This is a genomic window from Paenibacillus diazotrophicus (assembly GCF_042610465.1).
Genome location: NZ_JBGJZN010000003.1, coordinates 288,358 through 346,028, shown reverse-complemented (window position 1 = coordinate 346,028; position 57,671 = coordinate 288,358). Strand labels below are relative to the sequence as shown.

Below are 57,671 nucleotides of genomic sequence, written 5' to 3'. Positions count from 1 at the left end.
GAGAATCTTTTTGAGAGCATGCGCGACGGCGTGCTGGTTACTGATCTTTCCGATATGCTGGTAGATTTCAATCAAGCTGCTGCGGACATGCTTCAGGACCTGGATGCCTCAGTCATCGGCAAGCCTTTGGCCCAGCTCTTCCTTCCGGCGGGTCCGGACGCTGTTGATTATGTTATGAATTCCGATCCGCAGTTCAGTGAAGAACGCGAGCTGGGCTGGAATATCCACGGGGATACCCGTTATTACCAGGTTAGATCCTCACCGGTGCAGAAGCATGACGGGCATCTGGTGGGAAGGATGATCATTCTGATTGATGTCACAGAGCGGACACTGCTGCAGGAGAAGCTGCTCCAGCTGGCCACCATCGACAGCCTAACCGGTATTTACAACCGGATGCATCTGATGGAGCTCAGCCGCCAGATTCTGGAGGAGGCTTCGCTCAGCCTGACGCCAGTCTCGATCATTTTGCTGGATATCGACTTCTTCAAAAACATCAATGACCGTTACGGCCACCATTATGGAGATATGGCCCTGCAGCACCTTGTAGCCGTCTGCAGACAGCATTTGCGGGAGGGTGATGTTTTCGGGCGTTACGGGGGCGAGGAATTTGTCCTCTGTCTGCCAGAAACCCCGCTTAAGCAGGCTTCGCTGTTATCTGAAGCGATCCGTAAGGATATCGAGCACAGTCCCCTCTTAACGGTTTCCGGATCCATTAATCTGACTGCCAGCTTCGGAGTAGTGGAGTCCTCCCGCAATCACCTCTCTCTGGAAGAACTGCTCTCTGAAGCGGATCACGCCCTATATACCTCCAAACGAAGCGGGCGTAATGCGGTGCATGTATCCAGCGGCTCCTCCATCAGTCCTTTCACACCGGTATAAGCTGCTGCGGTAGCTGCCAGCCGGCGGCGCTCCAGCAACGGCGTTTTTGCTGTTGTTGGACCACTACTTTTCGAAGAGAACAGCCAAATCAGCCTTATCTCAATAACAATACAGCCCCGTTTCCAGGCAGGCTCATCACCTGTTCAGAAACGGGGCTGTTCTGCGATAAGGCGTCCGCCACTACCGCGCACTATTTTTTTGAAGGGCTTATTCCTTGTTTCTTCCTTATCTCTTCCTTATTCCTTCACAGATCCCTACATTCATTCCTTCATTTGCTTCCGGCCATGAAATATTCCACACCCTGCAGCAAATCAGCCGGGAGCTCCTCAAGCTTCAGATAATCCCTCAGCTCCTGTACCACACGTTCACGGTTATGCCCAAAAACATCCACAATCCGGGCGAGACGTTCCCACGGTACCAGATCAGCATGGAATTCGTCTGCACTCATCGGTACGCCGTGCGATTCCACCACCCAGCGGGCATTATAACCATAAACAAGTCCAAGCAAATTCAGAAAACCTGTACTGCTATATTGTCGGGGACCGCCATATACGGAAGGCCCCAAGGCATCACCCAGAAAAAGAACATTGTCTTCTTTCACGTGAAGAATACAGGAATCTGCGGAATGATCACCGCCCACATGGCTCAAATCACAGGTGACTCCGCCCAGATCCAGACTAATGTTGTCCGTAAATACGATATCCGGCTTCACAACCGTTATGTCCCTGTTGTCCCTGTACTCCAGACGAATATGTCCGGCACTCTCTTCACTGAGGGTCCCGGCCTGCACCAGCTCCTCCAGATCATCATCTGACCAGTTTCTTCCGCCAAGACTGCCCAGCGCTTCTGCTGTTCCTTCATGGGCAATGACCGGCACTTTCCAGGCGGAGATACCAAAAGAATGATCCCAATGCCAATGCGTCAGTACGATTAAATCCGGCTGCCTCATGCCACGCTTATCCAGTTCCTGGCGGAAAAGCCCCGCGTGGGCGGGGGAATTCCCTGCATCCATCAGCAAGGTGCGCCGTTCTCCGGTTATTGCTGCCAGAATGGGGCGGTCGGTCTCATGCTCTGCATGCATGATCAGAATGTGCTGACTGAGTTGCTGAAATTTATGCTTCATGTATAGCTCCCCTCCCTTAATCCCATAATCCCACAACCTAGGCGCTGTAATATACACATGTTGCATGAATTCCATATATTAATCAACTACCTGTTGTTTGCGAACAGCGGTTTTTCGTTTAATAAGAGTTAGCCGATCCATTTAAGCCGCACTTCGAGCGGAGGAGGAGGAGATTCCATGATCAAAATCGGGCTAACAGGCTTTGGAGACCACGAGGAGCTGTACGGCAAAATCAAGCCGGCTGAACGGCTGCCTGTCTACAGCGCTCATTTTCCCATCGTGGAGATCGACAGTTCTTTCTATGCGGTGCAGCCAGTCAGAAATTACGCCAAATGGGTAGATCAGACACCGGATGAATTTCAGTTCATCGTCAAAGCATATCAGGGGATGACCGGACACCTGCGCAGCAAAAAGAATTACTTTGATTCCCCCGAAGAGATGTATCAGGCTTTTCATACCTCTATAGAGCCTGTGCGGGCGGCCGGAAAGCTGGCCATGGTTCTTTTTCAATTCCCGCCCTGGTTCGACTGTACCAAGGACAACGTAGAGTTTCTGCGTGAAGCCAAGGAAAGACTGTTGGATGTTCCATCCGCCATTGAATTCCGCAACGAATCCTGGTACAGCCCGGAAATGCGCGACAACACTCTGAGCTTTCTGGAAAAAGAGGGCTGGATCCATACTGTGGCAGATGAACCGCAGGCCGGGTCCGGGTCGATTCCCATCGTGCCGGTATCGACCCACTCTGATGCTACTTATGTCCGCCTGCACGGACGTAACATCAGCGGCTGGAACCAGAGCAGCCATCCAGATTGGCGCAAGCTGCGCTACTTGTACCGTTACAGTACGGAAGAGCTGAAGGAGTGGCGGGACCGGCTGCTTGAGCTTGAAAAAACTTGCAGCGAGCTGTATGTTGTGTTTAATAATAACTCTGGCGGAGACGCCACTGACAATGCGAAAGAGCTGCAGTCGCTGCTCGGAATCGATGGCGGCCTGGCTCCGCGCCAGCTGGATTTTTTCTGAATTGCCCGGGGGATGCCTGGAGGTCTACATAATCTCTTCTACTCCTTGCTGAAGCACTAAAGCGCTATAACTTATCCACCGTTCCATATATGAAGGAGGCCACAGGAAATGAAGAGAAACCATACTATGATGCAATTTTTCGAATGGCATGTCGCGGCGGACGGAGAGCATTGGAAGCGGCTGGCCCAAATGGCTCCCGAGCTGAAAGCGATTGGCATTGATTCCGTATGGGTGCCTCCGGTAACCAAAGCGGTCTCCGATCAGGACACAGGCTATGGTGTATACGATCTCTATGATCTGGGCGAATTTGACCAAAAAGGAACCGTCCGCACAAAATATGGCACCAAACAGGAACTGATTGACGCTATTGCCGAGTGTCTCAAGAACGGCATTGCCGTGTATGTGGACCTTGTCATGAATCATAAAGCAGGCGCGGATGAAACCGAGGTCTTCGAAGTGATTGAGGTAGACCCGAATGACCGCAATAAGGAAATCTCCGAGCCTTTTGAGATCGAGGGCTGGACCAAGTTCACATTCCCCGGACGCGGTGACGAGTACTCCTCCTTTAAGTGGGATCATACTCACTTCAATGGTACCGACTTTGATGCCAAAGGGAACAGAAGCGGAGTCTTCCGGATCAACGGAGAGAACAAGAGCTGGAATCAGAACGTGGATGACGAATTCGGCAACTACGATTATCTCATGTTCGCGAACATTGACTACAGCCATGAGGAAGTTAAAAAGGAAATGCTGGAGTGGGGCAAATGGCTGGTAGATACACTGCAATGCAGCGGCTATCGTCTGGATGCCATCAAACACATCAATCATGAGTTTATTAAAGAATTCGCGGCAGAGATGACCAAGAAGCGCGGTGAGGATTTCTACATTGTAGGGGAATTCTGGAACTCAAATCTCGAAGCCTGCCGGGAATTTCTCAATACAGTTGACTATCAGATAGACCTGTTCGATGTGTCGCTGCATTACAAGCTGCATGCGGCTTCCCTTGGGGGCAGAGACTTTGATCTGACGCATATTTTTGACGACACGCTGGTTCAGACGCATCCCGGCAATGCCGTGACTTTCGTGGACAACCATGATTCCCAGCCGCATGAAGCGCTGGAGTCCTGGGTGGGAGACTGGTTCAAGCAGAGCGCCTACGCCCTCATCCTCCTGCGGTGTGACGGATACCCGGTAGTCTTCTATGGTGACTACTACGGCATCGGCGGACCTACTCCGGTTGAAGGAAAAAAAGAGGCCATTGATCCCCTGTTGTACGCCCGCTGCCACAAAGCCTACGGCGAGCAGGATGATTACTTCGATCACCCGAACACCATCGGCTGGGTGCGCCGTGGCATCGAAGAGGTTGAAGGCTCGGGCTGCGCCGTAGTCATCTCGAACGGAGACAGCGGCGAGAAGCGGATGTTCCTTGGTGAAGAGCGGGCTGGAGAAGTATGGATCGATCTTACCCATAACCGTGAAGAGTCCGTAACCATCGGTGAAGACGGCTGGGCGGCATTCCCGGTGAACGGCGGAAGTGTCTCCGTGTGGACGCTACCGGATGCGGAAGAGGAAGAGTCTGACGCAGAGGCGAAGAATGCTGATGTGAATAGCGAAGCTGTGGACGGCGGTTCTGCGGAGGGAATTTCAATAAATTAGGTTTACTAATTCCACTTAGTATACATTTTCACCTGAGCACAACGTTCGAGACATGTTCACACTGTGGATAATGCGGGCGATTCTGCTCAAGTACGCTAAGTTTATTCGGGTTAAGTCCCTAAAGTTCAGCTAGTTCAGCTAGTCCAGTCCATGCCAACACTGCCACTCAGCAGCAGGAGGAACTCAGGCTTCAAACAAACAGGTGACACCGGCCATTATGGGCGGTGTCACCTGTTTGAGTTATCTCCTAAGTGGTGCGGAGCTATCCATTAACGGCGGATCGCCGCCTTCTCACCTTCGGTCCAGATATCCGGTTCCGTATTCAGGATGCGCTGAATTGGATAGACTCTCCATACGGCAGTTACAACAGCTGAGCTTAATACTGCTTTGATCAGGTCACCGGGGATGAACGGCCACATGCCTGCCGTTAATGCCTTGGAGAGAGAGGTCATGCCCGTGGAATGGGCTAGCCACCAGACCCCGCCAGGGTACACAAGCAATGCACCGAACAGGAAGTTCACGGCCAGCAGCTTCACGAATGTATATTTGGTCTGCCCCATGCGCTGTGCAGAGAAGCCAATCAGGAAGGCCGCAACTGGCCAGGAGAAGATATAGCCTGCCGTCGGGCCAACGAGGACGGATAAGCCTCCGCTGCCGCCCAGTACACGAAATCCGGCTGCCGTCAGTCCAATAACAATCAGCACAGCCAGACTTCCATAGCGTGCGCCGAGAATGGAGCCAGCCAGCATAACTCCGAGTGTTCCCATCGTGATAGGCACAGCCGAGAAGGGCAGTGATATTCTTAAATAGCTAAGTGCGATCATAACTCCGGCGAACAGGGCACTGAAGATCAGGCCGCGAGTCGTCCATTTTCTCATGAGTAGGATTACCCCCATTTTTTTAGGATCACTATATCATCCCCCACCAGATACATCAATCTTAAAATATTTGCTATAATGGGTAGCGATTATCGACTACAGCAGTTAAGGAAGCAGGCCCGACAATGATCAGAGCGGAGCAATTGACCTTGTCTTACCGGGACGGCCAGCGCAGGCTGCCGGTTTTGCAGGGAATTTCTATACATATCAAACGGGGAGAATGGGTGGCCCTTACCGGAGCCAACGGATGTGGCAAAAGCTCGCTCATCCGTACATTCAACGGTCTGAATGTACCAACCGGGGGCAGTCTGTCTGCCGCCGGTCTGGATCTGCGTTCAGCGGGCAACCGCACAGCAGTCAAGCAGCATATCCAGCTGGTATTTCAGAATCCCGAAGCCCAGACTGTCGGCTCCACGCCGTTTGAGGACGTCGCTTTTGGACTGGAGAACCGCGGTTTAAGCCGTGATGCGATGCTCGCACAGATTGAGAAGGTCCTGCGCCAGGTCGGTCTGGCTCATAAAGCGGAGGCTGATGTCTCTACCCTGTCGGGCGGTGAACGCCAGCGCCTGGCGGTCGCCTGCTGTCTGGCGCTGGACACGGAAATGATCATTTTTGACGAGGTAACCTCCATGCTGGATCCGGCCGGACGTCGGGACATTCTGGAGCTGGCCCGCAGACTGTGGGAACACGGGACAACGGTGCTCTGGGTGACCCAGCGGATGGAGGAGCTCGCCGCAAGTCCGCGTGTCGCTGTCATGGGTCAAGGAACATTGCTGTATGATGGTGACGCCCGTTCACTGTTCTATACGAGCGGGCTTCCGGACGCTCTCGGCTGGCCGTCTGCGCCGGCAGTCCGCATCGGGCAGCTCCTGCAGGACAAAGGCTGGCCTGTGCCCCTTCTGCCCCTGACCGAGCAGGATTTGGAGGCGGTTCTGTGAGGATTCAGGCGAACGACGTATCCTTCGGCTACGACAGACTCCCTGTCCTCACAGAGATTAACCTGGATATCCGCCAGGGATCGCTTACTGCTCTGTGCGGGGTCACGGGCAGCGGGAAGTCTACGCTGCTGCGCCTTTTGTCAGGCCTTGCAGAGCCGGCTTCCGGCACGATTCTCCTGGACGGCGGCAAGCCTGCCGCCGGTAGGGTCTCCATGGTGTTCCAGCAGCCTGAGACACAGTTGTTCGCGGGCAGCGTGCATCAGGAGCTGGAATATGGCCTTGCTGAGCGCGGAGTGCCGAGGCCGCAGCGGCTGGAGCTGATCCGCAGCGCACTTGCCAGAGTAGGGCTGCCCTACGATGAATTCGGCGGGCGCTCGCCCTTTCTGCTGAGCGGCGGCGAGAAGCGAAGGCTCTGCATCGCCGCTGCTATCACTTCCCTGCCGGGACTGCTTATTCTGGACGAGCCCACGGCCGGGCTGGATCCGCAGGCGGCAGAGTCCCTGCTAGAGCTGCTGCGTGAACTGCGCAGCAGCGGACTGACCCTGGTTGTTGGCACCCATGACCTCGACAGCTTCCTGCCGATGGCAGACGAGGTCATTGTGATGTCCCAGGGTGCCGTCCATTATAGCGGACCGGCGTCCACCCTGTCCGCCGATCCGCATGTGCTGACAGCCGCCGGACTGGAGCCCCCCGTCTATTCGCGGCTCGGACACAGACTCCGGCAGCGCGGCCTGTTGGCTGAGCTGCCGGACAGCCTGGATAGCCTGCTCGCAGCGCTTGCAGAGCAGCCACTCCCTGCACCGCCCGAGGGAGAGCTTCCAGCCTCAGCGCTTCATATCCCAATCCGGACCGAAGAGAAGGCGGCTCTGTCCCCTCAAGGGGGGACGGGCATCCGTCCAGCTGTCGCCATAGATATAGGAATAGCCTCTGCACGGAAGCCGTGGCAGAGGCTGGACCCCCGCGTCAAATGGCTGGGGATGGGGATGGGTACCATGGTGATCACAGGAATGGAAGCCCTGCTGCCGCTGCTGCTGGCTTCAGGCCTGATTACCGGGCTGATGCTCTCTGCCCGCATTCCCTGGCAGAGGACGGTCCGCTTCTTCCGTCCGTTCCTCCTCATGTTCCTGTTCCTTTGGCTACTGTCCGCGCTCACCTGGAGTTCCCCGGATTATAAGCTTGGGCCCGTTGGCATAAGCCTCGCCGGTATGGAACGCGGCGGACTGAATGTGCTCCGCTTTCTGCTGCTGGTTGCACTCGGTTTCCTGTTCACAGAGACCACCACCGGCGCCCCCTTGCGGGAAGCGCTGGAATGGGGGATTGCCCCGCTGAAAAAGCTGGGCATCCGCACCCGCAACTGGTCGCTTGCGGTATCAGTCACACTCCAGTTTGTACCCTGGATTCTGGACAAGCTGACCCAGCTCCAGCTGGCGCTGGACTCGCGCGGCCGAAAAGCCCGCGGCTTGGCCCGCTACACTCCCCGGCAAGTCGCCCTACTCATCGTCCCCTTGCTCATTCTGGTCATCGGGATGGGCGATGAACTGGCTACCGCCGTAGAATCCCGGGGATATGATCCCACCAAGGAACGGACGCCTGCCTACCGGCTGTCCTGGCAGAACCGCGATACGCTGATCCTGCTCTGTATCCTGCTGACTACCGCCTTGTTATGGACGGTCTCGCGTCTCAGCTAAGAGAATAACTCAGCATATACTCCAGATGCGGATCAGGAGTATCTAACAGCGGGTCCTGCCGGGTCCAGACCCCTGTGATGCCCAGCTCCCGGCAGGCCAGATCGAAGCTGCAAGCAGCAATCCCGATGTCGATCCGCTGCATCTCGAACCCCAGCTTGTTGCCACCATAATTCGGTGTAGGCAGCCAATAAAAATGAACTTGCTTCCTGTCCCCAGACAGCACCACTCTCCATGGCTGCTTGTTGGAAGCCGACGGACCCAGCCGGACCATCTCCAGCGGTGCAGCCAGGCTACCGGCAGCCTCGCGGGTCAGTACGCGGCCGAATCCGGCATCCTGGAAGAGCTCATCCCATGGTTTCCTTTGATTGGATTTGGCGATATACCGCATCGTCGAATCCAGCAGCCGCTGCTTCTCGCTTGCATAACCCAGCGGAGAGATGCAGGGGATAAGCTCTCCTGGTGCAAGCTCAATTTCGCGGGAGAAGGACTTGCGGTTAAAGGTCCCGCCCATCCAGCAGGTTCCAAGGCCCAGCCCTGTGGCATGAAGAATCAGCTTGTGAAAGATATAGCCGAACTCCAGCAGCGCTATCTTCTCATTCTGCACCACACCCACCAGATACGCCTGCGGATTCTTGATGACCCCGTAAGCGCCAAGCTTAACGCCTGATGCTTCTGCCGCACCTCCTTTGACTGTAATCCACTCCACAGAAGCCTTTCCACCCAAAGGTCCGCGCAGGTTCTCCTCTTGTGCCAAATATTCCATCACCGCTGCACGGGCCTCTTCCCGGATCGGGGTCTGCTCATAGGTGCGGACCGATTTACGTTTCTCCATGATCTCCATGATGGCGGTTCCCATAACTGTTTTCCTCCTTTATTCATATCAATCATATCAAGCGGACCTAAGCGGCCCATGCCTCTTCAAAAAGAAGGCACCTGCATCGCAGGAGCCCTCTCAAGTGTTGTATATCTAGGTTTGCTTGTTCATCCTCATGAATCGGGCAGAATTAGTATTGCTGATTTGCAGATAATCGTCCAGGAACTATTGCACATCCGGTGAAGATTATTTCCGGTCCTTATCCTCTTCAGGGTAATGGGAGACGAGTCTTACCAGATCAAACGTCAGCATCGACAGGGTAAGCGCAGCCGGATAGACCAGATATCTGGGTTCCCACTCCGGATTGAACTTCTCCTTATAATGGCGCAGCCCGGAAAATCCGTACCAGTGCCCGCCCCGTGTATACACCAGATGAGCCAGTTTTTCTTCCCGCAGTGCTCCTGAATTATTCCCAACACTGGATAGCGGCGCATTGCCCAGATTGAATCTGCTGCTGCCTTGTTCCTTCGACCACTCCAGCAGACGGACGAACAAATAGTCCATTGTGCCATTTGGTGTTTTCTTCAGGTGACGCATCAGGTCAACCGACAGGGTATACCCCCCGTCATATCCCGGTGCAATAGAGGCAAAAGCCAGGACCTCGCCTTCCTTACCGCGTAGTAGCGCAATGGGGGCAAGCTGCAGGTAAGACGGCTTGAACCAGCCGAGAGAGTAGCCTTTTTCCTTTCGGCCGTCCAGCCATTCCTCAGAGATCTGGCGCAGCTCAGTCAGCAGCCCTGCGGAATGAGGCGGATCTGCCACCTCAAATACATATCCCTCCCGCTCAAAGCGGCTTCTTACATTCCGCAGGTCGGAATTTTTCTTGCCACTGAGTGTGAAGGTTGCCAGCGGCACCATTGCCTCTTCACCCAGCTTGAAAAAACGGTAACCCTGTTCATGGTATACCGGCAGAAAAGCCGGAGTGCCCTGATAGAACACCACAGCCAGTCCGTATAAATCCGCAGCCTGCCGAAATTCACTAATCCCTTCATTGATCAGGTTTAGCGGACCAAGCGGATCACCCAATACGACCAGCTTGTCCCGTACCCGGGAGAACGCAAACAGCACTTCGCCGTTCTTAGCCCAGTAGAAGTTCTTATCACCCAAGAACAACATATGGGTTAAAGAATTCCCGGGATTGCGCTCTAGAAAACGGCTTAGTCTGCCCATATCCTTATCCGCGAACAGCTCATCTATGTGGCGGTTGGGCCGAAGCGTAAACAGCATCGTAAGCACAATCCAGGAGAGCACCAGACCGCTGGCAACGGTAACCGCTACATTGCTGTGACGCTGCAGCCATTCAGGCTCGACCCCGCGGGGAAGATGCTTCATGAACCCCCGATGCGCATAGCTGCCCAGCCAGTAGTAGATCATTGCTATAAAAGTGGTGAGTAACAGCCACCTTACGGTATTCTGCCGGCTAACCGGCACGCTGATCCGGTAGAAGCGCGCCCTGGAGATCCAAAGGATGAGCGCTACCAGCAGGAGGAACAGAGCTTCCTCGTAATCAAACCCCTTCGTAAAAGTAAATACGGCTCCCACGAACAACAGTGCACTGGTCCAGACATAGGCTCTGCGGACTCGCAGCGAAATTCCGCGTGACAGCAGAACAAGCATGAATCCGATCAGTACGGAGAGATGATGCGATATCCGCATCACCGGCAGCGAGAGCAGATCCTCTGTAATCCGCAACCGGTACAAGAGCTCGGGCGTGGCCGCTGACAGGAGCAGTATAAGTCCGCTGACAAACACCAGCTTGCCGAGGGCCCAGACACCAAGGTCACTCAAGAACGAATAATGGCCCGGCCAGCCCCACATTTTCTGCCATACATTAAGGGAAGGCTCGATTATCGCATTCGCCGGGTTGCGGTCAGGGCCTTTTTTACCCTGAAGCCCTAGTTCCAGTGCAGCCAGTCCCAGGCCGATCAGCCAGGGAATCAGATAATAAAACAACCGGTAAATGACCAGTACGGCCATCGCCTGATCACTTCGATATCCAAGCTGCGTAAGCCCGAGCAAGGCAATGAGATCGAAAGCGCCGATGCCGCCAGGAGCCATGCTGAGTATGCCGGCAATTGCGGCAACAACATAGATGCTAAAGACGGTCACAAAACCTACGCCGCCGAGCAGGTGATCTCCGATCGTCCAGAACGTAATTCCGGCGAACAGCCATTCCAGAAAAGAAGCGCCGACGGAAGCACCCACGGTCAGCCAGGGCGTCCGGCCCTGCCCCCGGTTAATCCATCTGGCGAACAGCGAAGAGCGCTGAATGATAATAAAAAAAGGTAAATACAGCGCCATGCCCCAGACTGCGAACACCAGCCAGTGATGCTTGTGCAGCAGCGCGGACGCCGGCAGCAATCCAAAGATATTACCCCAGGAGAGCAGTGACAGCCCGGTAATCATGAGCGGCGAGAGAAACACTATAGCGGGCGTAAGAACGGCGGCGGGCACCCCGCTTTTTTTGTAGAGAAGCGTCCGCAAGCCTACCCCCGCCAGACCGGCAAATCCGATCAGATTGTTGAAGGTATTGGCAATCCATGCATAGCGGAAAGTACTCCAGCGCCCGATGTCCAGCCGGTAATGCCGCCGGATCAAATAATCGTAGCCGCTCATAACTGCAACCGAAAGCAGCGCAACCCCCATCATCTGGGCAATGGCCTCTGCAGGAACCCGCTTCAGCTCATGGAGAATCAGTCCCAGGTGCACCTGCTTCAGCTCATGCTGTCCCTCCAGATATACTAGGGCAATAACCGCAACTGGAATAAGTGCCCTTACTGCCCTGAGCCGGTAGATCGAAATAATCAACTTTACAATTCTGAAACGCTCGAGTGTCTGGATCTTGGAGTGCATGTCTTCTCCTGCCTTTACTGCCGGATGGATGGGCTTAACAAGACTTTGCCCATTTTCATTCCTCCATTATACCAAGACTATGGAGGAATGGCTCTTTTGGGAGCAACTTAAAGGTTAGACCGTCATTAACTCCCAATACCCTGCAAGGCAGAGTTCAAAAAAGTCCATGGCACTCTATTCATCTATGCATCCAAAACATAGGCGTGCACAAAAAAAGAGGGCGCCCTCACGGATAAGGCGTCCTCTTTCTAGCTGCTGCTTATGTTTCAGTTGCTTGCTCTTATCCGGATTTACACCCGGATGTCAAATCTTCCTTCGCTGTCTGTAGTGGCAGTTGCAATATCCTGCGCGCTTGCAGGCACAAGCGTCTTGCCGCCTGCTGGTTTCTCTGGCGGAGTAGCACTGCCCCTTGCCGAAGAGGAGCTTTGACTCTGCGATTTCTGGGCAATTTGGGCTTCGATCTGTTTAATTTGCTGCTCAATCTGCTTAGTTTTCGTTTCCTTGGTTTTCTCATCGTCTTTGCTGGAAGCAACCTTTTCCAAATCGGCTTCCAGTTTGGCTTTTTGCTTCTCCAAGGCTGCGGTGTCCGTTGCGCTGGAGGATGTGTATGTAGTAGAAGATGCCGATGATATAGAAGAAATATTCATGTTTGTCCCTCCCTTCACTTTTCCAAGTATAGGTGGTCTACCTGGGAGGAACCTTAAAATGCGCTGAATGTTTGCTGAAAGACGTCCGGCAATACGAGCATAGCGAAGCTCTGCTGTAAATACCGCTCCCAGCTCGGGCGTAGTGATTCTCATGAACACAAAGGAAGCGCCCCAGGCAAAGGCCAGCAGCTGCAGCTGCTGGGTGCCAAAATCCTAGCGGCTCATCTGACATCTCCCTGTTTGCACAGCAGGAGAAAGGACAGAATGGAACATACGCCTGCTCCTGCGATGACCATCGCCATGGGCAGGGCGTTCTCACTCCCGCCAAGTCCGACCAGCGGAGCGGCACAGCTGCCAAGCAGCAGGGGTAGCAAGCCGAGGAGTGCCGATGCACTCCCGGCGGAATCCCCCTGATCCTGCATGGCCAGGGAGAAGCTGGTTGTCCCCACCACGCCTACACTGGAAACAACGGCGAACAAGCAGATAAGGATGGGTACAAGCCCGCCTCCGGATAGAACGGTCAACAGCAGCAGCACACCCCCTAGCGTGCATAGCAGCAGTCCGCCAACCAGAAATCTCTGTTCACCGAATCTTCCGGCGAGTCTCCCCGCGACCTGGCCGGAAAGGATAATGCCCAGTCCATTTACGGCAAAAATCAGGCTGTACATTTGCGGGGATACCCCAAAAATATTCTGCAGGACAAAGGAAGAACCGGAAATATAGGCGAACATAGCTGCAGAGACAAACCCTTGCGAGAGAGCATACCCCATAAATCTCCCATTTCCGAGCAGGACAGCGAACGTGCGAAAGGTGCCGCGAAGTCCGCTCCTGGAACGCCGTTCCTTGGGCAGGGTCTCCGGAAGCCGCAGTAGAATCGTGGCAAAAAAGATCAGTCCGGCGGCAAACAGCACCACGAATACTCCCTGCCATGTTGTCACTCTCAGCAGTTGGCCTCCGATGACGGGGGCCAGGATCGGGCCCAGTCCATTGACAACCATGAGCAGGGAAAAGAATTTGGTTAACTCCGAGCCGCTGTACAGGTCACGCACTGCCGCGCGCGAGATCACAACGCCTACCGATCCGGCTAACCCCTGGATAAACCGCAGCATTATCAGCAGTCCTATGGAAGGACTGAATGCACACAGCAAAGAGGAAACTGCGTACACTACCATGCCAATGAGCAATGGTGTGCGGCGGCCATAGACGTCACTTAAAGGTCCTGCTGCCAGCTGACCCGAAGCCAGTCCGAGCAAAAAGAAAGTCAGGCTAAGCTGCACCATCGCAGCGCTGGCACCAAAATGCGCTCCTAGCGCCGGAAGCGCAGGCAAATACATATCAATGGACAACGGTCCAATCGCGGAAATAGCCCCCAGAATGACAGCGATCTGCAGCCGCTGCTTCCGTGTCGGCCCCCCCGCTTTCAGCATCCTGCTATCGATTTTTGTGATCATAAGTAGTACCGTCAACCTTTCTGTAGCAATGTAACCTTCATACTACCGATCCCGGATGGATTATTCAATGCTCTTTTTGACCGCATATATTCAGCAAAAACCGCCCGCAGGGGCTTTCAAGTGACCATTACAGTCACTTGGCAGCAGCCCCGCGGGCGGTTATGAGTTTAGACTTCACGGAAACGACTGGACTGTTTCAGCCAATCACGGGCACTTTCAGCTTCAGCAGCGCTGAGGCGGTGGCCCTGATTGCCCCAGTGCATGGTTACCTCGGCACCCGCATCCCGCAGCAAAGATTCGAGCTCCTCAGTTTCCTCCGTGCGGATGATCGGATCATTCGTACCTGCACCGATGAAGACTCCGACATCCTTCAGGGATGGCAGTTTCACCCCGCGCAGCGGTACCATCGGATGCAGCAGCACTGCTGAGCGGAAAATACTTCCGTAGTGAAACAATAGGCTACCGGCGATATTTGCACCGTTAGAGTAACCCACAGCCACCAGATTACCGGAATCAAAACCGTACTTTGCCGCTGCCTCATCCAAGAACTGCTTAAGCTCATGCGTACGGAAGATCAGGTCCTCTTCATCGAAAATACCTTCAGCCAGCCGCCGGAAATAACGCGGCATTCCATTCTCCAGCACATTCCCCCGAACCCCCAGCACCGAAGATCCAGGGGATAAAAGTTCGGCCAAAGGCAGCAGATCCTGTTCATTGCCGCCTGTACCATGGAACAAGACTAACGTCGGCAGGCTCTCATCGGTACCTTTGCGGAAGATATGAATCATCCCTGCTTCACCTCGATTTCACGGATTTCAAACGGCGTCAGGTTTTCTTCAATAACGCTACGGTGAGGCTCGAACCAGGCTGGAAGCATCAGCTTCTGTCCCAGCGCATCCGGAGCTTCATCACGGGCAAAGCCCGGAGGATCCGTTGCGATCTCGAAAAGAATTCCGCCTTCCTCACGGAAGTAAATGGCGTTGAAATACTGGCGGTCCTGTACAGGCGTTGGCTGATAGCCATGGCTCTGCACGCGGCGGCCCCATTCCAGTTGCTCGGCATCATCTTTGGCCCGCCAGGCGATATGATGTACCGTGCCTGTACCTCCCGCTCCGTGTGGAACCGGTGCTGCCTTCAAATCAATGATATTGCCCAGATCGCTGGTTGATCGATAGCGGATGTAGCCGTCACCTTCAGCAATCCGTTCGAGACCCAGAGTACGGGACAGGGTGTCTGCTGTTTTTTCCGGCTCCGTACTATAGAGAACAGCTCCGCCAAACCCTTTGATCGCATGCTCAGCAGTCACTCCGCCGAAAGACCATGTGCTCGGCGCCCCTTCTTCACGCTCAACAAGCTCAATCCGCAATCCGTCGAAATCGGCGAAGGAGAGGTAAGACTCGCCAATCCGGCTCACTTCGGTTACCGGGATCTGATAGGCAGCCAGGCGCTGCTTCCAGAAATCCATCGAGCCCGTTGGCACCGCATAAGTGGTTACACCCACCTGCCCCCCGCCGATACGGCCCTTGCGGCCCTCCGACCAGGGAAAGAAAGTAATAATCGTGCCCGGCGCACCCTGTTCATTCCCGAAATAAAGATGATATACCTCAGGGGCATCGAAATTGATCGTTTTTTTCACAAGACGCAGTCCGAGAATTCCGGCATAGAAGTCGGCATTGCGCTGTACGTCTCCGACGAAAGCTGTAATATGGTGAATGCCTTGGGTTTGCATGGTCATTGTAATTACCTCCTGAAATTTTTAGTTTTAGTTAAAGAACAGTGCATCCAGCGAAATCGATCCCGGTCCGGCCAGTGCAACACCCACCGCAACCACCAGCAGCGTCAGAGGGAACTCGATACCATTGGCCGTGGACCAGAAGCCATTCGGAGCATGAACCTTAACAATAGCGCCCAGCATAGCTGCAGCAATCAGTACAGCGGCCACCGGTGTCAGCAGCCCTGCCGCGAACAGCAAACCTCCGACAAGCTCCATCAGTCCGGCCAGCACTGCCATCAGCACCCCAGGCTTAATCCCAATGGACTCCATCCAGCCCCCGGTCCCTTTTGGACCATAACCGCCGAACCACCCGAACAGCTTCTGTGAACCATGCCCGATAAACGCAATCCCAATGACCAATCTCATCAACAATAAACCTACACTAACCATTTTAAACACGCTCCATTCTCTTTGTTTTAATTATCTTAATGTTAAGATATTGGGTAAAAATTTTTGTTTCTTACTGTTATTCCTCATGAACTCTGTTTTCTAGTGCAAGTGAAGCTGGGCCCTCTCAAGCGCGAAAGCATCCTGCATCACTTGGCAAGGCGTCTATCGCTGCACCCGTTGTCAGATGCCCTACATCTACACGCCTTTGCCAAGCTTCTTCAGCAGCTGAATGGCCTGATCCTTCTCTTCGCCGTTCAGACCACTCATCATACTGTGAATGGAACTGACATGACGGGGGAAAATATGATCAAACAGCTCGCGGCCCGTATCTGTAATCTCTGCGTAAGTTACACGCCGGTCCTCGCTGCATGGAACACGCTTCAACAATCCCCTCTTCTCCAGCTTATCGATGTTATAAGTGATGCTGCCGCTGGTGACAAGGATCTTCTCGCCGATCTGCTGCAAAGGAATCCGGGTTCTGTGATACAGGACCTCCAGCACCATGAACTCCGCCGAAGCGAGCCCGTGGCTCTTCATATCCTTCACTGCATGATCCATTAAGCTCTTATAGGCCTTGGACAAGACAACAAACAATTTCAATGATGCTGCCTGCTCTTCAGCTTCTCTATCGGCTGCTATGCCGGATGTTTCCTTATAATCGTTCACCCTTGTTCACCTCCCATGCTTTTTAATTGCCTTTAAGTTAAACATCTTTAAATTAAACATCTTTAAGTTAAGATAAATATAATACATGACTCATCTATTGTCAACACCTTCTGCAATAAATATATCACGGCCGTTTGACCTGCCTCTAAAAACGGCGTATCCTTTTCCTTGGAAAAGCCGGATTAAACCTTAGGGACTTTTCTTGGAGCTGTCCTAAGGATTGCTCTGAGATTGCTCTAAGGTTAAGCTGCTATTGATCTGCTGAACTTATGCATATAGCAACAGTTATTTATTATAGAAGGAGGCTGAATGATGGAAGCATTGGATAGACAAGCTCCCGGCCCGCACGGTGAAGCAGGGCATCTGCCTCACGCACTTCGCATCCTGATCGTGACAGCGGTTGCGGCAGAGCGGGATGCGGTCCTGCGCGGCTTGAAGGGCAGCAGCAGGTTCCATGTCATCGCGGCGGGCGCCGGCACCGCCGCGGCGGCGGCAGGAACTGCCGCTGCTCTGGCAGCCGGAAGCTACGGCTGCGTCATCAGCGCCGGGATCGGCGGCGGCTTCCCGGGCCGTGCGCCCGTAGGCTCGCTGGTCGTCGCCAGCGAGATGCTTGACGCGGCCCTCGGCGCAGAGACGCCGGAGGGCTTCCGCAGCGCTGCCGAGCTCGGCTTCGGCAGCGTGTCCGTGCCGGCCGACAGCGGCACGGTGCAGGCGGTCTCGGCCGCGCTGGCAGCGGCCGGTCTTACGGTAAGCACGGGAATCGTGCTTACCGTGTCAACGGCGACCGGCACCGCCGGGACGGCCGCCGCTCTGGCCGCCCGCCATCCGGAGGCGGCGGCGGAAGCGATGGAAGGCCACGGGGTTGCCGTGGCTGCCCAGGCACTGGGGATCGCGGCGCTGGAGCTGCGCGCGATCTCGAACCCAGTCGGCCCGCGCGACCGGGCCGCGTGGAAGATCAATGAAGCCCTAGACGCGCTTACAGCGGCGGCGGCTATTTTATTGGAGGTACTGTAATGACTACAGAGCTGAATATCGCCTATTCCCCTTGTCCTAATGATACTTTTGTGTTTCATGCCTGGGCCCACGGCCTCGTCCCGGGTGCACCCAAGCTGAATGTAACTTTTGCCGACATTGATATCACCAATGGCCTGGCTGCCGACGGCGCCGGACCCGAGGTACTCAAAATCTCCTACGCCGCCCTTCCCTACGTGCTGGAGAAGTATAAGCTGCTGCCCTGCGGCGGCGCGCTTGGCCGGGGCTGCGGCCCGCTGGTTCTGACCCGCAAGGGTGCTGGCGCCATCAAGCATCCGCGTGAGCTGTCGGGACGCCGTATCGCCGTTCCCAGTGAGCGCTCGACCGCCTATCTGCTGTTCCGGCTATGGGCGGCACAGCAGGTGCCATCCGGACCTGCTGAGATTATCGTCCTGCCATTCGACGAGATCATGCCTGCAGTACAAAGCGGCATAATCGATGCCGGACTGGTTATTCATGAAGCCCGCTTCACCTACCCGTCCTATGATCTTAACCTGCTGACCGACCTGGGCAGCTGGTGGGAGAGCGACACCGGACTCCCGATACCGCTCGGTGCGATTATCGCCCGCCGCGACCTCGACCACGAGGCCATTACCGGATGGATCCGCAGCTCGCTGCAATATGCATGGGATCACCCAACCGATTCCAGAGACTACGTGCTGGACCATGCCCAGGAGCTGTCTCCGGAAGTTGCTAAATCACATATTGATCTCTATGTTAATGAGTTCACGATGAACCTCGGTGATGACGGTTATGCTGCTATCTCCGCCCTCTTGAACCGCGCCGCCGCCGAAGGTTTAGTCCCTGCGGTTAATCCCGCGCTGCTGCGGTAGCGTGCGGACCAATAACTCCTGCCGGCTTCCGGTGCGCATACTTGTGCTCCGGAAGCTGGCTTATTTTATAGCCTGACGACCCTAATCGAGCTTCACAGCTATTTACAATAAAAAAAAGATCAAGAAAAACGAGGAGGATATGATATGATCCCTGCCGGCAACAGCAAGCCTAATATTGAACGGTTCTCGGGGTATCAGGACGATTACGACCGCTACCGCCCCGAGGCCCCGCCTCTCGTGACTGAGCTGCTGACCCGTTACTTGGGCCGCAGGCCTTCAAGGGTTGCTGACGTGGGCTGTGGAAGCGGACTGTCTACCTTTTTGTGGAAGGATGCGGCAGATACCGTAACCGGAGTGGAGCCGAACCCCGATATGCTTGGCAAAGCGCTGGAGAAGCTGGATCTTCTGGGCAGCGGGGCAGATGCCATATTCTTTGTCCAGGGGTACTCTAACCAACTTCCTTTTTCGCCCTGCAGTGTAGACATCATCACTTGCTCGCAGTCGTTCCACTGGATGGACCCGTCCAGCACGCTTCAGGAGATCTCCCGCTGTTTGCGCCCGGGCGGAGTATTCGCTGCCTATGACTGTGATTGGCCACTGGTGCTGCAGCCGGATATTGAAGCCCGCTACAATCAGTTGATCGCAGCTGCAGATCATCTGTTGTCCGAGCTTCAGCCCGCAGCGGAACAGGCGCATAAATGGAACAAAGAAGGCCACCTGGCCAGAATAAAAGCCAGCGGGGCGTTCTCCTATGCGCGTGAAATTGTTTTTCATAACACGGATAACTGTGATGCACATCGATATATCGGACTTACGCTCAGTCAAGGCGGAATCCAAACCGTACTGAAGCTCGCTCCCGCCGCCCTCGCAAAAGACATTACGGATTTCTCTGCAATGGTGGAGCAATATTTCCAGGGACGAACCCTGCCTGTACTGGTCAGCTACCGGATGAGGGTCGCGATCAAGTAGCCGGTGAGACGAAGAACGTCCCGGTTTCCCTCCAGGGGAAGCCGGGGCGTTTTCTATTTTTCCGGGAAGAGTGGATCTAGACCTGCGGGAAAATGGCGGGGACGGCTGGAAAGAGGTCATTTACACGCTGAAATCTTATTCCTTCGTAATGTCTGGTGGTCGCTTAGGGGTAACTTTACAGGGGTTGCATCCCGAATACGAGGTGACAGATTGGCGGGGAAGAACCTATTTTGCCGACTTCGCCTGGATGCCCCGATATGTGAAGCTGCTCATCGAGATCAAAGGGTATGCTTCACATGTGCGTGATATGGACAGGCAGAAATACTGCAGCGAGCTCAACCGTGAAACGTTCCTGTTCGCCATGGGCTATCATGTAATTTCTTTGCCTACGATGATGTAAGTTTAATCAGTATGTGTAGTGGGAGCTTGTGAGTCACGCATATCATTCAGCCAAAGATAACCTCAGCATTATTTACTCTCCATGGTTACAGCTTTTGCTCCACAGAAAAAGCCTGACGCGAAGTGCCGCGTCAGGCGCTTTTTTAAGAAATATGTTGCTGCGTGCTGCCGAGTTGTGCAGTGGCCTATTCCTTCTGCCACTCACTTCTTATTCATCTTGAACCGCAGGAACAACTCGTTATAGTGGGCCAGCATCCGCTTGCCGAGATTGTCATAGACCTCCAGCCGGTCGGTGATTTCGGCGGGCGGGTAGAAGCGGGTATCCCCGGAGATCTCCTCGGGAAGCAGCTTCAGTGCAGGGACGTTAGGAGTAGAGTAGCCGACATACTCCGCATTTTTGGCTGCCACGTCGGGCCGGAGCATGAAGTTGATGAACTTATGCGCCCCTTCCACGTTGGCTGCCTTACGCGGAATGACCATGTTATCGAACCATTTGTTCGAACCTTCCTCGGGAACCACATAGTCCAGCTTATCGTTCTCGTCCATAATTTCGGAGGCATCCCCGGACCATACGATACCGACGGCTGCTTCTTCATTGGCCAGGAGCATTTTGATCTCATCCCCGACAATGGCCTTCACGTTAGGCGAGAGCCTGTTCAGTTTGGACAGGGCCTCCTGCAGATGCTCCTCATTCTGGTCGTTGACCGAATAATGCATGCTGTTCAGCGCCATGCCCATGACCTCACGGGCGCCATCCACGAGGAATATATTATTCTTCAGCCGGCTGTCCCAGAGGGAATCCCATGTGCTGAAATCCATGCCCTTGGTCATGTCCGGATTGAAAATAATACCGACCGTGCCCCAGAAGTAGGGAACGGAATATTTATTACCAGGATCGAACGACAAATCCATGAACCGCGAATCGATGTTGGCCAGATTGGGAATCTTGCTTTTATCCAGCGGCAGCAGCAGGTTCTCCTCGCGCATTTTGGCAATGGCGTAGTCGGACGGGACCACAACATCGAAGTTCGTGCCGCCCTGCTCGACCTTGGTCAGCATGGCTTCATTAGAATCAAAGGTCTGGTAGATGACCGTGATTCCGGTTTCTTTCTCGAACTGCTCCAGCAGCTCTGGCTCAATATAATCGCCCCAGTTGTAGATGGTCAGCGTATTCCCTCCGGAATACCCTTCGGCTGAGTTCAGCCGGGATGCAAGGAACATTAGTCCGAAGGCTACGATAAGAATCGCCAGAAAAGCATTTACCAACTGCTTCATCTAGGTACCCCCATTTCGGCGGCAGGCCCCGCGAGCGGAGCGGCCGGGCGGTTTTTGCGGCGATTGAGGAAGTAATACCCGGTCACCAATAGGATGGTAAAGAGGAAGATCAGCGTCGAAAGCGCATTGATCGACAGAGATACGCCTTGCCGGGCCCGGGAGTAGATTTCCACCGACAGTGTGGAATATCCATTGCCAGTGACGAAGAAGGTCACCGCAAAATCATCCAATGAATACGTCAAAGCCATGAAAAATCCGCTAAAGATCCCCGGCTTAATAATCGGCAGAATGACCTTTGTCAGCACATCACGGCGGCTGGCCCCCAGATCGCGGGCGGCGTCAGTCAGCGTCGGGCTCATATCCTGCAGGTGCGGCAGAATCATCAGCACAGCAATCGGCACGCTGAATGCCACATGCGAGAGCAGGACAGACGTGAAGCCGAGCTTAACGCCTACAATAGTGAACAGGATGAGGAACGAGGCCCCAATAATAACATCGGGACTAACGATTAACACATTGTTCAGTGAGAGCAGGGTGTTTTTGGCACGGCGGCTGCGGACACGCTGGATGGCCAGTGCGCCGATAATTGCAATCAGCGTAGCAATCGCCGAAGACAGCAGCGCAATCACCAGGGTGTTGATGACAATAATCATCAGCCGGGTATCCTGAAGGACTTCACGGTAATAGTCCAGCGTGAAGCCTTCGAATTCATGCATTGTGCCGCCGCTATTGAACGAATAATACATCAGGTACAGAATCGGCGCATAGAGCACGGCGAAGACCAGCACCAGATACAGGTTGGCAAATCCGTTTTTATTCCTCACTAGCGCACCCCTTTCCGTGAGCCGCCTGTCAGCACCATGAACAGCGCCATAATGACGATCAGGAAGACGGCAACCGTTGAACCCATGCCCCAGTCCTGTGTGACCAGAAAATGCTGTTCAATCGCGGTACCCAGTGTAATGACACGGTTGCCAGCGATAAGGCGTGTAATCATGAACAGCGACAGTGCCGGAATGAACACCGCCATGCAGCCGGAACGCACTCCAGAGATCGTTAGCGGGAAAATCACCCGCCGGAAGGTTGTCCATCCGGATGCCCCCAAATCGCGCGCAGCATCCACCAGCGACAAATTCAGATCCTCCAGAGCGCTGAAGATCGGCAGGATCATGAACGGAATAAAGATATACACCGACACAAACACAAAGCTGAATCCCGTGAACAGAATCTGCTGTTCCCCGATCCCTAGCAGGTCAAAGAAATTATTAACCGGCCCAAAAGTGCCAAAGATACCGATGAACGCATACGTCTTCAGCAGCAGATTAATCCATGTGGGAAGAATGATCAGCAGCAGCCACAACTGCTTATGCTTGGTCCGTGTGAGCAGATAGGCTGCCGGATAAGCAACCAGAAGCGAGAACACCGTGATCAAGAATGCATACCAGAAGGAGTTAAGCATCATCCGCATGTATACCGGCGTAAAGAAATTAATGTAATTATCCAGAGTAAGATGCCCGTCCAGATCAAACAGGGAATAATAGATGACCAGCAGCACCGGCGCAATAACAAACAGCGCGATCCACAAGTAATAAGGGATGAGGACATACGACCGGCTCTTACTGTTCATGACTTTCCACCTCGCCGTACGCTTCCAGACGTTTGTCGAATTCTTCCTCCGTTTCACCGAAACGCATGACATGAATGGCTTCCGGGTCAAAATAAAGCCCGATTTCGCTGCCTACCTCTGCCTTACGCGTGGAATGGACCAGCCATTCATGGCCGGATTCATCATAACAGCTGATCTCATAATGGACCCCCCTGAACAGCTGGGAATCCACGCGCACACGCAGCTTGCCCTGCTCAAGCGTGGCGATTTCCAGATCCTCAGGACGAATCACTATCTCTACGGCCTCATTCCGTTTGAGCCCTGCATCGACACATTCAAACCGCTGTCCGCCCCACTCCACCAGGTAATCGTCAATCATCACGCCAGGCACAATATTGGACTCCCCGATGAAATCGGCTACGAAACGGTTGATCGGCTCATCATAAATGTCATTAGGCGTACCGCTCTGTTCGATCCGTCCGCCGTTCATGACGAAGATCCAGTCCGACATCGCGAGTGCTTCCTCCTGATCATGGGTCACGAAAATAAAGGTAATGCCCAGCCGCTGCTGCATTTCCCGCAGGATATACTGCATCTCTGTGCGGAGCTTCAGGTCCAGCGCGGACAGCGGCTCATCCAGCAGCAGCACCTGCGGCTCATTGACGATAGCACGGGCAATCGCCACACGTTGTCTTTGTCCGCCGGACATCTCATTAATAGCGCGCTGATCGTAGCCTACGAGGTTCACAAAACGCAGCGCTTCCTGCACCTTTTGCGTGATTACATCCTTCTTAAGCTTCTTAATGTGCAGTCCGAAGGCCACATTCTCGAATACGTTCAGGTGCGGAAACAGGGCATAGTCCTGAAAAACCGTATTAACCTGACGTTCATTGGCGGGAATGTGGTTGATTAATTGGCCATTGAGAACGATGGAGCCTTCCGTGGGCTCCGCAAAGCCGGCGATCAACCGCAGAATAGTCGTCTTGCCGCAGCCCGAGGGACCGAGCAGGGTATAGAACTTGCCGCGTTCGATCTCGAAGCTGACGCCTTTTAACACCGGCTCTTCGTCATCGTATTGTTTGACTACCTGGTCAAAAGAAATAATAGTGCCTTCCGGGGTAGCTATAGCTAACAACCTCCCTTACCTTATGTAATACAACCTATTTTACCCGCTTCTTGCGGGGGACAATCGAAGTGGCATGCTCAGCGCGAGTAAGCGACAAGACCACCCATTCTTCGACATACCTCCATAATATACAGCATATAGGATATGTCCTATATATGCGATAGCCTACACTGATAAAAATCACACCGGAAACTTAACAAGATCGTAAAAACTAAGGCTCTCCGGGCCTGTTTTGCGGTGCTATAATGAAAACGGCTGAAAGTCATTTCATTTTTTCTCATAAACCTGAAAGAGGATGACCACCATGAATGAAGGATTACAGGACCGCCTGGAGAAATTCGGCCTGTCTTTATATATGATACGCGTTACCCTGGCTGCGTCACTATCCTGGCTGACGGTTCATACCCTATATGGGGACAGATACTTATATTTCGCTCCACTGGCTGCGATTCTGATCACTCAGGGAAGCGTCAAGGCTTCCTTGGAAAAGGGCATCTACCGGATGACCGGCGTTGTGCTCGGCGGAATCGTGAGCTTGATTGTGGGCCGGTTCTTTGATGTTGGCGCACTCTCCATTCTGCTGATGCTGCTGATTGGCATCGGAGTCGCCACAGCCTGCCGGATCAACATCCAAGCTATCTCCCAGGTCGGCGTAACCTCTGTTCTGGCGCTTACCTTCTATCATGATCACTATATCGAGTGGCGGGTCGCCGAAACGCTGATCGGTGTAATAGTAGCTCTAATCATCAATATGATTATCGTGCCGCCCAAGGCGTTCGTCAAGGTTAAAGGCTTGGCATTCGAAGGCAGTCTGTTGCTGGCAGACGCGTTAAGCAACCTGGCAGGTGGTGGACGGGGAGCGCCTCAGGCCTCGGCTACGCTGTCACGTTCCGCCTCGCTGCTGGAGAGGAGCGAGCAGCAGCAGAAAGAACTGCACTATACCTTAACGCATTATCATTGCCGCAACGATCTCCGCGGACTGACACAGTCCACCGCACATCTCAGACAAATCCACTCCTATGTCAAAGAAATCAGCTCAGAGATTGCGCTGCTGCCTACACATCACGCTGCCTCCGACTGGATGGCGGAGATCGTAACCGCCACCGCAGACTGCATTGCGCTCTACGGCACCAAGACTCTCTCGGATGCCGAAAGCCAGCATTCGCTGCCCGAGTTGCTTCGCCGGGCCCGCGACCTTCAGTTAGCCTGCTTTTCGGAGCTGCAGGGGCAATGCTCATTGACCTCCATCCGGGATCTTGGGGCAGTCTTCTCCCACCTGAACCGGGTGCTGGAGGAAATTGAACAGGCTGATTACGTAATGATGTCAGCTGCACCGCAGAATAGTAAGGCTGAGGCTACCCGCGCTATGCGCTTTATCCAAAAGGGACTCTCCCAGAAGCTTTAGGCTTGGGAGTGTCCCTTTTTTTCAGGAGAATCCCACCATTATCCCGCCTCAATTTCCCGCTGAATTCAGAATTCAATAAATATTGAATACCTTAAATAGATTTAATTTACATTAAAACAACAAATAACAACGTTTTTCGTTTTATATAGTGCAAAACAATTATTCCAGTTGAAAATTTGCTACTAAAGTACTAGAATTAATGTTGTTTGCAGAAGTTCTCATTACATACAGTGCCAATTATCACCATTTATGTCGATTATAGTCGACTTCCTCTATCACGTTACAGTTTGAAAATACGGAACGCAAAACCATAGGCCTGAGAGTATATCCTGCTGCTGCATTACGGTTGCCAGGACGCCAATAAAGACGCCATTTGGCCCTGCTATCCCAAGATATCGCAGCTTGACTCCATGATGTTCTTTTCTGTACAGATCCATTGATTATGCGAAAAGTGAGGTTACGAGAATGCCGCAGCAGATTATCGATCGTTCACGGAACGAGTTCATTGCTTCCATGCTTCTTGGGAAGCCTAATCTCATGGATCTTTATTCTGTGGATGCACAGACGATTGGCGGAACAGACAGAGCTAAGAATGGCGTCATCATTATCCAGAACAACCAAATCTTCATTACACCTCCTCTGTCTGGCGGCATGCCGGCTGTTATCTCTGCTGTCCATCCCGTAGTACTCAAGCTCAATGGACAACTGCTCACAGAGCCAACTCCAATCACTTCTGCAGATGATCTCACCTGGGAGATTTGCGAGAAGCCGCAATATCAGATAACCGTATCCGATGATAAGCTCAAAGTGTACTTTACGCTTTACCGTGCTGAAAGATATGCCTGGAACCTGGTCAACACTCCGGCTTCAACCAGTGTTACTGTACGTGCGGAAATGAACCGCGATTCCTTGATATCTATCTTGTCGATAGCGCAGATTATGGCAGGCTTTGAGAAAAGCTCCTTCATCGGCTCCCTCAATATCCCTGCTATTTACGAAGAATTGAATAATCCTACCTATCTTCCCGTCTGTATAGCCGAAGGCAAAGCTCCTGTTCCTGGGACAAATGCGAGGCTGGAGGTGCTGCATCAGAACAAAATAGAAAATGAATTCAAAGGGACAGGCCTTGCTGACGAGGATTACCCCCGCGGGGCATTCATTAATGTGCAAGAAGGCGAAGTATTTGCACAGAAGATGCCACCCCAGGAGGGACTTCCCGGCTTTAACGTGTTCGGCGGTGTCCTGCCGCCGCCTCCTCCGCAGGACCTTACATTAATAACCGGGCACTATGCAGCGCTGCTTCCGGACGGACAGATCGTTGCCCGATGTAAAGGCAGACCGCGGATTACCGGAAATGGCACATTTGTGAAAACGATTGATTTCCCCCAAACCTATGTGGTTCCGCAGAGTGATACCCCAGAAGCTGCCACCATCAGGTTTGCGGGTGATGTATTTGCAGCACATCCTCTGAACAAGCACACGGTTATTGAAGCCTTGGGGAATGTATATATATACGGTGACATTCACAACTCCAGAATTGCTGCAACAGGCAGTATATTTATCCGCGGCATGGCCGTGGATAGCGAGTTGTATGCCGGGGCCTTCGGTGCTGCACACCACCATTTGTGCCGCTTTTCCGAGCTGCTGATCCAAGAGGTCTCCAGTCTGAGAGAAGCAGCCAAGAACCTTGCTGAGACCGTCGAGTCAACGATGCAGACGGTGAACTACGGCTTAGTCGTCATGCTGCTGCTGGAGAGCAAATATCATCATCTCCCTCTTCTAATCGGAGACATGCGGGAATTTTTGTCCGGTATAAGTCCTGACTACCCGCAGGATACCAAAATTTTGAGACATATGATGGGGATTTTCCTGAAACCCGGACAGTTCTCCGATCTCATTACCGATGCAGGAATAGGCTCTTTTCTGAGTCTTCTTCATAAACTTATTGAGGGAGTCTCGCTTATGCAGGAGGAGAACGTGCGGATCGATATTTCGGGGGCACAAAACAGCATCATCAAATCCAGTGGAGCTATTTATATTCATGGTGAAGGAATAAGCCGGAGCACGCTCTGTTGCAGCGGCGATATTTATTTTGTGAAGAATGGCTCCCTGTGTTCCGACTCCACTATGGAAGCTGAGGGAACGATTACCGCGCAGAATGTCAGCGGAGAGCACCTTCCCGGATCACTCCTTGTTGCAGGCCAGCAAATCACAGCGAGCACCATTCATAATGCATCGGTAACCATAGACGGGTATTCATTGGAGATTGCCGAACCTGGTGGGGATACTACGTTTACAGCCAAGATTCTGAAACAAAAATGCAAAGAATCAGGCTCGCTTTCAACTGAATAACACAGTCCACTACATACAGCATGAATTGCCAAAAGAAATAGAGAGACCCTGCAGAGCCGCGCGGCATCCTTCAGGGTCTCTTTTCATGAATGTTCAGGATTCGAATTGTGGTCTTTCGAGCTCAAATGTCCGGCCGATGGCCGCATAGGAAGCTCCGGCAAGACGGCTGACCGGCTTCAGCCTGGCAGCGTCAATGCGCCCGCTCTGAATCAGTTCATCCTCGATATAGAAACACAGCACTTCACCGACCAACATATCGCAGTTCCCCAGCTCCACATGACGTACGAGACGGCATTCCATGGCGATCCTGCACTCCTCTATACGCGGAACCTGGATCATCTGCCCGGGTACTGACGTTAATCCAGCCAACTCCAGCTCGCTGATGCCTTCAGGTGCATTGATCGAAGTATGATTAATGGCGGCAACGTTCTCCTCGTCCACGATATGCACAACGAACTCTCCGTTCCCCAGAATGTTGCTTGCGGTATGCTTCATCTCTCCGCTTGCCTTGCGTACACAAGAGATCATAATCATTGGTGGCTGATCACTTACAATATTAAAAAAGCTGAATGGCGCGGCGTTCACTACGCCCTGCTCGTTCATCGAAGTGACAAAGGCAATCGGACGGGGGATAATACTGCCGATCAGAAGCTTGTAATTATCATGCGCTGTTTGTTCAGAAGCTTTGATATACACGGTACACACCTCCTGTTATTGAGTAGGACGTCTTAAGGGTCTTCGGCTTATTCTAACATTAACCAGAACAATGCTGCTGACAATAAGCAGCAGGCCAATCACCAGATTCAAGGTAATCCGCTCATGCAGCAGCACTACGCTTGAACCGATGGAGATGAGCGGGATCAGGAAGGTGAAAGAGCCCACTTTTCCAGCTTCCCCCTCCTTAATCAGGCTGAAATATACCATCCAGCCCAGAGCAATCACAAATATGGAGATAAAAAGAGTGTTCGAGATAAAAGCTGCATTCCAGGTAATATCTGCCCAGCTCTCAGTCACTGAACCTGCAGCCAGCAGAATGATGCCCCCGATCATAATCTGCATGGCGGTCATCCAGAGCATATCTACCCGCGCCGCATTGCGTTTGGTATAGACCGTAGCCAGCGCCCAGCTGAGCGCACTGGCCAATGCGAGCACAATTCCCTCGACTGAGATGCTCCCGTTAAAGCCGCCGATGCTAAGCGAGGCTACGCCGAGGAACCCCATCAGGAGACCCGCCAGCTTCAGCCCGTACATGCTCTCCCCCAGCCAGATCCAGGCGAAGATGCCGAGCAGCACCGGCTGCAGGAAGACAATGGCCGAGAACAGGCCGGAAGGCACATACTGCAGGCCAATGGTCTGGAAGCCATAATAGAAGACAATACTTAAAAAAGCCGAGATCAGATAGACGGGCCACAGCCGCTTGAATTGAAGCTTTCCCCACTTTGGAAGCGCAGCGCATATAAGAATTACACCGGCAATCACGGTGCGGATACCGGCAAACAACAGCGGCGGGGCGTAATTTAAAGCGATTTTGGAAAGAGGCCAATTGATGCCCCAGACAATGACCAGAAAGATAAGCAATGCTATGGTTTTCCTCTGCTGATGCATTTATTCACCTCTTGTTCTATTTTCAACCCAATGATACATTAAAATTAGTTATAATTGAAATGAATTATACTCATAAGGGGCATAACAAAACTGATATGAACAATACTCAAATTCGTTTGTTTGTCAGCATCGCCGAAAGCGGCAGCTTCACCAAAGCCGGATTGGAAATGAATATGACCCAGCCGGCAGTCAGCCGGGCGATCTCCGCATTGGAGACGGAGCTTGCTGTGAAGCTGCTGCTGCGGGACCGGCGCAACGGGCTGATGCTGACCGATATCGGCAAGCGTATTCTTGTTATTTTCCGGGAGATCCTGATCGGATATGACAAGGTAGAACAGGAGATCGCCGCTGAGAAGGGGCTGGAGAAGGGGCTGATCCGGATCGGGGCATTTCCGGTTGCCTCGGCCCACCTGGTGCCGAAGATCATTCGTGCTATCGCCGCCAGCTACCCCGAAATTGAGATCAGGCTGTACGAAGGAACGGTAGCCGAGGTGAAGGAATGGCTGGAAGCCCGGATCATTGATGTGGGGCTGATCATTCCGCCGGGAGATGAATTCGACTGCGTTCCGCTTTTTCGGGAGAAGCTGTATGCTGTGCTCCAGGATGACCATCCGCTCCGGCACAAGCATGTCATATGCGTGAAGGACCTGGAAGATGAGCCGATGCTGATCTGCAGATCCGGGTACGAGCCTCCGGTAGTTGATTTATTCAAAAGAGGCGGCAGCAAGCTGAATGTAAAATATGAGGTCAACAGCTACATGACTGCACTGAGTATGGTGAAGGAAGGGCTGGCTGTGGGCGTGATGTCCCAGCTTTCACTGCTCTCGCTTCCTCCGGGTGTGATTATCCGGGAGCTTGCTCCCGATGCCTACCGGGATATTCATCTCGCGGTCAACTCTCTTACAGAGGTTTCGATTGCCGTCAGATTGTTCATGGATACCGCACTGCGGCTAACCTCGGGTTCGGAGACCACTGAATCCCCTCCCATCGAGGCCGGGTAAGTATAGCTGTGCAGATCGAATGAAAAAGGAGTGAAGCAAAGTGAAATTTAATCGTTTGGGCCACAGCGGGCTGCAGGTCTCTGCGCTGGGTTTGGGAACCAACTCTTTCGGCAAGCGGGCGGATCAGCAGACCTCCATAGGTATCGTTCATGCCGCGCTGGACCAGGGCATTAATTTTATAGATACCGCCAATATTTATGCCGGAACGGAATCAGAACGGATAATCGGGATGGCGCTTGCGGGCAGACGGCAAGATGCCGTTCTGGCTACCAAGGCGGGCCTGCCAGTGCATGGAGGACCCGGAGGAAGCGGCTCTTCACGACACCATCTGATGCAGGAGCTGGAAGGCAGCCTGCGCCGGCTGAAGACAGACTATGTGGATCTATATCAGATCCACACCTTTGATCCCTACACACCGCTGGAAGAAACCCTGCGAACACTGGATGACATGGTGTCTGCAGGCAAGGTCCGCTACATCGGCGCTTCCAATTATGCAGCCTGGGAGCTTATGAAGGCGCTTGGCATCAGCGAAGCTCGCAATCTGGTCAAGTATGTCTCCATTCAGACAAGCTATTCGCTTGCCGACCGCACACCGGAGAGCGAACTGCTTCCCCTATGTCTGGATCAGGGAATTGGCATCATCCCCTATTTCCCGCTTGCCGGAGGTATTCTCACCGGAAAATATGGCGGCAGCGGTCCAGCGCCTGCCGGCTCCAGAGCGCAGACTGATCCGAACTTCAGCCGTTTCCTGACCCCCGGGCGTGTTGAGCTGGGGAACAGAGTAGGTTTAATTGCTCAGAAGCTGGACATCTCACCCACGGCACTCTCTTTAGCCTGGCTGATGAACAGACCTGCTGTCTCCAGCGTAATCGTCGGAGCTACGCGGGTAGAGCAGCTGCAGCAGAACCTGCTCAGCACCAACGTATCGCTGGACGCGCAGACCCTGGACCAGCTCGAGGAAGCGAGCCATGCCTTCCGCACCGGCGAGCCGTTCGCTGTCTATCGGCTGCCGTAACTGAAGCGGCATAGGAATAATGGGCTCCCGCCTGGCCGAATAACAAGGATAGCTATACCCTTCCTAGAAGGGGCTTGGTGAACAGTGTCGGGCTAACAGCCCGTCTGTATCCCTTAGATGCGTACACCAGTCGTTGCTTATCTATGGAGGCAAACGCCTGGAGAGGCTGCAGATCAAACACGCCAAACAGCGGTTCCCCAGATCGGAGAATCGCTGTTTGGCATGACTATATAGGGTTGTTAATATCAGGAAAAGACCTCCGCGTTATACTGCAGCGATGAAGCGCTCCATATCCTCTTGTACAGTCGTAATCCCGCTAATCCCAAAGTTGTCTACCAGCACCTTGGCCACGTTCGGGGAGAGGAAGGCCGGCAGTGTAGGACCGAGGTGAATATTCTTAACACCCAGATGCAGCAGAGCCAGAAGGACAATGACCGCCTTTTGCTCGTACCAGGCAATATTATAGGCAATCGGCAGATCATTGATGTCATCCAGCCCGAATACTTCCTTCAGCTTCAGCGCAATGACGACCAGAGAATAGGAGTCGTTACATTGTCCGGCATCCAGCACGCGGGGAATCCCGCCGATTTCACCAAGCTCCAGCTTATTGTATTTGTACTTCGCGCAGCCCGCCGTCAGGATCACCGTATCTCCCGGCAGTTCAGCCGCAAAATCGGTATAGTAATTCCGGCTCTTCATCCGGCCGTCGCAGCCTGCCATCACGAAGAACTGCTTGATCGCTCCGCTCTGTACCGCCTCTACTACCTGATCGGCCACATTCATTACCGCCGCATGAGCAAAGCCGCCGACGATCTCTCCGGTTTCGATTTCAGTAGGTGCCTCGCAGCCTTTGGCCTGTTCAATGACCGCAGAGAAATCTTTCACTCCGTTCTCATCAGCCGCAATATGCCGCACTCCGGGGAAGCCGGTATGGCCTGTAGTGTACAGACGGTTTATATAGCTCTCCTTAGGCGGTACAATACAGTTCGTAGTCATCAAAATCGGACCGTTAAAGCTCGCAAATTCCTCTGTTTGCTTCCACCAGGCGTTACCGTAGTTACCTACGAAATGGCTGTACTTTTTAAAAGCAGGATAATAGTGGGCAGGCAGCATCTCGCTGTGTGTGTACACATCCACTCCGGTCCCTTCCGTCTGCTTCAGCAGCGCCTCCATATCCTTCAGGTCATGCCCGCTGATCAGAATCCCCGGACGGGTTCCCACACCGATGTTCACCTTGGTGATCTCCGGATTGCCGTAAGTCGATGTATTCGCCCGGTCCAGCAGCGCCATCACCGCTACACCTAGCTTCCCGCACTCCAGAACCAGTGCTGTTAACTCCTCACCGCTCAGGGAGTCATCCAGCACAGCTGCCAAACCTTTTTCCATAAAAGCCTGTGCACCGGGTTCATAATACCCCAGCACCGACGCGTGCTCCATATAGGCCGCCATCCCTTTCAGCCCATAGGTCAGCAGCTCGCGCAGGGAACGGATATCCTCATGCGCTGTGGCAAGAACACCTACCTCTTGTGCCTTCAGCATCAGTTCTTCGTCCGTACCGGCAACCCAGAGAGCTACGTCATGACCGGAAAGGGCAACCTCTGCCCCTGCCAGCTTCAGTCTGTCTCTCCACTGGTCACGAAGCACTACACCCTCCCTGATGCTTGCGGTGAAATGCTCCGGGGTGAAATTCGCATTGGTGATCGTGGCGAACATGCTTCCGGTCATGAATTTCTCCGTAGCTGGATCGGTGATCCCAAGTTCACGGCCCCGCCGTGCAAAGATTGAAATGCCTTTGAGCGTATACAGCAGCAAATCCTGGAGATTAGCCACCTCGCTGGTTTTACCGCAGACTCCCTGAATCGTGCAGCCCGACCCCTTCGCCGCCTCCTGACATTGAAAACAGAACATTTCGCTCATTCACTTTCACTCCTTAAGGGTTATTGAAACCTTAACAGGACCTCTTCATCCCGCCTTTACAGTTACCAGTAATTGTAGTAGACTTTCGTCGAACAATCGGTAACAGATGTTACCGGATACTTGCCATTCAGGAGGAAATCTATGAACCCGAACCCTGCTGTGTTGCAGGCCTGTCTGCTGTTTCGGGGACGGTCAGTGGAGGAGATTGAAGCGCTGCTGCACAAGATGATCTACACTGTAAGCGAATATCCGAAGAAAGCCGTAATCTTGGCGGAAGGAGATACGGCCGACCGTCTGGGCATCGTGCTCTCCGGACGGGTAGAAGTTCAGAAGAACCATCCCACCGGCAGCAGTGTAACCATCGCCCATTTGACTCAAGGTCAGACTATTGGTGAAGCTGTGCTGTTCCGCAAGAACAACAGCGTTCCCGCCACGGCAACTGCCGCTGACCCCTGCACGATTATGTTTATTAGCAAGCAGGAGCTGCTGCGCATGTTCACGGCAGATACAGACATGCTGACCCGCTTCATTGAGAACCTGTCCGAGCGCCTCGTGCTGGTCAACCGGAAGATTGAGAATCTGTCTGCCGGACCATTGCGGCGCCGGATTGTCGATTTCCTGCTGGAGCAGGCTGAACTGCAGTCTTCCGATCAGTTCCGGCTTCCTTTCAGCAGAAAAGAATGGGCCGAACATTTAAATACAGCACGCCCTTCGCTGTCCCGTGAAATGGGGATTCTGCGTGATCAGGGCTGGATTCAGTTCAAAGGCAGGGAGATTGCTCTGCTGGACATCGTCCAGATGAAAGATTACATTCACAGTGTAGACACCGCACCCGAAGGTAGAGGCTGAAGAGGTTCTACTGAAATACAGAGGATATAAAATGAGGTAAAGAACTTAGGTATGGGCAAAAATGACGGAGGTTAAGTCTAGATACTTACACAACTCTTAAGCTATTGAGATGTAGAACCTGCCTGGAATGGAGACGAATTGTTATGGAGCGAAAACAGGTGTTTACAGGCTCTCCTTGGGAATCGACTGTAGGGTACTGCCGGGCCATCCGGGTTGGGAACCGGATTGAAGTGGCAGGAACAACAGCGATGAAGGACGGGGAAGTGGTTGGCAAGGATAATCCGTATGAACAAGCCAAGTTCATTCTCCAGATTATTGAGAAAGCGCTTGACGAATTGGGCGCAGGCATCGCAAATGTTGTAAGAACAAGAATGTTCGTTACGGATATCTCCAAATGGGAGGAATTCGGAAAAGCTCATGGGGAATTTTTCAGGGATATCCAGCCTGTTGCGACAATGGTTGAGGTACAAGCGCTGATCGACCCCGATCTGCTGATTGAAATTGAAGTGGAAGCTATTGCACCCTAAAAACAAGAAACGGTTACTTTCCTCCCCGGTGGGTGCCAACCACCGACGCTCGGAAACAACGGTATTTCTGCCGTTGTTTCCGAGTAAACCGGCCACTGACGTTTCAGACACCCCCTCAAATTCCGCTCAGTTTTAGCCAACATCTCTGGCGGCAACCCAGGCGGCAACCTCTTGTTCGGGGATGGGTCTGCTGATATAGTAGCCTTGAATTTTGTCACAGCTTGTACGCTCCAGGAAAGACAGCTGATCTTGTGTCTCTACACCTTCGGCGGTCACGTTCAATCCCATATCATGTCCGATGGTGACAATGGAGCTGACCAGCGACATGTTGTTCGGTGAATCAATACTGTCGATAAAAGACTTATCGATCTTCAGTGTGGTAATCGGCAGCTGTTTCAGATAACTCAGTGAGGAGTAGCCTGTCCCGAAGTCGTCCAGCGCAATACCAACCCCCTTCTGCTTCAGCGATTCCAGCTTGGAGCCGATCACCTCGAAGGATTCCATAAAGATAGACTCCGTAATCTCCAGCTCCAGATACTCCGGTGCAAGTCCGGTTTCTCTGAGAATGGACAGCACCGTTTCCGTGAAGTCATCCAGCATCAGCTGGATCACTGAAATATTGACCGAGATGTGATAGCCTTCGAAGCCCTGTGCATGCAGCTCCTTGGTGAACTGGCAGGCGGTGCGCAGGACCCATTCCCCAATCGGAACAATCAGCCGGCAATCCTCAGCGATGGTGATGAATGACAGTGGGGATACGAAGCCAAGTACAGGACTGTTCCAGCGGATCAATGCCTCAAAGCCCCAAATGTCGCCTGAACCGGTATCCACAAGCGGCTGATAGTGCAGCAACAGCTCATTGTTCGCAATCGCGTTCCTTAAGTAATGCTCCACAATCATCCGTTCATCAAAATGCCGCTGCATCTCCGCACCATACAGAACATAGGTGCCTTTGCCCTCCTCCTTCGCCTTGTACATCGCGATATCGGCATTCTTCAGCAGCTCCCCGGCACTGGTCCCGTTCTCCGGATATCTGGCGATTCCCATACTGATTGAGATATGCACACTGCTGTCGTTAAGCTCAAAAGGCTCACCAAAGCCCTGAACCAGCGACTCTGCATAGTAAATCACCTCAGAATAACCGGCAATATCCTTGATCAGAATGACAAATTCATCCCCGCCAAAACGGAAATGCATACACCGTCCGTCCGACAACTCCAGCAGCCGCTTACCAGCCTTCACCAGCAGCTGATCGCCTAAAGTATGGCCCATGGTGTCGTTGATATATTTAAAGTTATCGATATCTAGAAAAAAGAGTGCGGCTTGCCCTTCCGGTTGTTCTCCGATGAAATTCTCCAGCTCTTCCGACAGTGACAGACGGTTCGGAAGCCCACTCAAGACATCGTTATAGGCCAATAAACGGTATTTCTCTTCACTGGCCTGCAGTAGCTCCTGGTTCTCCACTGCCTTCTTATACTGCTCCATAAGTTCATCCTGCAGAGCCGTAAGCTCCTCATAAGTGGACTCCAGCTCCTGATAACTCATTTGCAGCTTGCTCTCATAACCCTTCCGGTCTGTAATATCGACCATCGATCCCGCAAAACGGACATACCCGCCGGCTGCATTCCGCAGCACCTTGCCCCGGGCCTGAAACCATTTATACTCCCCTGATTTGCTCCGCATCCGGTATTCCGCATAATAATAGGAAGAACGCCCCTCCAGATGCTGCGATCGTGCCTTCTCCTGCTGCGCCGCGTCCTCGGGATGGATAATATCCCGCCATCCCCCATGGCTCTCATTAATCTCATCTCGTTCATAGCCCAGTAGTTCGTACCAGCTGTCCGAGAAATAATAGATCATCGTGGACATATCCACGTCCCAGATCACCGCATCCGAGCCATAGGCAGCGAGACTGAAGCGCTCATTGCTTTTTTCCAGATTGCATCGGATCCGTTTCACCAGCTGGACGTAGAACAACAAGATCAGGATAAAGGCTACCAATATGGTGAAAGCCGCGATGATGCTTAGGACCAGTGTTTTATACGTTTCATAGAAGGAAAAGGGCTTATTGATAATCTCGCTGCCCTCTGGCAGCTTATTTATGGAAACACCAAAATGCTGAAGCTGGTTATAGTCAAACACATTCCGCTTAGTGCCATCCTTAACGATCGGCAGTTCGTCGGCACGTTCACCTTCAAGAATGCGCAGTGCCAGGCTCGCGGAAGTACGGCCCTGGATTTTGCCGCTGATCAGGCTTCCGCCAAAAGCTCCATGGTTCAGTCCAAAATCATATAGATGGTATACCGGTACGCTGCTGCTGCTTGCTAGCTCGCTGGCAAACCTGTTCAATTCGATAATTCTACCGGTAGAATCACTAAAAAAAGTAGTCATCAGCACCATACTGTCTGAAGAAAGGGTGGAGACCTTTTGCTTAATCTGTTCAAAGGAAAACCGGTTCATAGGAATGATCTCTAGACCCCGGTTGAGCGAGGCAATCTGATCCATAACCATTTGGCCCGTGGACAGTCCGCTTTCAGAGTTGTCAAATACAACATATACCTTGCGGATTAGGGGATTAATATGCAGCGCCATTTGTATCGTTTGGGTAGGATTGATCTGTTCGATTACACCGGTCAGGTTATGCTTGTCCGGTATGCTGGCCACCCCCCGTTCATTGACACCACTGAATATAATCGGCGCATTATGCAGGAGCTCCTGTCGGTATTTCAAAGCAAAGCTAAGTGCGGCGTCATCTGTGGTAATGATGGCATCGATAGGGGTATTCTGGTATTTTAACTTGATTGTATTGTACAGGTTCTGTAGATTTTCCTTACTCGGGTATCTTTTCCAGTCCATATACTCCGTATAGATCAAAGGCACATTGCTTGCACCTTTCAGAGTCTCTTCAATACCCGCGCTCTGCTCATCCGTCCATTCAAAACCTTTCTGATAGGAGTGAAGCACCAACACATTCTTCGGAGGGGCATCCTCGGCCCTGGCAATAAATGACGGATACAGAAACACCCACAGCATGACACACAGAATCAAAGGCACAAGCCAGCCCTGCAAACCCTTGCGATGTAATCTCCCTACGCCCATTAGTATTACCCCCATGCATCTGTCGCAAAGTCTTCGTCTTACTCCAAAACAGGTCTCCTTAACCTTATAAAAACACACAACAAAACGAGGAGTTTCGACAATATACTAATTCGTTAGCTAGCTTCTGCTTCCCTCTTTATGTATTATTTTCATTTATTAAAGGGCAGCGAAGTAGAACCAGGCTTTCTAGACAGCTTAAGGCATACGGGATAGAATAAATTAGCAGCAACCCTTAGACAGGAGAACTTATCATGCCCACCATAAAAGATGTAGCCCTCAAAGCAGGTGTATCGGTGACTACCGTATCCCGGGTGCTGAACAGCAGGGGCTACTTGAGCGATGCCCTGAAGAAAAAGGTACATACCGCGATGGAGGAACTGAACTACAGACCCAATGAGCTTGCCCGTTCACTGAGCCGTTCCAGATCCAATATTATCGGGCTGATTATTCCCCATGTGTCACTGCCGTTCTTCGGAGAATTAACGAGCCGGATTGAGGAGCATGCCTACAGGAACGGATATAAGCTGCTGCTCTGCAACTCCCAACAAGACAAAATCAAAGAGCTTGAATATATCGATATGCTGCGCGCAAGCCGGGTCGACGGTATCATTATGGGAAGTCATACGCTAGAGGTGGAAGCCTACCGGCAAATGAATCTGCCCCTGGTCACCTTTGACCGGCAGATCTCACCGGATATCCCTTATGTCTGCTCAGACAACTATGCCGGGGGACAACTGGCTACCGCCTTATTAATAGAAAAGGGCTGCCGGCAGCTCGCCCATATCGGCGGTCATCCTCAGCTGAACCTCTTGTCCCACCTCCGGTATGAGGCTTTTGCCGATACGGCCCGGAAGCATGGCGTGTGGCAGACCTCACTGCACACAGACGATAACAGCTTCGATGTCCAGGCTTATGAAAGGCTTCTGGAGCAGCTTTTCCGGGAGCATCCTGGAATCGACGGCATCTTTGCCGGCAGTGATCTCATTGCTGCCTATGCACTGAAAGCCTGCCGGGAGAGCGGCCGCAGCGTGCCTGGAGATGTACGGATTATCGGCTATGACGGGATCGATCTGCGCAGCCTGTTCCATCCCGCCATCTCATCCATCCGCCAGCCGATGGATGAGATGGGCCGTCTCGCCGTAGAACTAATCGTGAAGCAGGTCGAAGGCGCCCCCGTCGCTGCCGAGAATATTTTGCCGGTAGAACTCGCGGCAGGAGCCACGACGTAAGGTTAGACGAATGCGAACTGCTTGAGCAGAAATGATTCAGGCTGAAGTTCAAGGCGTAGTTCTAAATGCGAATACCCCGCCTCTCCTCCAGTAATAGAGGAAAGACGGGGTATTGCCGTTTACCGCTTCATCAGTTCCAGCAGCTTCTCTGCGCTCAGCTCCGTGGGCCGGGACACCAGCAGATCGGCCGCACCCAGCTGGACTGCGCTTCCGATGCCCGCCGCCTTCATGCCTGCGGCTTTGATCGCGGCTATGCCCGCTGCCGCATCCTCCACGCCGATGCAATGGCCCGGCGTGACCCCAAGCAGCTCCGCCGCCTGCAGGAATATCTCCGGATCGGGCTTGCCCTTCCGCAGACTGGCCGGATCGGCGATCGCCTGGAACCAGCGGGCTGCGCCGAGGCGTTCCAGAATCTGCGGAGCATTCAGGCTCGCCGAGGCCAGCCCCAACAGGATTCCCCGCTCACGCAGGGAATCGAGCAGCTCCGGAATCCCCGGCAGCAGGTCCGCCGGGGTAATCTGTCCGATCATTTCCCTGTAATGATCGTTCTTCTGCTCCGCAAGCCGCTGCTTCTCGGCTTCCGTGAGGCTCATGCCGCTGTCCTCCAGCACGATGTCCAGCGACTCCATGCGGCTCACGCCTTTCAGCCGTTCATTCTTCTCCCGGCTGAAGGGCACCCCGAGGCCATCCGCAAGCGCCTGCCAGGCCATATAATGATATTCGGCCGTGTCGGTAATCACGCCGTCCAGATCGAAGATCACCGCTTCCAGCCGTTTCGCAAGCGATACGGTCACCGGTTCATGCGGAGACAGCTGCAGCGTCTGCTCCAGGTGCCGGATCTCCAGACCTTCTCCTTCAAGCAGTGTATATACCACTGCCTCACGGTCTACATACACATCCAGCAGTTGGCCGCCTGATGTAATTTTAAACCGGTAGCTCTGCCACTGTTCTGGAAGTGCCGGATGGAAACAGAGTACGCCGTCATACTGGCGCATTCCGCCAAACCCATTCACAATCGACATCCACGACCCGGCCATCGCTGCCATATGAAGCCCGTCTTTAGCATTGCGGTTGATGTCATCCAGGTCCATCCGTACCGTGCGGTCGAAGTAAGCATAGGCTCCTGCCAGGTCACCGATTTCAGCACAGACAATGCTGTGAATACAAGGGGACAGGGAAGAATCATGGGTTGTAAGCGGCTCATAATACTGATAATTACGGATTTTGTCAGCCAGGCTGAATTGATCGCCGAGCAGGAATAATGCCATTACGAGATCTGCCTGCTTCAGCACCTGGTGCCGGTAGATTACGAGCGGGTGATAGTGCAACAGCAGCGGATATTTATCCGCCGGGGTCTGTTCGAAGTCCCATTTCTGCTTGCTAAGGAACGTATCATCCTGCGCATAGATACCCAGCGTCCTGTCAAAAGGAATATACATTTTCTCCGCGGCTTCCAGCCAACCCTCTGCCTCCAGTGCACTTATTCCTATACTGCATTCCAGCCGCTCGTAATCTTCGGGATACTCACGGCGGAGCAGATCCGCTGTCTCATAGGCATAGAGAAACTGATCCCGTACCATCAGGTTCGTATAGGCGTTATTGTTCACAATCGCTGTATATTCATCGGGACCGGTTACAGCATCTATGCAGAAGGCCCCGCCGCGTGCTGGATTGTAATGACCCAAATCTGCCCAGAAACGAGAGGTTTCAAACAGAATCTCCGCGCCTTTGGCGGCGAGAAACTCTCTGTCGCCTGTCGCCTGAACATACTGTTTGATAGCATAGGCGATGTCTGCGTTGATATGGACCTGGGCTGTTCCAGCCGGGAAATATGCCGAGTTCTCCTCACCGTCGATCGTCCGCCAGGGATAGAGTGCCCCGGCCTGCGACATGACTGCCGCGCGCTCACGTGCCTTGCCCAGTGTGGCATAACGGAACTCCAGGAGCGCACGGCTCACCTCCGGCTGCGTGTATGTGAAGAACGGCAGCATGTACATTTCGGTATCCCAGAAATAATGCCCCTCATATCCTTCACCCGTCAGGCCCTTTGCCCCGATATTGGTTACACCGTCACGGCCCACCGACTGCAGCAGCTGAAAAGCATTGAAGCGGATACCCTGCTGCAAAGCCGGGTCACCTGTAATCTCTACATCCGTGTGATTCCAAAATACATCCAGGCAGGCCTGCTGTTCAGCAGCAAGTCCGTCAAAACCGCAAGCCGCCGCCATCTCTAGCACTACCCTGCTCCGGCTATGAAGCTCCTCCTCGCCATAATCCTTGGAGGTATGATAAGAAATATACTTGCTCAGCGTAACGCTCTGCCCGCTGAGTACTTCAGCGGAATAACCTATCGAAATCCGCTGACCAGCCACATCGCGGCTAACCTCAAGGCCGGACTCCGCCTGCAGTGTATGGCTCGTAGCAGTCCACAGTGCGAACTGCGTATGCCGGGTCCGCTGCTTCATCCAGAGGAATCCTGCAGCCTCATCATAACCCGCGTCTTCCAGCAGTAGGCTCGGTGCACCACTTCCAGATCCGAGCCGCGGGTCTCCGCTTGTCTCCTGCCGGACGATCTCTCCATCCATCGCGGAGATGAACGTCAGCGTACCATCGAAATTAAGCGCCGTTACGCGGTAATCGATCGCCGCAAGATGCTTGTGATTGAGGGCCACCATCCGCCGGATCTCTATCAGGACACGGTGGCCTGCAGGCGATTCCCACTCCACTTCACGGCGGAGGACGCCGCTTCGCATATCCAGGCTCCGCTCGTAGCGGCGTACAGTACCACTGTTTAGATGAAAGGCATGTCCTTCAACGCTCAGCTCGATGATCCGGGCATCGGTTACATTCAGCATCGCCTGGTTGCGGTCAGGATACCCGTACGCCCCCTCGGGATACACAATAGGCTCCGAATCAAAGAACCCGTTCAGATAATTACCGGCCACTGAGGTTCCTGCACGGCCATGATAGCCTTCCTCGAAATTGCCGCGCATACCGATATATCCGTTGCCCAGCGCGAACACGCTCTCGCTCCTCTGGTTATGCTCATCTTCATAGGCATCCTCGCTAAGACTCCATTCCCGGTAGGGATACAGTGCCGCCGGATGCTCATAGGGCTTCATCTTCATCTTGAACATCTCCTCCTGATCGCTGACCTCTTATGAACCCTCCACCCTCTGGAGGACGCCCTCGGCTTATACAGTCAATGGCCGGACCGAAACAGCTCTTGCATCCGTCCGGCCACTCATCAGCCTTTCACGGAACCGCCCATCAGGCCGCGTACGAAGTACTTTTGCAGCAGGAAGAAAATCGCCAGCGGCATCAGCATGGAGATAAACGCCGCCGAGGTCAGCAAATGCCAATCGTTGCCGCGCGAACCCACCAGATCGGCAATCTTCATGGACATCACCTGCACGGAAGGCTGATTGCCGATAAAGATCAGCGAGACCAGATAATCATTCCATACCCAGAGGAACTGGAAAATGCCGATGGAGGCCAGGGCAGGAACGGATAGCGGCAGAATCAGCCTGCTAAAAATGGTGAAATGGCTCGCCCCATCCATAAAAGCCGATTCAAACAAATCCTTGGGCAGCTGGCTGATGAAGTTATACATGAAGTAGGTGACCAGCGGCAGGCCGAAGGCGGTATGCGCCAGCCAGATTCCCAGATAGCTTCCGTTCAGACCAAGCGCGGTATAATCCTTGAGCACAGGAATCAGGGCGACTTGAATTGGAATTACGAGCATGGCGATAATGATTACGAAGAGTGTTTTGCGGCCCGGAAACCGCAGCCAAGCGAAAGCATATGCGGCAAAAGAAGCAATCAGCACCGGAATAACTGTAGCCGGCACCGCAATCGTCAGCGTATTCCAGAAGGCCTGCGATAGCCCCGTACCCTTTTGCATCGTTTCACTGCCGTCAGCCTCTGTGAGCTTGTATTCTTTACCGGACAGCACGTTATTGTAATTATCCATGGTGAAATCAGGTTTGGTCTCCCAGCCCTGCTCCTGCACATTGACCGTACGCGCTCTCCGGTTCTCCCACATCAGACGGCTGTCGTCCACCTTCACACCTGTCTTCAACTGATCGTCCGTGTAGGTTTTGCCGTTCACCTCAATCGGTTGACGCAGATCCACATCCTTGGACAGCTGCAGCGTTTCGCCTGCTTTCCACTCCTGATGGGGGAACACCTTCCACCAGCCAGTCTGCAGAATATCCGCTGCCGGACGGAACGAGGAAATAAAGAGGCCCAGCGTGGGAAGCAGCCAGATGAAGCAGATGACACCCAGCACCAGATTAACGATGGTTTTGCCGCCTTTTCTTTTCTTTTTGCCGACCATTTAGAATCCCCCCTGCTTGCGGAACTGACGCAGATTAATAAGAATGACCGGCAACACCGCGATCAGCAGAACAATAGCCAGCGTCGATCCGTACCCGAAATTACGGTACATAAAGAACTGCCGGTAGAACTGTGTTGCTACCACTTCTGTATCGTATTGACCTCCTGTCATCACCATGACGACGTCAAATATTTTCAATGTAAAGACGATAATGGTAGTGGTAACGGTCAGAATCGTCGCAGAAATGAACGGAATCATAATGCCGAAGAAGATCTTCACCTCACCCGCCCCATCCACGCGCGCTGCCTCCAGGATATCGTCAGGGACCCCTTTGATCGCGGCAGAGAAAATCACCATCGCAAATCCGGTCTGCATCCAGATCAAAATAACAATAAGAAAAAAGTTATTCCAGGGCTGCAGCATACTCGTCCAGGCCTGCGGCTCGCCGCCAAAAAAGGTTACGACCGCATTCAGAAGTCCGATTTGCTCGTCACCGGGCTGATAGTAATAGACGAATTTCCAGATGACCCCTGCGGCCACAAAAGAGATAGCCATCGGCATGAAGATGATTGATTTGGCGATTTTCTCGTAGCTGCTGCGGTCGGCCAGGATGGCGATGAGCAGCCCGAAGCAGACACAAGCCAGCGTTCCCACGAACACCCAGAGTAGATTGTTACGCAGTGCCGTCGCCATAAGATGGTCGCTGAATATCGCAGCGTAGTTGCTGAGTCCGACAAACTCCTCCGAAGAAGCATTAAAGAAACTCAGGTACAATGTACGCAGCGCAGGCAACACCAGCAGCCAACCGAGAATGATTACCGCCGGTCCGATAAAAATATACGGCAGCACCTTCCTGCGGATATGATCCGGGTACTGTTCTATCGCCCAGGTCAGTGTATAGTAAATCAGATACACCCCGAGCACGCCCCATAGCACAGCAAGAACCGCTGTCAGCAGCGGATTCAAAGTAGAATCCCGGAAGAACATAAAGATCAGGCCATTGATAACAATGTTGGCGAGCAGTACACCAATCGACAGGAGCACCGCCCCGATGCTGACTCTCTGTTTCGCCCCGGCACCCCCAACACGGGATTCCGGCTTTATTTGTGCATCCATATTAGCTCCTCCTATAAGTTTTGCAGAGCAAAACTTTCTTCGTAAGCCTTGTACTCGGTCGGTCTGTTCAGCCAATTGTTCCAACAGAGAAAAAGCGGGACAGGTCATACTCTCTGCACACTGCCCCGCTTTTAGATAATTATATGAATGAATAAGTTCTGCTTAGTTATTCCAGCCTGACTGAATCTGCTCCAGGGCCTTATCCAGTGTAGCCGTTCCGCTCACATAATCGGTCATGCCTTTCCAGAACGTGCCCGCTCCCACTTTACCCGGCATCAGGTCAGAACCGTCAAAACGCAGCGTAGATGCATCCTGCACCAGCTTCGCCATGCGGCGGTCAGATTCAGAGGTGTACCAATCCAGGGAAGCATCATTCATTGGAGCGATCACGCCGCCGGACTGTACCCAGGTCTTGATGGACTCGCCGGTGGTGAAGAATTCCATCACTGCACGCACTTCCGGACGGTCATTGAACATCGCATAGATATCGCCTGCGACCAGCACTGGCTTACCGTACTTAGAATCAATCGGTGGCAGGTAGAACCAGTCATAATCCTGATCCACCTTAGCCGTTTCAGGGAAGAAACTTGTGATGAAGTTGCCCATCAGGTTGAACCAGGCTTTGGGAGGATTCTCGAACATAGGCTTCGGCGCATCCCCGAAGGCTGTTGTTACGATTGATTTGGTTCCTCCATAGACATAATCTTTGTTGAGCCAGATCTTGGACATGATCTCAACAGCATTCTTCACTTCAGGAGAAGTGAACGGCAGCTCACCTTTGACCCATTTATCATAATTTTCCGGTGTGGTTGTACGCAGCATGATGTTCTCAATCCAGTCAGTTGCTGCCCAGCCTGTTGCTGCACCACTCTCAATACCAATAGTCCAGGCCGGATCGCCATCCTTGGCGATTTGTTCGGTCAGTGCCATCATGTCATCCCAGGTTTCCGGAACTTTGTACCCTGCATCATCAAATTGCTTCTTCGGATACCAGACCAGACTCTTCACATTGCTCCGGTTCCAGATCCCGGCCATGATCTTGCCGTCTTTGCCATCCATAGTGGACATATCGAGCCAGCTTTGATTGTAGTTGGCTTTCATTTTCTCCTGATCCAGCACCCCGGTCAGATCGACCACCTTGCCGGTTTTGGCAATGGAGGCCAAAAGCCCTGGTTGCGGGAAGTCAGCGATGTCAGGGGCATTGCCGCCGTCGACGCGGATGTTGATGGTCGCTTCGAATTCTTTGGAGCCTTCATACTGAATATCGATACCGGTCTTTGCTTCAAAGTCCTTGATGCTGTTCTCAAACTTCACCTGGTCAGCATCCACGAAAGGTCCAAACATGGTGACCTTGGTTCCTTTATATTCACCTTTCATAGCCAAATCCAGCGGTGAGCCCGTTGCAGCGGCCTCTGTAGGATCAGGCGAAGCCTGGCTGTTAGATGCAGCAGGGGCCTCTGTAGCCGCCGGCGGATCCGTCTTGGCCGCATTATTTGCGTTATTATTCCCGCCGCAACCGCTAAGCAGCATGGTGAAGGATAAACATAGCACCATGGCGAGTGACAGCTTTCGTCCCGTAGCCTTTTTCATTTCGTCATACATCCCCTTTAATTATGGTTTGTGAGACTGCATTCCTTATGCTTACGTTCAGTAGTTGCTCGCTTGCCTGCGGGATCACCTCCTTGCAAGAAGTAGTGGGAAATACGGCTGTCTAGGTTGTATGCGTTTCCAATACCGTACTGGCTAGATACCATTTGATATTGGCAGCTGCTCTTCCTTTGAAAAGCTTTTCATAATACACATGGCTCATCGTTCCCGCGAGGATTCTCTTACAATCAGCTTATGCTCCATTTTTTCTGTGATTACTTCTACTTTCCCGGTGGTCAGCAGCTCATGCAGCTTCTCGGCAGCTCTATAGCCCAGTTGATAAATCGGCTGTGCTATTGTCGTCAGCTTGGGAATGAACATCCCTGACATCCGCAGATTGTCGAACCCGATAACAGATACCTGGCCGGGCACGAGAATATTGCGGTCTTTCAAATAGGAGATTGCCCCCATCGCGAACTCATCCGCTACACAGAATAAGGCTGTCACTTCCGGATAATCCGTAAACAGCTCATGCGCCGCCTGATAGGCATGCTCAAAACGGTGATTGGCATACCTGACCTTCTCCACGCTATGCTCAAGGCCGGCTTCCGTCATCGCCCTTACGAAGCCATCATAACGAGGGGGTCCAGATACCGAATTCTCATGATCGAACCCGATCATGCCTATTTCGGTGTGACCCAGCTCAATCAGGAAGCTGACCGCGTCGTATGCTGCCTTTTCATCATCAATCTCCACTGTGGGTACATCGTAATCGTCTGTGTGGGAGGAGACCAGCACAAAAGGAATTCTGCAATCGGTCAGCTTCTCATAACATTCCGGGTAGAGAATATCACTGGCATACACAATTCCATCCACCTGCTTCTCATGAAAAGTGTCAATGTAGCTAAGCATCCGTTCCTTGTCGCGGTCCGTATTGCAGATCATCAGACTGTAGCCCAGCTTATTGCAGGCATCCTGCATTCCCCGGATCACTCCGGCAAAAAATAGATTCTCAATATCAGGGATGAGCAGGCCAAGCATATACGACTTCTTAAATATTAATCCCCGGGCGAAGGCATTGGGCTGATACTTCAGCTTCTCTATGGCTTCAATTACACGGCTGCGCTTGCTCTCTACTACGGTATTCGGCGCATTCATTACGCGGGATACCGTACTGATCGACACCTCTGCCATTTTGGCAACATCTCTGATTGTTGGTTTCATTAGCGTGACTTCCTTTTTTAGAAAAGCTTTTCAAAGCGATTATAGCAATGGTTTCCATAAATTACAACAGAAAATTTTTAAGCGCTTTCATAGCTTGTACAAAAGCCAAACCGGATTTTTCGGAGAAGCAAACTTCCATATACCAGCTTACTTAAAGTGTGTAAATAATATATTTTCATGTTATAATTACCGGGTAGATCATTTCAATGCTGCAAATACTGGTTATTAATAGAAGCATTCATTTAGGAGGGATATTCGTGAAAAAACTGCAGGACATTCCGTTTTCCGTGCTGGATCTGGCTCCCATTGTAGAGGGGGGAACGGCGGCGGATTCTTTTCATAACACGCTCGATCTAGCCCGTCATGCTGAAGGCTGGGGATATCACCGCTACTGGCTCGCAGAGCATCATAACATGCCTGGTATTGCCAGCTCTGCTACCTCACTTGTTATCGGCCATGTTGCCGCCGGGACCAAGAGCATTCGGGTCGGGTCAGGAGGCATTATGCTCTCTAACCATGCGCCGCTTATGATAGCCGAGCAATTCGGAACACTTGAATCGCTGTATCCCGGCCGCATCGATCTCGGTCTGGGCAGAGCGCCAGGCTCTGATCAGGCTGCTGCCCAGGCCATGCGCCGCAGCCTTGGCAGTGATGGCAGTGAATTCCCGGAGCAGCTTAGTGAGCTTAGAGCCTACTTCGATCCGGACGGTGCCGGCTCACGGCCGCCTGGGGTGCGTGCAGTTCCAGGCGAAGGGCTGAATGTGCCGATCTGGCTGCTCGGCTCCAGCGGCTTCAGTGCCCAGCTCGCAGGCCAGTTGGGCTTGCCATTTGCTTTTGCCAGCCACTTCGCACCGGATTACCTGCTGCCGGCCCTTCATCTCTACCGCACCAGCTTCAAGCCGTCAGAGACGCTGGATAAGCCGCATGTCATGGTGGGTCTTGGCATTACGGCTGCCGCAACCACAGAGCAGGCACGCTGGCTTGCGACTTCGCAGCAGCAGCAATTCCTGAATATTATCCGCGGCCGGACCGGCAAGCTCCAGCCTCCGGTAGACAGCATGGAAGGACTATGGTCTCCACAGGAAAAAGCCATGCTGCTGAGCAAACAGCTATACTCCATCGCAGGAGATCAAGCTGCGATCAAGGAAAGACTGCTGCAAATCATAGAAGAAACCCAGGCTGATGAATTCATCGTAGCCTCGCAGATTTATGATCACTCTGCACGCCTGCATTCCTATGAACTTGTAGCTGAGCTGTTGAAGGAAGGGTAAGACATCCACAAGCCCACTTGGGATAATCCTATAAATCATGTTCTTTAGAGAAAGCAGGCGTATGGGCTGCTTTCTCTTTTTTATATGACAGAAGCATTTGCAATCTCATCCACAACTGTTCTTTATAAAATACATAAATATTCTCCATAATCGAGAAATAATTAGATATCTGAAGATAACCCTCAATAAGTACGTATTTATTATGTAAATCGAATATTTTAGGCTTAAAATGTCCGTTAATTCTATTTTTACTTATCTGGAATTTTGATTATACTGATGGTATTCGTTATAACGAACATACATAATTTCTCCCCACCTTGATTACATCTTTATTGCCTTATATATATTTAGTGGTTCTCCAAAAAACCACTCCATTCGACAGGATTTGCGTTAATCACTAGGAATAAAGCGGGTTTATGCTGAGTCTGCGGGTAGCAAGGCAGAGCCTCCAGAAAGAAAGGAGCAGGCAAGTGAAGAAAAAATACCACAAAGTAATTATTGGCATGTACATTCTGATCGTTCTGGCCGGGGTAGTCTGGCATGCCGGAGGCGCAAGTGCCGAGGATACAATCAAGCTCACAGTGAATTCGCACACAACCAGTATGGCGAAGATGAACAATATGCAGCCGGGGGATGTTACCTCCTCTGACTATACTGTCATTAATGAAGGAAATGAGTCCTTCAATTACTATGTCGACTTCAAGTTCATGTCCGGAGACCAGGAATTGTACAATATACTGCAAATGACCCTGCAAAAAGAGGGAGTAATCCTCTACTCCGGGGCAATGAGTGAAGCCGAGGGGCGGGTGGCAGTGGGAACATTATCCGGAGGAGCCCACGAGGCCATTCAAATGGATGTCACTTTTCCGTATGAGGCCGGGAATGAGTATCAGGCGAAAACAACCAGTGTAGCCTTCATATTCTCTGCTTCCGGTGAACCGGGTCCATCCGCTGTGCCTAGCGCTTCACCTCCGGCTTCTGCTACACCGAATCCGTCCGCTGCGCCTAGCACTTCACCAACGGCTTCTGCTACTCCGAATCCGTCCGCTGTGCCTAGCGCTTCACCAACGGCTTCCGCTACTCCGAATCCGACGGTCGAGCCCAGCACCTCACCAACGGCTTCTGTTACTCCGAATCCGTCGAACGCACCAACCGCGGGGCCAACCAGCAGTTCGGTGCCGGGAACCATTGTTACACCTTCTGCTTCATCTGCAGTAACAGCTTCGCCGGACTTGGCTGAAGTTACAGTCACTGACCCGCCAGTTCCACTAGGCGGCAATACACCATCAGCTTCACCGGATACCGGCAGCACCGTAATCGGCAATACAGCTGCTACACCATCGCCCGATCCCGGAGTGACCGTTACCGATGGGGATCTTCCGCTCGGCGGGCCTGGCGACAGCGAAAAACTACCTGACACTGCTGAACCTTGGTATAACTTGATCCTGATCAGCTTGTCTATAGCAGTCCTGAGCGTGATTGTCTTGCGAAGACTGAACTCGAAGAAGTAAACCCATTTCACCATAGGCTGGAGGAGAGAGTATGAAGAAGCGTTCCGGGCTGATCCTTGCCGTGAAGCTGATCTTCATACTCTCTTTGTGCATCATGCTCTATTCGGCCTTCCAAATCTACAAAGCCCCCGCCGAAGCGCGCCAAGCATTGCAGGATTGGCATAAAAAGAGGGAGAAAGCTCCCATTATATCCCATACTAATGATGAAACCCCTCTTCCTGACGGGATGATCAGTCTATCGGAAGCTACAAGCCCCTCAAAGCCTGTCTACAAGGAGGGGGAGATTATCGGAGAGATCTATCTGCCCAAACTGGATAAACGGATTGCCATCCTGGAAGGTACGCAGCGCCCTCAGCTTAGAAAAGGAGCCGGGCATGATATAGGGAGCGCTCCGCCTGGTACGATTGGCAACAGTGTAGTGGCCGGCCACCGTGACACGGTGTTCCGGGGGCTGGGCATTTTGAAGAAGGGTGATCTTATCGAGGTCGAAACCGAAGATGGAAAATTCATTTACAGCATTACAGGCAGTACGATTGTAGATGGCGACGCAAGAGGAGTAATCAAGCAGCAAAACAGCGAAGCTGTGCTTACATTGATCACCTGCTATCCGTTCAGCTATATCGGCCCTGCACCAGACCGCTATCTGCTCTCTGCCTCCCTGCTTCGCAAAGAGCCTGTATCCAGGGATGAGACATTGTATCGAAAGTGATACTATAGAGATACGAAGATATAGAGGAGATGACCTTTGGATGAAAGAAAAGCTGATAGAACGGTTTATTTCGTATGCCCAAATGGATACACAATCGAATGAGGATAATGAAGCCTGTCCTTCCACACCCGGGCAGATGGCGCTGGCCCACAAGCTTGTAGCAGAGCTTCAGGAGCTCGGTCTTGTGGAGATTACTGTGGACGAGCATGCTTATGTCATGGCTACACTGCCTGCCAACACGGCTAAAGAAGTTCCTGTCATCGGTTTCCTTGCACATCTGGATACCGCGACTGACTTCACCGGAGCGGGTGTGAAGCCTCAGATTATCGAGAACTACGACGGCAAGGATATTGTCCTGAATGAAGCACTTGGGGTAGTCCTCTCCACACAGAGCTTCCCGGAGCTGCCTGAATACAAAGGCCACACACTGATTACAACCGATGGAACCACACTGCTCGGGGCGGACAACAAAGCGGGAATCGCTGAGATCATGACCGCCATGGCCTACCTGCTGGAGCATCCCGAAATCAAGCATGGCAAGATCAGAGTTGCATTTACCCCTGATGAAGAAATTGGACGCGGGCCGCATAAGTTCGATGTTGCGCGCTTTGGAGCTTCCCATGCCTACACCGTGGATGGGGGACCGCTCGGGGAACTGGAGTACGAAAGCTTCAATGCTGCCGGTGCCAAAATCAGCTTTCACGGCGTGAACGTGCATCCCGGAACTGCCAAAGGCAAAATGATTCACTCGTCTAAAATCGCCATGGCGTTCCACCTCAGACTGCCGTCCGGCGAAGCGCCAGAATTCACTGATGGCTATGAAGGGTTTTACCACCTGATCTCCATGTCGGGGACAGCGGAGCACAGCACGCTGCAATACATTATCCGTGACTTTGACCGTGAATCCTTCGAGAGCCGCAAGGCACATATCACTGCGATTGTTGAGGAATTCCAGTCTACTTACGGAGCAGAGAATGTAGTCCTTGAAATGAAGGATCAATACTATAATATGCGTGAAAAAATCGAGCCGGTGCGCCATATCGTCGATATCGCCCAGGAAGCGATGGAGAACCTGGGCATAACTCCTGTGATCCTCCCGATCCGCGGGGGCACCGACGGCTCTCAGCTCTCGTATATGGGGCTGCCAACACCGAATATTTTCACTGGCGGCGAGAATTTCCATGGTAAATTCGAATATGCCTCTGTGGATGTCATGCTAAAGGCCGTGCAGGTCATTGTCGAGATCGCCAAACTGACTGAGCAGAAAGCCTAACGGCTTAGGAGCAGCGGGTACATACCCAATGACACAAATCCCCCCGGCTGGAGCATTAGCTCCTGACCGGGGGGATTTGTGTTTCTTCTACCAGTGATACATTACGACTTTCTATAAGCCGGTGTCCTTCTTAAGACTTCGTTGGAATCCAGCCGGGGGTGTGGATCAGAGCACCCCACAGCGGATCGGGGATGACAAGGGTGCTTTGGGCAGCGGGATCAAGCTCCAAGCGGATCTCATCGGCACGGCCTTCAGCAACCTTCTGAACCCAGTCCGGTTCAATCAGCAGCGGACGGCCCAGAGCCACCAGTTGAATTCCGCTTGTCATTGCCTTCAGTGCATCATCCGCACTGTAGAGGGAACCCACACCAATCATTGGCACGCCGCTCCCCGCCCGGTCAACGAGCTGTTCAATCCGCGGACGGCTGTCCTCCGTTCCACGCCGCGGCAGCGACCAGAACTCCTGCAGCGAAGTATGGAGATAATCCAGGCCTTCTTCCTTAAGCGCATCGATCAGCTCGAAGGTTTCAGCCATTGTAATTCCAGGTGTCTCCGGCTCCTCGGGAGAGAAACGGTATCCTACAAGAAACGGCGATGAAGCATGTTCGTTCACTGCGCCTTTTACCGCGCGCAGAACAGCAAGCGGGAAGGCCAGACGTCCTTGCACATCTCCGCCCCAGCGGTCATCGCGGGTGTTAGAATGCGGGGAGAAGAATTGCTGAAGCAGATAGCCGTTCGCTCCATGAATCTCTACGCCGTCGAATCCGGCTTCGATCGCCCGGCGGGTTGCCGCACCAAAATCAGCGATGATTCCTTCAACTTCTTCATCTGTCAGTGCACGCGGCACAGGTCCATGCCCACCGCCTGGAAGCTCTGCCGGCACATTGCTTGCGCTGACGGGCTGGCCGTCAGGCAGTTGCTCCGGCGGGCATTGACGTCCGCCGTGGAAAATCTGCAGAACCGCCTTTGCGCCCTCCCCCTTAATGGCTTCCGCCAACTGGCGCAGGCTTGGAATCAGCTCATCACGGTCAGCGCCGAATTCGCCTGCGAATCCTTTGCCGCCACGCGATACGTATACACAGGCGGTGATCACCATTCCTGCTCCTTTGGAGCGGCGGATATAATAATCAAGCTCAGGTCCAGATACCGTCCCATCCTCATTTGAAGAAAAGTTGGTCATAGGCGCCATGACTACACGGTTTTTCAGCGAAATTCCATTTGCGAACTGGAATGATTCAAGCAGTGGACTATAATCTTTTTTAGACATCTTCTGTAATCCCTCCAATATAGTTGTACACCAAATATTTAATTTCTTTTTGTAAGCTTCATACTTAGTGTAATCTACTTGGGCACAAAAAGAAAGCATGCACATTTATGTAACTTACTTTCCTTGCAGATACTATTGCACTGGTACAGTTCTGCTGAGGAGAACCGTCCAAGAAACTTATGCTGATCCTTTTCAGTATTTTTATAAAAATACTGCATTTTCATAAAAGCTGTGCTAACATACACCTTGTTTACAACTGAAAGTCAGCAAGAAATAACTATAAGAAGGTGTGTAATGAACCAAACGAAACATCAGGAGTTTAATTTGATTAAGCTAACCTGGCCTATATTCTTGGAACTATTCCTGTTTATGCTTATGGGAAGTGTGGACACATTCATGATCAGCTCAGTATCGGATAATGCGGTTTCCGGTGTAGGCGCAGCCAATCAGATTATTACCATGGCTATCCTCGTGCTCAGCGTAATTGGCAACGGCGCGGCCATTGTAGTGTCCCAATATCTCGGATCCAAGAAGCCCAAGGAGGCCGCAGTGGTCACCGGGAATGCCATTACATTAAATCTGGCCGTAGGCATTATTCTTAGCACAGCCTTGCTGTTCTTCGGAGGAACCCTGCTGGGCGCGCTGAATGTCACAGGGGATATTCTCGTACATGCCAAGGTCTATATTCATATTGTCGGTGGCGGGATTTTCCTGCAGGCGCTGCTGAATGCGCTGGCGACGACCATCCGCACCCACGGTTTCACCAAGCAGACCATGATGGTCTCCCTGCTGATGAATCTCATTCACGTAGCCGGCAATTATCTGCTGATCTTTGGACATTTCGGCTTCCCTGCGCTGGGTGTGCAAGGGGCGGCAATTTCCACGGTAATCAGCCGTTTCATCTGCCTGATTCTTTTCTTCCTGCTGCTCTACAGAATCATGGAGGTGCGGGTGAAGTGGACTTATTATGTTCATCTCTCCAAAAAATATGTCATGCAAATCCTCAAAATCGGCATCCCATCCGCGTTTGAATCGGTGATCTATCAATCCTGCCAGCTGATCTTCACCTTATATATTACGTATCTGGGTGCAGAGGCTATGGCTACACGCCAATATGCCTTGAATATCTCCAGCTATATCTTTCTGTTCAGTGTAGCTGTATCGATGGGCACCTCAATTATTGTAGGCCATCTCGTCGGAGCAAAGCGGCCGGAGGAAGCCTACAAGCGTGTGTTCAGCAGTGTGAAGTGGGCACTGCTCGTCACAGTGGTCATTGATGCTGCCGTCATTTTCTTCCGTATCCCGCTAATGGGCTTGTTCACGGAAAACCTGAATATTGTCACCATGGGTGCCCAGGTGATTCTACTCAGTATCTTCCTGGAGACAGGGAGGACCTGCAATCTGGTGATCATTAACTCCCTGCGTGCTTCGGGCGATGCGAGGTTCCCTGTCTATATGGGTCTGATCTCAATGGTCTGCATCAGTCTACCGCTTGGCTATGTACTGGTATTCCAGATGCATCTGGGCCTGGCCGGGGTCTGGCTGGCTACCGCCTTTGATGAATGGCTCCGGGCGGTCATCATGTATTTCCGCTGGAAGAGCAGGGCATGGGAAAAGCATGGCCTGATTGAACATGAGAATGCTGAGCCTGCCATCCCATCCGCCGCACCGGCACACTGAGTGGAATGTAGCTAAGGGGTTCAACCCGTTCTTTTCAGAGCGGATGAGATTTTCTTCAAAAAATGGGATGTCCCGCAAAGCCTTTGTTCAGGCTGCGGGACATCCCATTGTGTTTTGCTCAATTCCCTTTTTCTACGGCTTCTTTATGCTTCGCGGCGAACTCCTCCGGAGTAACTGCCTTGCCGAACAGCGCCTGAATCATATCCAAGTGGACCTGAGCGGCGTTGGGCTTCATCTGCACATCGGCAAATAAGGTGATGCTGCTCGCATGATTGAGCTCGTTCAGCAGATCTACATACAACTGGGGCAGCGCCGAATTCGAGGTATCCACTTTAGTAGCCGGAATAACACCAGCTGTGGTTACAGAGTCCTGGCCCCATTTGGATACGAAATATTCGACGAAAGCCTTGGCTTCTTCCTTCACCTCGGAGGATTCGGCTACGAATAGGCCGACACCAGGTCCGCCCACCCAGCTGTTGATATTTCCCTTTCCTCCCTGCACAGCAGGGAACTTAAAGAACCCAACATTATCCTTAAAAACCTGCGGGATATTCGGGTTAGTGGTGAAGTTAGGCAGCTCCCAGGTTCCTGTCAAATACATAGCCGCTTTTTCATTTACGAACTCCGACTTGCCTTCCTCGTTCGACAATCCGTTGAAGCCCTTATTAAAAGCATTCATATCCACCAGGGTCTGCACTTCAGCCGCAGCCTGGATCAATCCCGGGTTATCGAATGACCCTGAACCATCAGTCGCTTTCTTCAGAGCCTCGCTTCCCGCGATCCGGTCAGCCAAATACATGTACCATAACGAGCCTGTCCAGCGGTCTTTGTTACCCAAGGCGATTGAAGCTACCCCGTTATAGGAAAGTATTCTAACAATTTGCTTGAATTCCTCATATGTGGTTGGAACCCGCAGATTATATCTAGCGAAGACGTCCTTGTTATAGTAAATAGGTGAGATGTTCAGCTCGATAGGCAGGGCATAGGTCTTGCCGTCCAGCACATAAGCTTCGGTAGTACCAGCTACAAATTTGTCCTTCAGCTGTTCCCCGTCCAGAATATCATCCAGCGGAGCAAATAATCCAGCCTTCACATAAGGCTCCATGAAGCCTGCCGCCCACGTAATACCAACATCCGGCAGCTCGTTGGAAGCTGACAGCACCTTCAGCTTGTTCTTGTACTGCTCATTCTCCAGCACTTCCTGCTTGATCGTGACGTTCGGATGCTCCTTTTGATAATCGTCAATAATCTGTCCCACCAGTTTATTCTGCTGGGCCGAGCTGTCCGCAGGCCATAAATGCATCATTTTAAGGGTAACTTTCTGCGCCGGAGCATCACCGGAGGCCATAGCATCCGCCTGGGCCTCGTTGCGATTCCCGGCTATATTTCCTCCCCAGCCGCAGCCCGACAGAACGAATGCCAGCATAGACGTCAATATCAGGCTTTGGGTTATTTTGTTCCTCGGCATTCCTGTAACCTCCATACTTTACGTCGCACACCGAATGTAATCGTTATCATACACACTCTAGCACCGAGGCTGGAAGACTATAAGATCACACTCATTGGTTTTTATTCCACTTTTATTGGATTTCACTGCGCTCATCCTTCATTTGCTGGCGGTAGCGGCTCGGACTCACACCCTCCAGAGACTTGAACACTTTGATAAAATATTTGTCCGTACGGTAACCTACACGCTCCCCAATCTCTCCAATCGGCAGGCGCGTCTGTAACAGCAGCTCCTTGGCACGCTGAATTCTTATACGTGATAAATATTCGCTGAACGATACGCCCGCCTGCTCCTTGAACAGCACGCTGAAGTAGCTGGCATTCAAATGAATCATGGCGGCTACTTCGGACATGGTCAGCTGCTCGTGCAGATGCTGCTCCACATAGGCCAGGGCTTCTTTTACCGGTTCACCCATATCAGCAGTATCGGGATCGATCTCCATCAGCTTATGGTCAACCAGCTTCTCCAGCTTCTCATGACGCTGCTGTTCCTCTTCCTGCTTCAAGGCTGTCTCCACTACCTCCAGCAGTTCGACCTTGTCCAGTGGTTTAAGCAGATAATTGAATGCGCCAAGCCTCAAGGCCTGCTGCACATATTCAAATTCTGCATAGCCGGATATGACAATGATGACCGGTTTCCGAGCTAACTCTTTTATGGAACGGATCAGGTCTAGTCCACTGACCTCAGGCATTCGGACATCGGTAATCAGCAAATGCACACGCCCATTCAGCAGCCGCTCACGCGCGTCAATACCGTTATCAGCCGTTTCTATGATATAGCGGCCAGCAGCCCATACCTCCAGCGTTTGCCTGATGCCCTGCCGTGTCCTCGGTTCATCATCCACAACCAGAATCGTCTTATTGCCCGGATTGCCCAAATTCATATGTATGCCCTCCATTGTTCGGAATTTCAAAAGTAATCACCGTACCCTCGGAACGGCTACTCTCAATGTGCAGCCCTTCCATCTCCGTCCCTGCCGCTTCATAGTAAAGCTTCAGACGCCGCTGCACATTTACCAGACCTATTCCTGTACCCTTTGAAGAGATGGATGGGCCGCCTTCGAGCGCAGCGTATAAGGACTTCAGCGTGTCGAAATCCATCCCCGGCCCAT

Annotated in this window: 48 protein-coding genes (2 of these 48 only partly in view); 21 read left to right on the top strand and 27 right to left on the bottom strand. The window is 52.6% G+C overall.

Translation table 11 applies throughout. The features are described 5' to 3' along the window. Positions 1 to 879, top strand: the 3' portion of a protein-coding gene (locus ACAN54_RS15740; RefSeq protein ID WP_379156814.1) for a histidine kinase N-terminal 7TM domain-containing diguanylate cyclase. 714 nt of this gene lie to the left of the window's left edge; only the last 879 of its 1,593 coding nucleotides appear in the window; the start codon falls outside the window, past its left edge; its stop codon occupies positions 877 to 879. Between the two features lie 268 nt (positions 880 to 1,147). On the opposite strand, the gene ACAN54_RS15735 is transcribed toward ACAN54_RS15740, so the two are convergent. Beyond that, a complete protein-coding gene (locus tag ACAN54_RS15735) occupies positions 1,148 to 2,002 on the bottom strand; it encodes an MBL fold metallo-hydrolase (protein ID WP_379156811.1) in 855 nt (284 codons plus the stop codon). Positions 2,003 to 2,179: 177 nt separating this feature from the next. Between ACAN54_RS15735 and ACAN54_RS15730 the strand changes: the two genes are divergently transcribed. After that, entirely contained in the window at positions 2,180 to 3,022 is an 843-nt protein-coding gene (locus ACAN54_RS15730) for a DUF72 domain-containing protein (protein ID WP_379156808.1), read from the top strand. Between the two features lie 108 nt (positions 3,023 to 3,130). Then, entirely contained in the window at positions 3,131 to 4,678 is a 1,548-nt protein-coding gene (locus tag ACAN54_RS15725; protein ID WP_379156805.1) for an alpha-amylase, read from the top strand. Between the two features lie 269 nt (positions 4,679 to 4,947). Here ACAN54_RS15725 and ACAN54_RS15720 read toward each other — a convergent pair whose 3' ends face one another. Further along, positions 4,948 to 5,556: a biotin transporter BioY gene (locus ACAN54_RS15720; protein ID WP_379156802.1), complete on the bottom strand. Its 609-nt coding sequence runs from the start codon at positions 5,554 to 5,556 to the stop codon at positions 4,948 to 4,950. Positions 5,557 to 5,681: 125 nt separating this feature from the next. Between ACAN54_RS15720 and ACAN54_RS15715 the strand changes: the two genes are divergently transcribed. Beyond that, a complete protein-coding gene (locus tag ACAN54_RS15715; protein ID WP_379156799.1) occupies positions 5,682 to 6,494 on the top strand; it encodes an ATP-binding cassette domain-containing protein in 813 nt (270 codons plus the stop codon). Then, positions 6,491 to 8,182, top strand: a complete 1,692-nt coding sequence (locus tag ACAN54_RS15710; protein WP_379156796.1) for an ATP-binding cassette domain-containing protein — start codon at positions 6,491 to 6,493, stop codon at positions 8,180 to 8,182. Before ACAN54_RS15715 ends, ACAN54_RS15710 begins: the two co-directional genes overlap by 4 nt. Here the strand turns inward: ACAN54_RS15710 and ACAN54_RS15705 are convergent. The 8 genes from ACAN54_RS15705 to ACAN54_RS15670 all read right to left on the bottom strand — a co-directional run bounded on the left by ACAN54_RS15705 (position 8,175) and on the right by ACAN54_RS15670 (position 16,837). Then, the gene (locus tag ACAN54_RS15705) at positions 8,175 to 9,038 is read right to left on the bottom strand and encodes a nitroreductase family protein (protein ID WP_379156792.1); all 864 of its coding nucleotides are present in this window, start codon (positions 9,036 to 9,038) and stop codon (positions 8,175 to 8,177) included. The two genes, ACAN54_RS15710 and ACAN54_RS15705, sit on opposite strands and share 8 nt — an antisense overlap. Before the next feature lie 204 nt (positions 9,039 to 9,242). Further along, positions 9,243 to 11,909, bottom strand: coding sequence for a bifunctional lysylphosphatidylglycerol flippase/synthetase MprF (gene mprF, locus ACAN54_RS15700; protein WP_379156789.1), 2,667 nt, complete (start codon positions 11,907 to 11,909; stop codon positions 9,243 to 9,245). Between the two features lie 290 nt (positions 11,910 to 12,199). After that, positions 12,200 to 12,709 carry a FlxA-like family protein gene (locus ACAN54_RS15695; protein WP_379156786.1) on the bottom strand — a complete coding sequence of 170 codons (510 nt, stop codon included), beginning with the start codon at positions 12,707 to 12,709 and terminating at the stop codon, positions 12,200 to 12,202. A 68-nt stretch (positions 12,710 to 12,777) separates the two neighbouring features. After that, positions 12,778 to 13,983, bottom strand: coding sequence for a multidrug effflux MFS transporter (locus ACAN54_RS15690; protein WP_379156784.1), 1,206 nt, complete (start codon positions 13,981 to 13,983; stop codon positions 12,778 to 12,780). Between the two features lie 191 nt (positions 13,984 to 14,174). After that, positions 14,175 to 14,795 (bottom strand): alpha/beta hydrolase, encoded by a 621-nt coding sequence (locus tag ACAN54_RS15685; protein ID WP_379156781.1) that lies wholly within the window; start codon positions 14,793 to 14,795, stop codon positions 14,175 to 14,177. Further along, positions 14,792 to 15,742 (bottom strand): ring-cleaving dioxygenase, encoded by a 951-nt coding sequence (locus ACAN54_RS15680; protein WP_379156778.1) that lies wholly within the window; start codon positions 15,740 to 15,742, stop codon positions 14,792 to 14,794. Before ACAN54_RS15680 ends, ACAN54_RS15685 begins: the two co-directional genes overlap by 4 nt. 27 nt (positions 15,743 to 15,769) lie before the next feature. Continuing rightward, entirely contained in the window at positions 15,770 to 16,171 is a 402-nt protein-coding gene (locus ACAN54_RS15675) for a DoxX family protein (protein WP_379157523.1), read from the bottom strand. A gap of 195 nt (positions 16,172 to 16,366) precedes the next feature. Beyond that, positions 16,367 to 16,837 (bottom strand): MarR family winged helix-turn-helix transcriptional regulator, encoded by a 471-nt coding sequence (locus ACAN54_RS15670; RefSeq protein ID WP_379156775.1) that lies wholly within the window; start codon positions 16,835 to 16,837, stop codon positions 16,367 to 16,369. Positions 16,838 to 17,149: 312 nt separating this feature from the next. Between ACAN54_RS15670 and ACAN54_RS15665 the strand changes: the two genes are divergently transcribed. The 4 genes from ACAN54_RS15665 (at position 17,150) to ACAN54_RS15650 (ending at position 20,071) form a co-directional block, all read left to right on the top strand. Continuing rightward, positions 17,150 to 17,851 (top strand): futalosine hydrolase, encoded by a 702-nt coding sequence (locus ACAN54_RS15665; protein WP_379156772.1) that lies wholly within the window; start codon positions 17,150 to 17,152, stop codon positions 17,849 to 17,851. An 11-nt stretch (positions 17,852 to 17,862) separates the two neighbouring features. Further along, positions 17,863 to 18,702 carry a 1,4-dihydroxy-6-naphtoate synthase gene (locus ACAN54_RS15660; RefSeq protein ID WP_379157520.1) on the top strand — a complete coding sequence of 280 codons (840 nt, stop codon included), beginning with the start codon at positions 17,863 to 17,865 and terminating at the stop codon, positions 18,700 to 18,702. Between the two features lie 144 nt (positions 18,703 to 18,846). Next, positions 18,847 to 19,671, top strand: coding sequence for a class I SAM-dependent methyltransferase (locus tag ACAN54_RS15655; RefSeq protein ID WP_379156769.1), 825 nt, complete (start codon positions 18,847 to 18,849; stop codon positions 19,669 to 19,671). A gap of 70 nt (positions 19,672 to 19,741) precedes the next feature. Further along, positions 19,742 to 20,071: a hypothetical protein gene (locus ACAN54_RS15650; RefSeq protein WP_379156766.1), complete on the top strand. Its 330-nt coding sequence runs from the start codon at positions 19,742 to 19,744 to the stop codon at positions 20,069 to 20,071. 200 nt (positions 20,072 to 20,271) lie between these two features. On the opposite strand, the gene ACAN54_RS15645 is transcribed toward ACAN54_RS15650, so the two are convergent. From ACAN54_RS15645 to ACAN54_RS15630, 4 genes are read right to left on the bottom strand one after another with little or no spacing between them, the layout of a single operon-like run. Continuing rightward, positions 20,272 to 21,345 carry an ABC transporter substrate-binding protein gene (locus tag ACAN54_RS15645; protein ID WP_379156761.1) on the bottom strand — a complete coding sequence of 358 codons (1,074 nt, stop codon included), beginning with the start codon at positions 21,343 to 21,345 and terminating at the stop codon, positions 20,272 to 20,274. Continuing rightward, on the bottom strand, positions 21,342 to 22,169 hold the full coding sequence (locus ACAN54_RS15640) for an ABC transporter permease (RefSeq protein ID WP_379156758.1): 828 nt from the start codon (positions 22,167 to 22,169) through the stop codon (positions 21,342 to 21,344). Before ACAN54_RS15640 ends, ACAN54_RS15645 begins: the two co-directional genes overlap by 4 nt. Then, a complete protein-coding gene (locus tag ACAN54_RS15635; RefSeq protein WP_379156755.1) occupies positions 22,169 to 22,972 on the bottom strand; it encodes an ABC transporter permease in 804 nt (267 codons plus the stop codon). Before ACAN54_RS15635 ends, ACAN54_RS15640 begins: the two co-directional genes overlap by 1 nt. After that, positions 22,962 to 24,086 (bottom strand): ABC transporter ATP-binding protein, encoded by a 1,125-nt coding sequence (locus ACAN54_RS15630; protein WP_379156752.1) that lies wholly within the window; start codon positions 24,084 to 24,086, stop codon positions 22,962 to 22,964. Before ACAN54_RS15630 ends, ACAN54_RS15635 begins: the two co-directional genes overlap by 11 nt. A gap of 295 nt (positions 24,087 to 24,381) precedes the next feature. On the opposite strand from ACAN54_RS15630, the gene ACAN54_RS15625 reads away from it, so the two are divergent. Beyond that, a complete protein-coding gene (locus ACAN54_RS15625) occupies positions 24,382 to 25,482 on the top strand; it encodes an FUSC family protein (RefSeq protein WP_379156749.1) in 1,101 nt (366 codons plus the stop codon). Between the two features lie 465 nt (positions 25,483 to 25,947). Then, entirely contained in the window at positions 25,948 to 27,834 is a 1,887-nt protein-coding gene (locus ACAN54_RS15620) for a flagellar assembly protein A (RefSeq protein WP_379156746.1), read from the top strand. A gap of 93 nt (positions 27,835 to 27,927) precedes the next feature. On the opposite strand, the gene ACAN54_RS15615 is transcribed toward ACAN54_RS15620, so the two are convergent. Both ACAN54_RS15615 and ACAN54_RS15610 read right to left on the bottom strand, forming a co-directional pair. After that, positions 27,928 to 28,530 carry a flavin reductase family protein gene (locus ACAN54_RS15615; protein ID WP_379156743.1) on the bottom strand — a complete coding sequence of 201 codons (603 nt, stop codon included), beginning with the start codon at positions 28,528 to 28,530 and terminating at the stop codon, positions 27,928 to 27,930. A gap of 15 nt (positions 28,531 to 28,545) precedes the next feature. Beyond that, positions 28,546 to 29,439 (bottom strand): DMT family transporter, encoded by an 894-nt coding sequence (locus tag ACAN54_RS15610; protein WP_379156740.1) that lies wholly within the window; start codon positions 29,437 to 29,439, stop codon positions 28,546 to 28,548. A gap of 95 nt (positions 29,440 to 29,534) precedes the next feature. Between ACAN54_RS15610 and ACAN54_RS15605 the strand changes: the two genes are divergently transcribed. Then, positions 29,535 to 30,440: a LysR family transcriptional regulator gene (locus ACAN54_RS15605; RefSeq protein WP_379156736.1), complete on the top strand. Its 906-nt coding sequence runs from the start codon at positions 29,535 to 29,537 to the stop codon at positions 30,438 to 30,440. Positions 30,441 to 30,480: 40 nt separating this feature from the next. Then, entirely contained in the window at positions 30,481 to 31,455 is a 975-nt protein-coding gene (locus ACAN54_RS15600) for an aldo/keto reductase (RefSeq protein ID WP_379156733.1), read from the top strand. Positions 31,456 to 31,719: 264 nt separating this feature from the next. On the opposite strand, the gene hcp is transcribed toward ACAN54_RS15600, so the two are convergent. After that, entirely contained in the window at positions 31,720 to 33,372 is a 1,653-nt protein-coding gene (gene hcp / locus ACAN54_RS15595) for a hydroxylamine reductase (protein WP_379156730.1), read from the bottom strand. 141 nt (positions 33,373 to 33,513) lie between these two features. Between hcp and ACAN54_RS15590 the strand changes: the two genes are divergently transcribed. Beyond that, positions 33,514 to 34,221: a Crp/Fnr family transcriptional regulator gene (locus ACAN54_RS15590; protein ID WP_379156726.1), complete on the top strand. Its 708-nt coding sequence runs from the start codon at positions 33,514 to 33,516 to the stop codon at positions 34,219 to 34,221. 143 nt (positions 34,222 to 34,364) lie between these two features. Then, positions 34,365 to 34,748, top strand: coding sequence for a RidA family protein (locus tag ACAN54_RS15585; protein WP_379156723.1), 384 nt, complete (start codon positions 34,365 to 34,367; stop codon positions 34,746 to 34,748). Between the two features lie 132 nt (positions 34,749 to 34,880). On the opposite strand, the gene ACAN54_RS15580 is transcribed toward ACAN54_RS15585, so the two are convergent. Continuing rightward, positions 34,881 to 37,847: an ABC transporter substrate binding protein gene (locus ACAN54_RS15580; RefSeq protein WP_379156720.1), complete on the bottom strand. Its 2,967-nt coding sequence runs from the start codon at positions 37,845 to 37,847 to the stop codon at positions 34,881 to 34,883. Positions 37,848 to 38,098: 251 nt separating this feature from the next. Here ACAN54_RS15580 and ACAN54_RS15575 point away from each other — a divergent pair, with 251 nt between their 5' ends. Then, a complete protein-coding gene (locus ACAN54_RS15575; protein ID WP_379156717.1) occupies positions 38,099 to 39,076 on the top strand; it encodes a LacI family DNA-binding transcriptional regulator in 978 nt (325 codons plus the stop codon). 119 nt (positions 39,077 to 39,195) lie between these two features. Here ACAN54_RS15575 and pgmB read toward each other — a convergent pair whose 3' ends face one another. From pgmB to ACAN54_RS15550, 5 genes are all read right to left on the bottom strand, one after another. Continuing rightward, positions 39,196 to 42,204: a beta-phosphoglucomutase gene (pgmB, locus tag ACAN54_RS15570; RefSeq protein WP_379156714.1), complete on the bottom strand. Its 3,009-nt coding sequence runs from the start codon at positions 42,202 to 42,204 to the stop codon at positions 39,196 to 39,198. Positions 42,205 to 42,323: 119 nt separating this feature from the next. After that, a complete protein-coding gene (locus ACAN54_RS15565; RefSeq protein WP_379156711.1) occupies positions 42,324 to 43,415 on the bottom strand; it encodes a carbohydrate ABC transporter permease in 1,092 nt (363 codons plus the stop codon). Then, positions 43,416 to 44,531, bottom strand: coding sequence for a carbohydrate ABC transporter permease (locus tag ACAN54_RS15560; RefSeq protein WP_379156708.1), 1,116 nt, complete (start codon positions 44,529 to 44,531; stop codon positions 43,416 to 43,418). 162 nt (positions 44,532 to 44,693) lie between these two features. Beyond that, the gene (locus ACAN54_RS15555; protein WP_379156704.1) at positions 44,694 to 46,121 is read right to left on the bottom strand and encodes an ABC transporter substrate-binding protein; all 1,428 of its coding nucleotides are present in this window, start codon (positions 46,119 to 46,121) and stop codon (positions 44,694 to 44,696) included. 216 nt (positions 46,122 to 46,337) lie between these two features. Then, positions 46,338 to 47,342, bottom strand: coding sequence for a LacI family DNA-binding transcriptional regulator (locus ACAN54_RS15550; RefSeq protein WP_379156701.1), 1,005 nt, complete (start codon positions 47,340 to 47,342; stop codon positions 46,338 to 46,340). Positions 47,343 to 47,599: 257 nt separating this feature from the next. Here ACAN54_RS15550 and ACAN54_RS15545 point away from each other — a divergent pair, with 257 nt between their 5' ends. From ACAN54_RS15545 to pepT, 4 genes are all read left to right on the top strand, one after another. Beyond that, positions 47,600 to 48,613, top strand: a complete 1,014-nt coding sequence (locus ACAN54_RS15545; RefSeq protein WP_379156698.1) for an LLM class flavin-dependent oxidoreductase — start codon at positions 47,600 to 47,602, stop codon at positions 48,611 to 48,613. A 470-nt stretch (positions 48,614 to 49,083) separates the two neighbouring features. Further along, positions 49,084 to 50,124: a hypothetical protein gene (locus tag ACAN54_RS15540; RefSeq protein ID WP_379156695.1), complete on the top strand. Its 1,041-nt coding sequence runs from the start codon at positions 49,084 to 49,086 to the stop codon at positions 50,122 to 50,124. Positions 50,125 to 50,155: 31 nt separating this feature from the next. Next, positions 50,156 to 50,833: a sortase gene (locus ACAN54_RS15535; RefSeq protein WP_379156692.1), complete on the top strand. Its 678-nt coding sequence runs from the start codon at positions 50,156 to 50,158 to the stop codon at positions 50,831 to 50,833. 40 nt (positions 50,834 to 50,873) lie between these two features. Further along, complete coding sequence (pepT, locus tag ACAN54_RS15530; RefSeq protein WP_379156689.1) at positions 50,874 to 52,106, top strand: peptidase T; 1,233 nt, start codon at positions 50,874 to 50,876, stop codon at positions 52,104 to 52,106. Between the two features lie 130 nt (positions 52,107 to 52,236). Here pepT and ACAN54_RS15525 read toward each other — a convergent pair whose 3' ends face one another. Continuing rightward, positions 52,237 to 53,373: an NADH-dependent flavin oxidoreductase gene (locus ACAN54_RS15525; RefSeq protein ID WP_379156686.1), complete on the bottom strand. Its 1,137-nt coding sequence runs from the start codon at positions 53,371 to 53,373 to the stop codon at positions 52,237 to 52,239. A 231-nt stretch (positions 53,374 to 53,604) separates the two neighbouring features. Between ACAN54_RS15525 and ACAN54_RS15520 the strand changes: the two genes are divergently transcribed. Next, on the top strand, positions 53,605 to 55,053 hold the full coding sequence (locus ACAN54_RS15520; protein WP_379156683.1) for an MATE family efflux transporter: 1,449 nt from the start codon (positions 53,605 to 53,607) through the stop codon (positions 55,051 to 55,053). Between the two features lie 118 nt (positions 55,054 to 55,171). On the opposite strand, the gene ACAN54_RS15515 is transcribed toward ACAN54_RS15520, so the two are convergent. The 3 genes from ACAN54_RS15515 to ACAN54_RS15505 form a co-directional block, all read right to left on the bottom strand. Continuing rightward, positions 55,172 to 56,521: an extracellular solute-binding protein gene (locus ACAN54_RS15515; protein WP_379156680.1), complete on the bottom strand. Its 1,350-nt coding sequence runs from the start codon at positions 56,519 to 56,521 to the stop codon at positions 55,172 to 55,174. Between the two features lie 112 nt (positions 56,522 to 56,633). Then, complete coding sequence (locus ACAN54_RS15510) at positions 56,634 to 57,443, bottom strand: response regulator transcription factor (RefSeq protein ID WP_379156677.1); 810 nt, start codon at positions 57,441 to 57,443, stop codon at positions 56,634 to 56,636. Beyond that, on the bottom strand, positions 57,418 to 57,671 hold the 3' portion of the coding sequence (locus ACAN54_RS15505) for a cache domain-containing sensor histidine kinase (protein ID WP_379157517.1). It continues 1,462 nt past the right edge of the window; the window shows 254 of its 1,716 coding nt (coding positions 1,463-1,716); the start codon falls outside the window, past its right edge; it ends in the stop codon at positions 57,418 to 57,420. Before ACAN54_RS15505 ends, ACAN54_RS15510 begins: the two co-directional genes overlap by 26 nt.

What these genes read in the sequence shown, in the direction of transcription:
- ACAN54_RS15525 (WP_379156686.1), bottom strand. Translation starts at nt 53,373, where the DNA reads ATGTCTAAAAAAGATTATAGTCCACTGCTTGAATCATTCCAGTTCGCA.
- ACAN54_RS15515 (WP_379156680.1), bottom strand. Translation starts at nt 56,521, where the DNA reads ATGCCGAGGAACAAAATAACCCAAAGCCTGATATTGACGTCTATGCTG.
- ACAN54_RS15655 (WP_379156769.1), top strand. Translation starts at nt 18,847, where the DNA reads ATGATCCCTGCCGGCAACAGCAAGCCTAATATTGAACGGTTCTCGGGG.
- ACAN54_RS15620 (WP_379156746.1), top strand. Translation starts at nt 25,948, where the DNA reads ATGCCGCAGCAGATTATCGATCGTTCACGGAACGAGTTCATTGCTTCC.
- ACAN54_RS15550 (WP_379156701.1), bottom strand. Translation starts at nt 47,342, where the DNA reads ATGAAACCAACAATCAGAGATGTTGCCAAAATGGCAGAGGTGTCGATC.
- ACAN54_RS15690 (WP_379156784.1), bottom strand. Translation starts at nt 13,983, where the DNA reads ATGCTGAAAGCGGGGGGGCCGACACGGAAGCAGCGGCTGCAGATCGCT.
- ACAN54_RS15575 (WP_379156717.1), top strand. Translation starts at nt 38,099, where the DNA reads ATGCCCACCATAAAAGATGTAGCCCTCAAAGCAGGTGTATCGGTGACT.
- ACAN54_RS15590 (WP_379156726.1), top strand. Translation starts at nt 33,514, where the DNA reads ATGAACCCGAACCCTGCTGTGTTGCAGGCCTGTCTGCTGTTTCGGGGA.
- hcp (WP_379156730.1), bottom strand. Translation starts at nt 33,372, where the DNA reads ATGAGCGAAATGTTCTGTTTTCAATGTCAGGAGGCGGCGAAGGGGTCG.
- ACAN54_RS15535 (WP_379156692.1), top strand. Translation starts at nt 50,156, where the DNA reads ATGAAGAAGCGTTCCGGGCTGATCCTTGCCGTGAAGCTGATCTTCATA.
- pepT (WP_379156689.1), top strand. Translation starts at nt 50,874, where the DNA reads ATGAAAGAAAAGCTGATAGAACGGTTTATTTCGTATGCCCAAATGGAT.
- ACAN54_RS15645 (WP_379156761.1), bottom strand. Translation starts at nt 21,345, where the DNA reads ATGAAGCAGTTGGTAAATGCTTTTCTGGCGATTCTTATCGTAGCCTTC.
- ACAN54_RS15705 (WP_379156792.1), bottom strand. Translation starts at nt 9,038, where the DNA reads ATGGGAACCGCCATCATGGAGATCATGGAGAAACGTAAATCGGTCCGC.
- ACAN54_RS15675 (WP_379157523.1), bottom strand. Translation starts at nt 16,171, where the DNA reads ATGGTTAGTGTAGGTTTATTGTTGATGAGATTGGTCATTGGGATTGCG.
- ACAN54_RS15685 (WP_379156781.1), bottom strand. Translation starts at nt 14,795, where the DNA reads ATGATTCATATCTTCCGCAAAGGTACCGATGAGAGCCTGCCGACGTTA.
- mprF (WP_379156789.1), bottom strand. Translation starts at nt 11,909, where the DNA reads ATGCACTCCAAGATCCAGACACTCGAGCGTTTCAGAATTGTAAAGTTG.
- ACAN54_RS15510 (WP_379156677.1), bottom strand. Translation starts at nt 57,443, where the DNA reads ATGAATTTGGGCAATCCGGGCAATAAGACGATTCTGGTTGTGGATGAT.
- ACAN54_RS15680 (WP_379156778.1), bottom strand. Translation starts at nt 15,742, where the DNA reads ATGACCATGCAAACCCAAGGCATTCACCATATTACAGCTTTCGTCGGA.
- ACAN54_RS15565 (WP_379156711.1), bottom strand. Translation starts at nt 43,415, where the DNA reads ATGGTCGGCAAAAAGAAAAGAAAAGGCGGCAAAACCATCGTTAATCTG.
- ACAN54_RS15665 (WP_379156772.1), top strand. Translation starts at nt 17,150, where the DNA reads ATGGAAGCATTGGATAGACAAGCTCCCGGCCCGCACGGTGAAGCAGGG.
- ACAN54_RS15635 (WP_379156755.1), bottom strand. Translation starts at nt 22,972, where the DNA reads ATGAACAGTAAGAGCCGGTCGTATGTCCTCATCCCTTATTACTTGTGG.
- ACAN54_RS15610 (WP_379156740.1), bottom strand. Translation starts at nt 29,439, where the DNA reads ATGCATCAGCAGAGGAAAACCATAGCATTGCTTATCTTTCTGGTCATT.
- ACAN54_RS15560 (WP_379156708.1), bottom strand. Translation starts at nt 44,531, where the DNA reads ATGGATGCACAAATAAAGCCGGAATCCCGTGTTGGGGGTGCCGGGGCG.
- ACAN54_RS15625 (WP_379156749.1), top strand. Translation starts at nt 24,382, where the DNA reads ATGAATGAAGGATTACAGGACCGCCTGGAGAAATTCGGCCTGTCTTTA.
- ACAN54_RS15735 (WP_379156811.1), bottom strand. Translation starts at nt 2,002, where the DNA reads ATGAAGCATAAATTTCAGCAACTCAGTCAGCACATTCTGATCATGCAT.
- pgmB (WP_379156714.1), bottom strand. Translation starts at nt 42,204, where the DNA reads ATGAAGATGAAGCCCTATGAGCATCCGGCGGCACTGTATCCCTACCGG.
- ACAN54_RS15730 (WP_379156808.1), top strand. Translation starts at nt 2,180, where the DNA reads ATGATCAAAATCGGGCTAACAGGCTTTGGAGACCACGAGGAGCTGTAC.
- ACAN54_RS15725 (WP_379156805.1), top strand. Translation starts at nt 3,131, where the DNA reads ATGAAGAGAAACCATACTATGATGCAATTTTTCGAATGGCATGTCGCG.
- ACAN54_RS15695 (WP_379156786.1), bottom strand. Translation starts at nt 12,709, where the DNA reads ATGAGAATCACTACGCCCGAGCTGGGAGCGGTATTTACAGCAGAGCTT.
- ACAN54_RS15555 (WP_379156704.1), bottom strand. Translation starts at nt 46,121, where the DNA reads ATGAAAAAGGCTACGGGACGAAAGCTGTCACTCGCCATGGTGCTATGT.
- ACAN54_RS15585 (WP_379156723.1), top strand. Translation starts at nt 34,365, where the DNA reads ATGGAGCGAAAACAGGTGTTTACAGGCTCTCCTTGGGAATCGACTGTA.
- ACAN54_RS15605 (WP_379156736.1), top strand. Translation starts at nt 29,535, where the DNA reads ATGAACAATACTCAAATTCGTTTGTTTGTCAGCATCGCCGAAAGCGGC.
- ACAN54_RS15720 (WP_379156802.1), bottom strand. Translation starts at nt 5,556, where the DNA reads ATGAGAAAATGGACGACTCGCGGCCTGATCTTCAGTGCCCTGTTCGCC.
- ACAN54_RS15580 (WP_379156720.1), bottom strand. Translation starts at nt 37,847, where the DNA reads ATGGGCGTAGGGAGATTACATCGCAAGGGTTTGCAGGGCTGGCTTGTG.
- ACAN54_RS15715 (WP_379156799.1), top strand. Translation starts at nt 5,682, where the DNA reads ATGATCAGAGCGGAGCAATTGACCTTGTCTTACCGGGACGGCCAGCGC.